The sequence below is a fragment of the Leisingera caerulea DSM 24564 genome, from assembly GCF_000473325.1.
In the GTDB taxonomy this organism is placed as follows: Bacteria; Pseudomonadota; Alphaproteobacteria; order Rhodobacterales; family Rhodobacteraceae; genus Leisingera; species Leisingera caerulea.
In genome coordinates this window covers 1-56,242 of the sequence record NZ_AXBI01000021.1, presented here as the reverse complement: position 1 = coordinate 56,242, position 56,242 = coordinate 1, and the positions used below count along the sequence as shown (strand labels likewise).

General features: G+C 67.2%; 51 protein-coding genes and 1 pseudogene (1 of these 52 cut by a window edge). 37 read left to right on the top strand and 15 right to left on the bottom strand.

Features of this window, described 5'->3' with window-relative positions; translation table 11 throughout:
* Positions 1 to 453: the 5' portion of a biliverdin-producing heme oxygenase gene (locus CAER_RS0106835; protein ID WP_027234646.1), read on the bottom strand. 111 nt of this gene lie to the left of the window's left edge; only the first 453 of its 564 coding nucleotides appear in the window; the start codon lies at positions 451 to 453; its stop codon lies beyond the left edge, outside the window.
* A 429-nt stretch (positions 454 to 882) separates the two neighbouring features.
* On the opposite strand from CAER_RS0106835, the gene CAER_RS0106830 reads away from it, so the two are divergent.
* Genes CAER_RS0106830 through CAER_RS0106795 form a run of 8 tightly spaced genes read left to right on the top strand, consistent with a single transcriptional unit; the run spans position 883 to position 10,078 of the window.
* On the top strand, positions 883 to 2,244 hold the full coding sequence (locus CAER_RS0106830; protein ID WP_027234645.1) for a serine/threonine protein kinase: 1,362 nt from the start codon (positions 883 to 885) through the stop codon (positions 2,242 to 2,244).
* An 11-nt stretch (positions 2,245 to 2,255) separates the two neighbouring features.
* Entirely contained in the window at positions 2,256 to 3,614 is a 1,359-nt protein-coding gene (locus CAER_RS28875) for an FHA domain-containing protein (protein ID WP_051357747.1), read from the top strand.
* Positions 3,598 to 4,545: a PP2C family protein-serine/threonine phosphatase gene (locus CAER_RS0106820; RefSeq protein WP_027234644.1), complete on the top strand. Its 948-nt coding sequence runs from the start codon at positions 3,598 to 3,600 to the stop codon at positions 4,543 to 4,545. Before CAER_RS28875 ends, CAER_RS0106820 begins: the two co-directional genes overlap by 17 nt.
* Positions 4,542 to 5,744, top strand: coding sequence for a hypothetical protein (locus tag CAER_RS0106815; RefSeq protein WP_027234643.1), 1,203 nt, complete (start codon positions 4,542 to 4,544; stop codon positions 5,742 to 5,744). Before CAER_RS0106820 ends, CAER_RS0106815 begins: the two co-directional genes overlap by 4 nt.
* A 58-nt stretch (positions 5,745 to 5,802) precedes the next feature.
* A complete protein-coding gene (locus tag CAER_RS0106810; protein WP_027234642.1) occupies positions 5,803 to 7,863 on the top strand; it encodes a dynamin family protein in 2,061 nt (686 codons plus the stop codon).
* Positions 7,860 to 8,858 carry a dynamin family protein gene (locus CAER_RS0106805; RefSeq protein ID WP_027234641.1) on the top strand — a complete coding sequence of 333 codons (999 nt, stop codon included), beginning with the start codon at positions 7,860 to 7,862 and terminating at the stop codon, positions 8,856 to 8,858. Before CAER_RS0106810 ends, CAER_RS0106805 begins: the two co-directional genes overlap by 4 nt.
* Positions 8,859 to 8,915: 57 nt before the next feature.
* Entirely contained in the window at positions 8,916 to 9,299 is a 384-nt protein-coding gene (locus CAER_RS0106800; RefSeq protein ID WP_027234640.1) for a hypothetical protein, read from the top strand.
* Positions 9,296 to 10,078: a hypothetical protein gene (locus tag CAER_RS0106795; RefSeq protein WP_027234639.1), complete on the top strand. Its 783-nt coding sequence runs from the start codon at positions 9,296 to 9,298 to the stop codon at positions 10,076 to 10,078. Before CAER_RS0106800 ends, CAER_RS0106795 begins: the two co-directional genes overlap by 4 nt.
* A 21-nt stretch (positions 10,079 to 10,099) precedes the next feature.
* Here the strand turns inward: CAER_RS0106795 and CAER_RS27740 are convergent, their stop codons facing one another.
* The 4 genes from CAER_RS27740 to CAER_RS0106775 form a co-directional block, all read right to left on the bottom strand.
* The gene (locus CAER_RS27740; RefSeq protein WP_036797118.1) at positions 10,100 to 10,630 is read right to left on the bottom strand and encodes a redoxin domain-containing protein; all 531 of its coding nucleotides are present in this window, start codon (positions 10,628 to 10,630) and stop codon (positions 10,100 to 10,102) included.
* Between the two features lie 77 nt (positions 10,631 to 10,707).
* On the bottom strand, positions 10,708 to 11,460 hold the full coding sequence (locus CAER_RS0106785; RefSeq protein WP_027234638.1) for a hypothetical protein: 753 nt from the start codon (positions 11,458 to 11,460) through the stop codon (positions 10,708 to 10,710).
* Positions 11,461 to 11,667: 207 nt separating this feature from the next.
* Positions 11,668 to 12,000: a GYD domain-containing protein gene (locus CAER_RS0106780; RefSeq protein WP_027234637.1), complete on the bottom strand. Its 333-nt coding sequence runs from the start codon at positions 11,998 to 12,000 to the stop codon at positions 11,668 to 11,670.
* 141 nt (positions 12,001 to 12,141) lie between these two features.
* A complete protein-coding gene (locus tag CAER_RS0106775; RefSeq protein WP_027234636.1) occupies positions 12,142 to 13,032 on the bottom strand; it encodes a LysR family transcriptional regulator in 891 nt (296 codons plus the stop codon).
* A gap of 103 nt (positions 13,033 to 13,135) precedes the next feature.
* On the opposite strand from CAER_RS0106775, the gene CAER_RS0106770 reads away from it, so the two are divergent.
* Together CAER_RS0106770 and CAER_RS0106765 are read left to right on the top strand one after the other, a co-directional pair.
* A complete protein-coding gene (locus CAER_RS0106770; RefSeq protein ID WP_027234635.1) occupies positions 13,136 to 13,426 on the top strand; it encodes a putative quinol monooxygenase in 291 nt (96 codons plus the stop codon).
* A 23-nt stretch (positions 13,427 to 13,449) separates the two neighbouring features.
* Positions 13,450 to 14,463 carry a zinc-binding alcohol dehydrogenase family protein gene (locus CAER_RS0106765; RefSeq protein WP_027234634.1) on the top strand — a complete coding sequence of 338 codons (1,014 nt, stop codon included), beginning with the start codon at positions 13,450 to 13,452 and terminating at the stop codon, positions 14,461 to 14,463.
* 18 nt (positions 14,464 to 14,481) lie between these two features.
* On the opposite strand, the gene CAER_RS0106760 is transcribed toward CAER_RS0106765, so the two are convergent.
* A complete protein-coding gene (locus tag CAER_RS0106760) occupies positions 14,482 to 14,940 on the bottom strand; it encodes an Lrp/AsnC family transcriptional regulator (RefSeq protein ID WP_027234633.1) in 459 nt (152 codons plus the stop codon).
* Between the two features lie 113 nt (positions 14,941 to 15,053).
* On the opposite strand from CAER_RS0106760, the gene CAER_RS0106755 reads away from it, so the two are divergent.
* A complete protein-coding gene (locus CAER_RS0106755) occupies positions 15,054 to 16,256 on the top strand; it encodes a methionine gamma-lyase (protein ID WP_027234632.1) in 1,203 nt (400 codons plus the stop codon).
* A gap of 22 nt (positions 16,257 to 16,278) precedes the next feature.
* Positions 16,279 to 18,675, top strand: a complete 2,397-nt coding sequence (locus CAER_RS0106750) for a 1-deoxy-D-xylulose-5-phosphate synthase N-terminal domain-containing protein (RefSeq protein WP_027234631.1) — start codon at positions 16,279 to 16,281, stop codon at positions 18,673 to 18,675.
* 42 nt (positions 18,676 to 18,717) lie between these two features.
* Here CAER_RS0106750 and CAER_RS0106745 read toward each other — a convergent pair whose 3' ends face one another.
* From CAER_RS0106745 to CAER_RS0106720, 6 genes are read right to left on the bottom strand one after another with little or no spacing between them, the layout of a single operon-like run.
* Positions 18,718 to 19,491, bottom strand: a complete 774-nt coding sequence (locus CAER_RS0106745; RefSeq protein ID WP_027234630.1) for a LamB/YcsF family protein — start codon at positions 19,489 to 19,491, stop codon at positions 18,718 to 18,720.
* A 9-nt stretch (positions 19,492 to 19,500) separates the two neighbouring features.
* Positions 19,501 to 20,517: a 5-oxoprolinase subunit C family protein gene (locus CAER_RS0106740; protein WP_027234629.1), complete on the bottom strand. Its 1,017-nt coding sequence runs from the start codon at positions 20,515 to 20,517 to the stop codon at positions 19,501 to 19,503.
* Positions 20,514 to 21,260 carry a 5-oxoprolinase subunit B family protein gene (locus tag CAER_RS0106735; protein ID WP_027234628.1) on the bottom strand — a complete coding sequence of 249 codons (747 nt, stop codon included), beginning with the start codon at positions 21,258 to 21,260 and terminating at the stop codon, positions 20,514 to 20,516. The genes CAER_RS0106740 and CAER_RS0106735 overlap by 4 nt, the downstream gene beginning before the upstream one ends.
* Positions 21,260 to 22,555, bottom strand: a complete 1,296-nt coding sequence (locus CAER_RS0106730) for a TRAP transporter large permease (protein WP_027234627.1) — start codon at positions 22,553 to 22,555, stop codon at positions 21,260 to 21,262. Before CAER_RS0106730 ends, CAER_RS0106735 begins: the two co-directional genes overlap by 1 nt.
* Before the next feature lie 9 nt (positions 22,556 to 22,564).
* Positions 22,565 to 23,113, bottom strand: coding sequence for a TRAP transporter small permease (locus CAER_RS0106725; protein WP_027234626.1), 549 nt, complete (start codon positions 23,111 to 23,113; stop codon positions 22,565 to 22,567).
* A 57-nt stretch (positions 23,114 to 23,170) separates the two neighbouring features.
* Complete coding sequence (locus tag CAER_RS0106720; RefSeq protein ID WP_027234625.1) at positions 23,171 to 24,142, bottom strand: TRAP transporter substrate-binding protein; 972 nt, start codon at positions 24,140 to 24,142, stop codon at positions 23,171 to 23,173.
* A gap of 209 nt (positions 24,143 to 24,351) precedes the next feature.
* Between CAER_RS0106720 and CAER_RS0106715 the strand changes: the two genes are divergently transcribed.
* Positions 24,352 to 24,873 carry a winged helix DNA-binding protein gene (locus CAER_RS0106715; protein WP_027234624.1) on the top strand — a complete coding sequence of 174 codons (522 nt, stop codon included), beginning with the start codon at positions 24,352 to 24,354 and terminating at the stop codon, positions 24,871 to 24,873.
* 28 nt (positions 24,874 to 24,901) lie between these two features.
* On the opposite strand, the gene CAER_RS0106710 is transcribed toward CAER_RS0106715, so the two are convergent.
* Complete coding sequence (locus CAER_RS0106710; protein WP_027234623.1) at positions 24,902 to 26,185, bottom strand: replication initiation protein; 1,284 nt, start codon at positions 26,183 to 26,185, stop codon at positions 24,902 to 24,904.
* 590 nt (positions 26,186 to 26,775) lie between these two features.
* On the opposite strand from CAER_RS0106710, the gene CAER_RS0106705 reads away from it, so the two are divergent.
* Together CAER_RS0106705 and CAER_RS0106700 are read left to right on the top strand one after the other, a co-directional pair.
* A complete protein-coding gene (locus CAER_RS0106705; RefSeq protein WP_027234622.1) occupies positions 26,776 to 28,197 on the top strand; it encodes an AAA family ATPase in 1,422 nt (473 codons plus the stop codon).
* Complete coding sequence (locus CAER_RS0106700) at positions 28,175 to 29,266, top strand: ParB/RepB/Spo0J family partition protein (RefSeq protein ID WP_027234621.1); 1,092 nt, start codon at positions 28,175 to 28,177, stop codon at positions 29,264 to 29,266. Before CAER_RS0106705 ends, CAER_RS0106700 begins: the two co-directional genes overlap by 23 nt.
* Positions 29,267 to 29,514: 248 nt before the next feature.
* Here CAER_RS0106700 and qhpR read toward each other — a convergent pair whose 3' ends face one another.
* Positions 29,515 to 30,570, bottom strand: coding sequence for an AraC-like transcriptional regulator QhpR (qhpR, locus tag CAER_RS0106695; RefSeq protein ID WP_027234620.1), 1,056 nt, complete (start codon positions 30,568 to 30,570; stop codon positions 29,515 to 29,517).
* Positions 30,571 to 30,730: 160 nt separating this feature from the next.
* Here qhpR and qhpG point away from each other — a divergent pair, with 160 nt between their 5' ends.
* From qhpG to CAER_RS0106645, 10 genes are all read left to right on the top strand, one after another.
* On the top strand, positions 30,731 to 32,089 hold the full coding sequence (gene qhpG, locus CAER_RS0106690) for a flavin-dependent monooxygenase QhpG (RefSeq protein ID WP_027234619.1): 1,359 nt from the start codon (positions 30,731 to 30,733) through the stop codon (positions 32,087 to 32,089).
* On the top strand, positions 32,065 to 33,588 hold the full coding sequence (gene peaA, locus CAER_RS0106685; RefSeq protein WP_027234618.1) for a quinohemoprotein amine dehydrogenase subunit alpha: 1,524 nt from the start codon (positions 32,065 to 32,067) through the stop codon (positions 33,586 to 33,588). The genes qhpG and peaA overlap by 25 nt, the downstream gene beginning before the upstream one ends.
* 16 nt (positions 33,589 to 33,604) lie before the next feature.
* Entirely contained in the window at positions 33,605 to 35,029 is a 1,425-nt protein-coding gene (gene peaB, locus CAER_RS0106680; RefSeq protein WP_027234617.1) for a quinohemoprotein amine dehydrogenase maturation protein, read from the top strand.
* Entirely contained in the window at positions 35,026 to 35,349 is a 324-nt protein-coding gene (gene qhpC / locus CAER_RS0106675; protein WP_008558561.1) for a quinohemoprotein amine dehydrogenase subunit gamma, read from the top strand. The genes peaB and qhpC overlap by 4 nt, the downstream gene beginning before the upstream one ends.
* A gap of 13 nt (positions 35,350 to 35,362) precedes the next feature.
* Positions 35,363 to 36,442 (top strand): quinohemoprotein amine dehydrogenase subunit beta, encoded by a 1,080-nt coding sequence (peaD, locus tag CAER_RS0106670; RefSeq protein ID WP_027234616.1) that lies wholly within the window; start codon positions 35,363 to 35,365, stop codon positions 36,440 to 36,442.
* Positions 36,439 to 38,181, top strand: a complete 1,743-nt coding sequence (locus tag CAER_RS0106665) for an ABC transporter ATP-binding protein (RefSeq protein ID WP_027234615.1) — start codon at positions 36,439 to 36,441, stop codon at positions 38,179 to 38,181. Before peaD ends, CAER_RS0106665 begins: the two co-directional genes overlap by 4 nt.
* Entirely contained in the window at positions 38,178 to 38,834 is a 657-nt protein-coding gene (locus CAER_RS0106660; protein WP_027234614.1) for a S8/S53 family peptidase, read from the top strand. The genes CAER_RS0106665 and CAER_RS0106660 overlap by 4 nt, the downstream gene beginning before the upstream one ends.
* Positions 38,831 to 39,823 (top strand): helix-turn-helix domain-containing protein, encoded by a 993-nt coding sequence (locus CAER_RS0106655; RefSeq protein ID WP_027234613.1) that lies wholly within the window; start codon positions 38,831 to 38,833, stop codon positions 39,821 to 39,823. Before CAER_RS0106660 ends, CAER_RS0106655 begins: the two co-directional genes overlap by 4 nt.
* Positions 39,824 to 39,838: 15 nt before the next feature.
* A complete protein-coding gene (locus tag CAER_RS0106650; RefSeq protein ID WP_027234612.1) occupies positions 39,839 to 41,242 on the top strand; it encodes an aldehyde dehydrogenase family protein in 1,404 nt (467 codons plus the stop codon).
* A 67-nt stretch (positions 41,243 to 41,309) separates the two neighbouring features.
* On the top strand, positions 41,310 to 43,013 hold the full coding sequence (locus CAER_RS0106645; RefSeq protein WP_027234611.1) for an AMP-binding protein: 1,704 nt from the start codon (positions 41,310 to 41,312) through the stop codon (positions 43,011 to 43,013).
* A gap of 7 nt (positions 43,014 to 43,020) precedes the next feature.
* On the opposite strand, the gene CAER_RS0106640 is transcribed toward CAER_RS0106645, so the two are convergent.
* Entirely contained in the window at positions 43,021 to 44,043 is a 1,023-nt protein-coding gene (locus CAER_RS0106640; RefSeq protein WP_027234610.1) for a nucleotidyltransferase family protein, read from the bottom strand.
* A 168-nt stretch (positions 44,044 to 44,211) separates the two neighbouring features.
* Here CAER_RS0106640 and ehuR point away from each other — a divergent pair, with 168 nt between their 5' ends.
* The 12 genes and pseudogenes from ehuR (at position 44,212) to CAER_RS27735 (ending at position 56,173) form a co-directional block, all read left to right on the top strand.
* Positions 44,212 to 45,606, top strand: coding sequence for a MocR-like ectoine utilization transcription factor EhuR (gene ehuR, locus CAER_RS0106635; protein WP_027234609.1), 1,395 nt, complete (start codon positions 44,212 to 44,214; stop codon positions 45,604 to 45,606).
* A gap of 95 nt (positions 45,607 to 45,701) precedes the next feature.
* The gene (locus tag CAER_RS0106630; protein ID WP_027234608.1) at positions 45,702 to 46,718 is read left to right on the top strand and encodes a TRAP transporter substrate-binding protein; all 1,017 of its coding nucleotides are present in this window, start codon (positions 45,702 to 45,704) and stop codon (positions 46,716 to 46,718) included.
* A gap of 69 nt (positions 46,719 to 46,787) precedes the next feature.
* A complete protein-coding gene (locus tag CAER_RS0106625; RefSeq protein ID WP_027234607.1) occupies positions 46,788 to 47,354 on the top strand; it encodes a TRAP transporter small permease in 567 nt (188 codons plus the stop codon).
* A gap of 10 nt (positions 47,355 to 47,364) precedes the next feature.
* Positions 47,365 to 48,651, top strand: coding sequence for a TRAP transporter large permease (locus CAER_RS0106620; RefSeq protein WP_027234606.1), 1,287 nt, complete (start codon positions 47,365 to 47,367; stop codon positions 48,649 to 48,651).
* Between the two features lie 12 nt (positions 48,652 to 48,663).
* Positions 48,664 to 49,101, top strand: coding sequence for a universal stress protein (locus tag CAER_RS0106615; RefSeq protein ID WP_027234605.1), 438 nt, complete (start codon positions 48,664 to 48,666; stop codon positions 49,099 to 49,101).
* A gap of 10 nt (positions 49,102 to 49,111) precedes the next feature.
* Positions 49,112 to 49,876 carry an ectoine utilization protein EutA gene (eutA, locus tag CAER_RS0106610; protein WP_027234604.1) on the top strand — a complete coding sequence of 255 codons (765 nt, stop codon included), beginning with the start codon at positions 49,112 to 49,114 and terminating at the stop codon, positions 49,874 to 49,876.
* An 18-nt stretch (positions 49,877 to 49,894) separates the two neighbouring features.
* On the top strand, positions 49,895 to 50,902 hold the full coding sequence (eutB, locus tag CAER_RS0106605) for a hydroxyectoine utilization dehydratase EutB (RefSeq protein WP_027234603.1): 1,008 nt from the start codon (positions 49,895 to 49,897) through the stop codon (positions 50,900 to 50,902).
* Positions 50,895 to 51,887 carry an ectoine utilization protein EutC gene (gene eutC / locus CAER_RS0106600; protein ID WP_027234602.1) on the top strand — a complete coding sequence of 331 codons (993 nt, stop codon included), beginning with the start codon at positions 50,895 to 50,897 and terminating at the stop codon, positions 51,885 to 51,887. Before eutB ends, eutC begins: the two co-directional genes overlap by 8 nt.
* A 19-nt stretch (positions 51,888 to 51,906) precedes the next feature.
* Entirely contained in the window at positions 51,907 to 53,094 is a 1,188-nt protein-coding gene (doeA, locus tag CAER_RS0106595) for an ectoine hydrolase DoeA (protein WP_027234601.1), read from the top strand.
* A gap of 3 nt (positions 53,095 to 53,097) precedes the next feature.
* Positions 53,098 to 54,090, top strand: a complete 993-nt coding sequence (gene doeB, locus CAER_RS0106590; protein WP_027234600.1) for a N(2)-acetyl-L-2,4-diaminobutanoate deacetylase DoeB — start codon at positions 53,098 to 53,100, stop codon at positions 54,088 to 54,090.
* Positions 54,091 to 54,103: 13 nt separating this feature from the next.
* Positions 54,104 to 54,583 (top strand): Lrp/AsnC family transcriptional regulator, encoded by a 480-nt coding sequence (locus CAER_RS0106585; RefSeq protein ID WP_027234599.1) that lies wholly within the window; start codon positions 54,104 to 54,106, stop codon positions 54,581 to 54,583.
* Positions 54,584 to 54,698: 115 nt separating this feature from the next.
* Positions 54,699 to 56,173, top strand: a pseudogene (locus tag CAER_RS27735) (NAD-dependent succinate-semialdehyde dehydrogenase).
* The last annotated feature ends 69 nt before the right edge of the window (positions 56,174 to 56,242 follow it).

Below are 56,242 nucleotides of genomic sequence, written 5' to 3'. Positions count from 1 at the left end.
CGGCAGCGCTTCGGCCCGGGCCGTAAAGCCGCGCCAGTATTCCGTGTAGGACGGTGCCGAGAGGTACTTACAGGCATAGATAACCTCCGGCAGGCCGCGCTCCAGCCACCGCTTGCGCAGCACCTGTGTGCCCAGCCGCGAACCGGACACCAGGTAATCCACCGCCAGCGGATGCGGGACCAGCGGCAGCTCAGGCGCATCCGCCGCACGGCCCAGCCGCGCCAGATCCTCGCCCGCCCGCTGCTTCAGGCCGCGGATCACCGGCGCACAGGCGGCACTCTGGCTGACCGGCTCCAGCGCCGCAAACAGCCGCCACTGCAGCAGCAAAAAGCGCGCGTAGCCGTCCGCACCCGCCTGATCCAGCCTGGTCACCTGTTCATCCAGCGCAGCATGGCAATGCCGCGTGTCCCCGCGCAGCCTGGCACGCAAGTTCTGATATTGGGCATCTGCCACGGAACCGTTCCCCTTTTCAGCAGCACTATAGCGTTCGCCTTAGCCGAATCAAAGGGCTCCCGCCGCAATACCAATGGTGGAAAATCGAATTTTCGCAACACCTTGGACACCTTTGAACAGGCAAATCACGGCGGGCCGGGCCATCCCGGCGCCTCTGCAGCGGCCGCCCTGCGCGGCGGGTTCAGGCCCTGCCGCCGGCCAGCCGGGTTTCCCGCCGGATAGGGCGCCAGTTTAACTAACTTCAACGCAAGTCGCCGACCGCCTGTTAACCCAGTGTTTACAGCCCTTTCCGCGCAAATACGGCGGAAATCGGGCGGTCCTGCCGCAATTGCCCGGAATCCGCCGCGAACATTCCGCATTTGGCTTTCAGCGTGAAGGCCCGTCCGCGCCCTCCGGCCGGACCCCACGCTGCCACAAGGAACTGACGCTGTGCCGCACGACACGTTCACTGCCGATCCGGCGCCGGCCTGCGAACTGCCCTGCGGCTTCAAGCTGCTGCAAGGCCAGTACCAGATCGAGCGGCCGCTGATCAGCGGCGGCTTCGGCATCACCTATCTGGCCCGCGACAGCCTGGAACGCCGCGTCGTGATCAAGGAATGCTACCCGGCGGGGCTCTGCCGCCGCGCCGGCACCGATGTGGAACCCGCCGCCCCCGAACACGCCAAATCCTGCCGCAACGTGCTGCGCGCCTTCCTGCGCGAGGCGCATCTGCTGGCCCGCGCCCGCCACCCCGGCATCGTCGGCGTGCATCAGGTCTTCAAGGAAAACCAGACCGCCTATATCGCGATGGAATTCATCGACGGGCTGGACCTGCTCACCGTGCGCGAAGAGCAGCCGGAGCGGCTGACCGGGCCGGTGCTGCGCCAGATTCTCGATCAATCGCTGGAGGCGCTCGACTGCCTGCACCGGCTGGGCGTCCTGCACCGCGACATCTCGCCGGACAACATCCTCCTGGGCAAGGACGGCACCGTGACGCTGATTGATTTCGGCGCCGCCTGCGGCAGCACCCCTGATGACGGCACCGCGCTGCCGATGCTGCTGGCGGTCAAGGACGGCTATTCCGCGCATGAGCTCTACAGCCCCGACCTGCCCCAGCGCCCGGCCTGCGACCTCTACGCGCTTGGCGCCACGCTCTACTATCTGATCACCGGCGCCCCGCCCGCGGCCAGCCAAAAGCGGCTGGCTGCGCTGATGGCGGGCTCTCCGGACCCCTGCCGCCCGCTGCTGGGCGGGCCCTGGGCCGCTGACCCGGCACTGCTGGCGACCGTGGACATGGCGATGTCGGTGCTTCCGGCGGAACGGTTCCACAACGCCAGCGCCTGGGCCGCTGCCCTGGCGGAAGAAGACGCGCCGCAACACGCCCCGGAGCCGCAGGCCGGCCCGGCGCCCGGAACCGCAGCGGCACCCGCCGATGACGGCAGCAGGCTGGCTGCGGTCATTGCCGATCTGGTCGCCAAGACCAATGACAGCCTCAAGCCCGGCCTGCCCCGCGCCGCCCGCCAGGCGCAGACCCCGCCTGCCAGCCCCACGGCCGCCCCGCGCCACCCGCCAGTCAACATCTTCGGCGAACCGGTCACCGACCTGGAGGCCTGGCTGGAAGAGGAAGACGCGATCGCCTGGCGCAAGAAAATCGCCCCCGCCGCGCAGCAGCCGCCGGCCGCAGCCCCTGTGCCGCTGACAGACCCGTCAGACCCGGCTTTGGGCCTGCGCCGGGACAAACCGACATTGACCGGCCGCTTGCGCAGGATTTTCGGGCGTCACGGCAACAGCCCGCAAACGGCTAAGAACTGAAGGAAATGGGTATGAAGTTCATCAAGGATATCATCGGCGAAAAGCGGGAACGGGTGCGCCTGGACGGCTCCGCCGCGCCAGCCGCGGAACCGGTCCAGCCGCCCGCAGAGGAGACCGGCAGCCGCGCGCCCCTCAGCCTCGGCCAAGGTTTCCGGCTGGACCCGGACCCGGCGCCGCACGCTCCAGCTGCCGCCGCGCCGCTGCCGGAGGATATCCGCGACCCGTTGGCAGCGCCCGGTGCAATCCCAGGGGAAGACGCCGCGGAGGCCTTCGGCAGCGTCGGCGGGAACGCGCCGGACGAGGACGCCATTGCCGCCTTCTTCGCCCGCGAGCAGAGCCAGGCCGAAGCCCCCTCAGCGCAGGACCGGCCGGACCCCGCCGTCTTCTTCGCCGCCCCGGACCATGACACCGCAGAAGCGGACCCTGCGGAAATGCCGGAAGAGGATTTCTTTGCCCCGCACGAGGATGAGGCGGAGGAAGACACAGCCGAGCCTCTCGGCGCGGAACCGGATTTCTCCCGACTGCAGCAGCCGGACCCGGCGGCGGACACCGCCAGGCCGTACCGGGTCTTCACACGCAGCAACGCTGCCGGGCCGGATCCGGACACCGCGGCAGACCGCGCCGGAACCGCACCAGCAGCCCCTGCCCCGGCACCGGCTCCGCTGCCGGAAGTTCAACCGGAGCCGGAACCGCTGCCGGAACCGGAGCTGGCCCGGACCCCCGTGGACGTTCAGGCCAGTGTTTCCCGGCCAGAGACCCCGGTCCAACAGGCTGCCCCGGCCCCGGCGCCTCAGCCCGCGCCGGAAGAACCGCAAGCCGCCGCGCCGCAAGCCCCTGACGCTGCGCCGATCGACGTGCCCGCGCCCTCGATGGGCCGCGGCGCCAGCCGCGCGGGCCGGGTCAAGACCCGCCTTCTGGGCTTCAGCCCGGCGCAGGCAGCAGGCGCCGACCCCTTCGCCCGCAGCGCAGAGGCCGCGGCGCCCGCCTACACCCAGTTTCCCGTCGGCTGGCTCGCCATCGTGCAGGGCCCGGGCCGCGGCGCCGCCTTTACCCTGTTCAGCGGCGTCACCGTCATTGGCCGCGGCGAGGATCAGACCGTGCGGCTGGACTTCGGCGACAACAGCATCTCCCGCGACAACCACGCTGCCATCGCCTTTGACCCGGAACAGAAAGCCTTCTTCATCGGCCATGGCGGCAAGGCCAACCTGGTGCGCCGCAACGGCCGCCCCGTGCTCAGCACCGAGGAGCTGTCGGCGGGCGACGTGATCCGGATCGGCGAAACCACCCTGCGCTTCGTGCCGCTGTGCGGCGCGGACTTCGGCTGGGACCAGCCGCAACACAGCGATGCCGCAGATGCTGCATACCGCTGAGATCGGATACGACGCCGCAACGGCGGTCAGCCAGGGCCGCCGCGAACGGCAGGAGGACGCGGTTGCGGCCGACTTCCCGGCCGGCACCGGCACCGGCTTTGCGGTGCTGGCCGACGGCATGGGCGGTCATGCGGCCGGCGACATCGCCAGCCGGATCGTGGTGACCGAAGTGTTCAGCGAGCTGAAGCTGCAAGCCGGGGACCCCGCGGCGCTGGAGCAGGCCATCGGCGCGGTGCTGCAGCAGGCCGCCAACGGCGCCGACGCCTGTCTCGGCGAATATGCCAGCCACCGGCCCCAGGCCCGCGGCATGGGCGCCACCCTGCTGGCCCCGGTGCTGTTTTGCGACCGGCTGTACTGGATCTCGGCCGGCGACTCGCCGCTCTACCTGTTCCGCGAGGGCAGCCTGATCCGGCTCAACGCCGACCACTCGATGGCGTCCGAGTTGGATAGCCTGGTGGCCGAGGGCCGGATGGACGCCGCCGAGGCCGCCAGCCACCCGGACCGCCACTGCGTCACCTCGGTGCTGACCGGCGCTGGCATCCCCCGCATCGACTGCCGCAGCGCCCCGCTGCGCCTGCAGGCGGGCGATATCGTGCTGGCCGCCAGCGACGGGCTGCAATTCCTGCCGGAAGCTGAAATCGCCGCGGTGCTGGCCGCCGAATGCCTGAGCCCCAGCGCCCGCATCGGCGCGGTGCTGATGCAGCGGCTGGAGGCGCTGAACGCGCCCGAGCAGGACAATGCTGCGCTCTGCGTGATCAAACCCTTCGATGCGCGCGCGGCAGACCCGGAGCCGGCACAGCCCGCACCGCCGCAGCCGGAAACCGCAGCGCCACGGCCCCGCGCCGGCCGCCGCGTCGTGACCCTGCTGGCCTCCGCGACATGGCGCTCCGCGCCTGCTGCCAGCCAGAACAAGACGGATGCACCGGTGTGAGCCTTCCCCAGAGAGACATATCCCCGCTTGCAGGCCAGCTGGAGCAGACCCTCAGCACCGGGCTGCTGCCGCCGGATGTCACCGGCTGGGGCAGCCAGTTGCTGCAACGGCTGCGCCAGCCGGTCCAGGTCGCCGTCACCGGCGCCCCGGGCACCGGCAAATCGGCGCTGACCGACATGCTTCTGGGCCGGGTGGTCATTGGCAAGAACGCCGCGGGCCTGCCGGTCGAGATCTGCCACGGCCCCGAGGAGCGGGTGGTGTTCGACACCCATGCGGGCGAACGCCTGCAGCAGGCAGGCTGCCTGGCAAGCACCGCCGTGCCGCCGGGCGCGGTGCGGGCGCGCCAGTATCTGCCCGACCCCCGGCTGCGCTCCCGCAGCTACACCGAAATCCCGCTGGCAGGCCCGCCTGCCCGCCAGCAGGATACGCTGCAGCAGGCCGCCGCCATGGCGGACATCATCCTGTGGTGCAGCGAAACCTTCTCTGAGGCCGAGCAGTCCCTTTGGTCGGCCGTGCCCGACAGCACCAAGGATCACAGCTTCCTGGTTCTCACCATGGCCGACCGGCAGATCATGCGCGGCACCCTCCCCGGACTGATCGAGTCGCTGGAACCGGTCGCGGCAGAGGAGTTTCTCGGCGTCTACCCGGTGGCCGCGATTCAGGGCCTGACGGCGCAGGCGGCGGCCAGGCCGGCAGAGGATCTGTGGCGCTCCAGCGGCGGCAAGCAGCTGGCCGAAGACGTGCAGCGCCAGATCGGCCTGGGCCGCGCTTCGGATGCGGATCAGGCCGAACTGCTGATCCGCCAGTTCGGCGGCACCCTCCCGGCAGAGCCTCCGCAGCCGCCCGCCGCTCAAACCGCCAGGGCCGCCAGCGCGCCGCAATCCCCCGCCGCCAGCCTGGCCGCGGCGCTGGACCAGCTGAAAAGCGGCGCCGAGGACATGCTGGCCCAGGCCGAAGCCGCCGGCGGCCCCCAGGCGGGTCCCGTCCTGGCGCAATGCATGGACCTGATCCGCGGCCTGTCCAGCTCGCTGGAGGCCATGCCCGGCAGCGAGGCGGTGAGCGCCGCCCGCGAGGCCGCCCAGGACGGCGAGGAGCTGTTGATGCTGTGCCAGCTGGAACAGGATGAGGACGCGGCCATCGACGCGGTGACGCTGCTTTTCCAACTGAAGAAGGAGCTTGCCGAAGACTCCCCCGGATAAAGCCCGCGCCCGGAAAAGCGCCTGAAAACAAGCCAATGCAGGAACAGCAGATTCAACCATGAACATGGAAGCCCAGATCGAGAGTGCAACAGACATCCGCGCCTCCGCGCGGCCGACCAACCTGAACGCCGGGCTGGAGCCGCTGGCGGGTTTTGCCCGCAAGGCGCAGCGGCTGGAGACCGCGCTGGCCACCCTCGCGGAGGTGTCGGGCGTGCGCGTTCAGCGCAGCCTGGCCCGGCTGCAGGCAGAGCTTGGCACGTTTGAGCCCAGCGTCACCCTGCTGGGGCAGGTGAAATCCGGCAAGACCTCTTTGGTGAACGCGATGGCGGGCTGGGCCGACCTGCTGCCGTCGGACGTGAACCCCTGGACCTCGGTTGTCACCTCCCTGCACCTGGAGCCGGGCGAGACCCGCACCGAAAACAAGGCCAGCTTCCAGTTCATGACAGAGGAAGAATGGGACCGGCTGACCACCAAGGGCGGCCGCATCGGCGAAATGGCGGGCCGCGCCGGCGCGGGCAGCGAGCTGCAAAAGATCCGCGCCCAGATCGAGGAAATGCGCGAACGCTCCCGCCAGCGGCTGGGCCGCAAGTTCGAGCTCTTGATGGGGCAGAAACACGACTACGGCTATTTCGACAAGAACCTGATCGAACGCTACATCTGCCTCGGAGATGACTTCGATGACGCAGGCCTGGGCGAGGTCGACGAACAGGGCCGCTTTGCCGACATCACCCGCGCCGCCGATCTGTACCTCAACTGCCAGTCCATTCCCCACCGCCTCTGCCTGCGCGACACGCCCGGCGTCAACGACACCTTCATGATGCGCGAGCAGATCACCATCCAGGCGATCCGCGACAGCCGCATCTGCGTGGTGGTGCTGTCGGCGGGCCAGGCCCTCACCTCGGTCGACATGGGCCTGATCCGGATGATCTCCAACCTCAAGTCGCGCGAGGTTGTGATTTTCGTCAACCGCATCGACGAGCTGGCCGACCCCGCAAACCAGGTGGCCGAGATCGAGGCCAGCATCCGCCAGACACTGGAAGCCCATCATGGCCCGCAGGAGGCCACCATCCTCTTTGGCAGCGCCTATTGGGCCAACAAGGTGCTGACCGGCGGGCTGGAGGATATGGATCCGTCCAGCTCCGCCGCGCTGCTGAACTGGGCCGAAGCCTCGGTCAATGCCTCCCACGCCAAGGCCACCGCTCAGAACATGGTGTGGGAGCTGTCGGGCATCCCGGCCCTGAACCGCGCCGTTTCCGAACGCATTGCTGCCGACCTCGGCACCCCGCTGCTGGCCCGCATTGCCGCCTCCGCCACCACCGCCGCCACCGGCCAGCAGGCTGCCAACGCGGTCATGGTTCAGGGCGAAGGCAGCAGCGGCGGCGCCAATCTGCACGACGTCCGCACCGCTTTTGAGGATCTCTGCCAGACCCATCTGCAGGCGCTGGAGGCGGAGGCGGGCCAGGTGCTCGACGCCTTCCGCGACCGCGCCGACCGGGCGCACGCCACCTTTACCGACCGTGCCACGCACGCGCTGATCGACCACCTGGAGAAATGGGGCGAGGATTGCCATTGGGAATACGACCCGGCCGGGCTGCGGATGCTGCTGCGCTCTGCCTACTCCGTCATGACCAGCCGCCTGCAATCCGCTGCGCAGAACCGGTACGAGGCCGCGGTGCAGGATGTGGCGGAGCTGCTTTACGACGGCTTCGGCCCGGCGGTCGAGGGCATCCAGCTGGCAGTGCCCGAGGTGCCCCAGCCCGCCTCACCCGTCGCCCTGGCGCAGTCCATCGCACTGGATTTCAACGACAGCTGGTGGGCCTCCTGGTGGCGCCGCACCCGCGGCTACAAGGCCTTTGCCAAGCAGTTCCGCAGCCTGATCGCGGGCGAGACAGAGGACTTCATGACCCAGCTCAAGACCGTGCAGACCGCGGACGCCCGCGCCGCCATCCATGCCCGGCTTCAGGCCTTTTTCGACGAACAGCGCGACATCTTGCTGGAAATCGCCGACTGCCGCCGCGGCGGCGGCGACATGCAGGCGCTGTTCGCGGGCGATGAGGCCCGCCGCCGCCAGTCCCGGACCGCCGCCGCCTTGGAAACCCTCAGGAGCTTCACCGCATGAACCAGCAAACCGCCATTCCCGCCCCCCTCGCCGCGGACGCGGCCCCGGCGCGCAAGCCCCGCCTGGCGCTGATGGGGGAATTCAGCGCCGGCAAAAGCACGCTGACCAACCTGCTGGCCGGCCGCGCCCCGCTGCCCACCCGCGTCACCGCCACCCGGCTGCCGCCGGTCTGGCTGTCGCACGGGCCGGAGGGCGCCAGCCTCACCGGCACCGACGGCAGCGAAACCCCGGTGCCGCTGGAGGACATAGCCGAAGCGCCGCTGGAGAGCACCGCACTGATCCGCCTGACCCTGCCCGCCGAGGCGCTGGAACTCTGCGACCTGATCGACATGCCCGGCATCTCTGACCCGAACATGCCCGCCAGCGTCTGGCAGGCGCTGCTGCCCGAGGTCGACAGCGTGATCTGGTGCACCCATGCCACCCAGGCCTGGCGGCAGTCCGAAGCCGCCGCGTGGGAGGAGATCTCCAGCCGCCTCAGCGGCCCCAGCACCCTGCTGATCACCCACTTCGACAAGCTCCGCAATCCCCGCGACCAGGACCGCGTGCTGCGCCGGGTGCAAAAGGAAACCGGCGATGCCTTCAACGCCATCTTCCCGCTGTCGCTCAGCCAGGCGCTGACCGCGGGCGAGGATATGGAGGCGTGGAAGACCAGCGGCGCCGACCGCTTTATCGAATATCTGGTGGACCTGCTGCTGAACTGGGCAGAGCCCGGCCGCCGCCCGGACAGCGCCGCAGCCCCGGCGCGGCCCCAGGCTGCCCCGCACGCCGCACCGCAAGCGGGCGAAGGTCCGCGCGCCGAAGTGCTGGATTTCGGCAGCAAGCGCGAGGCCGCCGCCCAGGCACAGCCGCAGACACAGGCGCAACCGCAGCCACCTGCGGCCGCCGACAGCGCCGATCCCGCCAGCCGGGTAATGCCGCGCCGCGTGGCGCCTCCGGCCAAGCGCAGCCAGCGCCCGGGCCGCGCCCGCCCCGAAACCCAGCCCGCCGGAGACTGAAACCGCCATGCCAGCCGCTGCCGCCCCGGATTGCCCGCACCGCGAAGGAGACCCAAGGTGACGCTTGCCTGCCAGCTCGACACCCTGCGCCAAAGCGCGGACGGCTGCCGACTGGCGGCCTTCGGCGATCTGGGCGCAAGCATCGTTTTGCGCAGCAGCAGCGCCGCCAGCCACCCGCAGGAATACCTCGACGCGCTGTGCCAGCAGGCCCGCCGCGGCTTCCTGATGCTCGACGCCGCGGTGCAGGCCGGGCCGGAGGCGGCAGCGCCGCCTGCCGATGACATTCTGATGCTGGCCCCGGGCGAGGCCCGCCTCTGCATCCGCGCGCCCGACGGCTCCGGCGACGCGCTGCTGTGCGTCTGCAGCGATGCCGGCACTGCCGCCCGCCTCGCCGCACCGGCGCGGGCACTGCTGGCCCGTCTCGGCGGAGGGGCAGGATGACCAGCCCTGCCCGCCAGCTCCCAGGCGCTGAGCCCGCCACGGACGCGCTGCACCAGGCGCTGCGGCAGCTGGCGCAGCCGGTGCAGGCGCTGACCGCCCGCGCGCAGCGCGCCGCCGCGGGGCAGGAGCCGCTGCTGGATGCCCTGCTGCGCGAAATCGGGGAAACCGTGCTGCCGCGCGAAATCACCCTGTGCATCGGCCAGACCCCCGCCGCCGTCCTCACCGCCGCCCACCGCAGGCTTGCAGGCCTCAGCCTGGGCGGCACGGCGGAGGCCGGAGACGCACCGGAAGACCCCGCCGCCGCAGCCCGGCTGTTTGCCGCCCGGCTGAACAGGCTGGAGGCGGCGGCCGCAGGCACCGGCGTCACCTTCCGCCGCCGCCCCTGCGCAGCGCCGCAGGGCGCGGGCAGCTGCACCGCCGCCCAGCTGCAAGAGGCCCTCGCGGCTGCCGGCCGCAGCCCTCTCAGCAGCTTCCGCAGCGCCGCCGCCCCTCAGGCCTTGGCGTGGATCCATTGCGGCCCCGGCGGCCAAGCGCCTGACACCGGAGGGCCTGAGCCCCTGCTCAACCAGCTGCAGGCGGTCCGCAGCACCTTTGCCGCCAGCGCCGCCCGCCCGGGCTCCGCCAGGATGCCTGCGCGCAAGCCGGACTGCCTGCTGCTGCCCGTGTCCCCTGACGTCCGCATCCTTGCGGCCTCGCATGAGGAGGAACTGCTGCTTCTGGCCCTGCCGCCCGCGGCCGTCCCCGGCTTGATCGAAACCTGGAACAGCTTCTTTTCCTGAGCTCTCCCGCCCCGGCGCGGGTCAGACCGTGCAGCCCGCCGGGCCGCAGCTGCCCGCGGCTCCGGCCCCGACCGGCGCATCGCCCGCCGCCGCCGGCGCGCCCTCCGCCATCAGCGCGGCAATTTCCGCCCCCAGCCGCAGCTCCGAGACCTCGCCGAAGTGGTGCGCGCCCAGCTCTCCGTCCTTTCCGATCAGCAGGAGGCTGGGCGTGCCGCGCATCCCATAGGCCTCCATCGTGCGCGGCAGCGGCCCGTCGCCGGGACGGTCGACGCCGACCGGAAAACTGATCCGGTATTCGTGCAAAAACGCCTCCAGCGACACCGGCGTCATCGCCGCGTGATGCTCAAACACCGTGTGCAGCCCCAGCACCGCCACCTGGTCCTGCGGAAAGGCCGCGCGCACCCTCTGCGCCAGCGGCAGCCCGTGGCGCACACAGCCGGGGCACAGCATCTGAAACGCCTCGATCACCACCACCCGGCCCCGCAGCGACTGCAGGGTGACGGGACCGGGACTGTTGAACCATTGCTCAGTATCGAGTTCGGGGGCGGGCATGTCTTTCTCCTTGTCTCCGCTCGGTCAGAGGCGCCGCCCCGGCCCGCCCGCAAACGGGGCCGCCGGGGCAGCAAATGTCACAGCTTGCCCGGCAGGCTCAGATCGCCGGAGGCCACATCGAACACGTCGGTAACGCACAGCAGCGGCGCGTGGATATTTGCGTTCACCCGCAGCGCCGCTGTCACCCCGTCATAGGCCGCGCCCTCCAGCGCCACGCCGCGGCCAAAGGCTGCCGTCACCGCAATTTCCGGCCCGTCGAACACCGGCGAGAACCCGGGGCTGTCGAGGAAGATGGGAAACCCCGGCCACGTCGCGGGCAGCTGCGGCTCCTCCCCTTCCGGAATGTCCCGCACCGCCAGCGCGCCGGGGCCGCAGGCCTCTGTCGGGGTCAGCACCACCCAATGGCTGTGCCAGACCACCCCGTCGTTGGCCGGATCGCCGTCCTGGTTTTCATCAAACAGCGGCGTGTCATCGAAATCCGGATGGCTGGTCGCCGCCAGCGCCAGAATGCCGGTGCCGCCCTCGAACCCCACCGCCGACGGGTCCAGCGAGGTCGGCCAGACGTAGGAGAGCACGCCTGCCCCGCCCACGGCGCCCGCTGCTTCCGGCACCTCAGTGCCCGCGTCGCCGTTGGTGGTCATGTGAAAGGTCACCAGGTTGCCCTTGCGCTGCGCATGCGCCGCCAGAATGTCAAATGCCGCCCGCGTTCCCTCCGCTGCCGCCGACAGGACCGCGCCGTCCTGTTTGACCGCAGGGGTGTGGCCCTCATCCGCCATGGCTGCACCCGCAGCCAGCATCAGCGCCACGCCCGAAATAAATGAAATCCGCATTGCAATATCTCCGTTATGTCCTTTGTGATGCTCTCTTTTAGTTTCGAGTCGATACGTTTTGCAAGTATTATTTCGACTCGACACTATTTGGAGCACGCCAGCCCCCCTGCCGATGGGGCCTCGCACGGAGATTGCGGCCGCGCTGGAATTGCAGGCGGCCGCAGCACAGCTGAACTGTCAGATCACAAAACCCGGCTCAGACGGTTTTCACTTCCCGGGCGCCTTGTAGGCGCCGGCAATGCCGCCCGCCTTCTTCTGCATTTCGGTGAACTCATCCGAGGAGAAGGCCCGCACGGTCTTGAGGTTGCTGACTGCACCGCTGGCGCCGACAGCCAGCAGGCCGGCCAGCAGGGCAGAGACGTCATCAATGGTTACAGTGATCGCAAAATCGCTTTCACCCGTGGTCAGATAGAAATTCTCCTGGGTGCCGCCCGCTGCTTCGACAACAGCCCGCGACGCAGACTCGCGGTCGCTTGGGCTTTCGACCATCGCCTTCATGGCAGAGGACGTGTAACAACCGGTCACAATAAATCTTGGCATTCTGACTCTCCCTGGGGGTGGTGAGGCGAGCCGCTCCTGGGCACGATGCCGGACAGTCCGGCCCGCATGCCCCCGGGGCCGGATGATAGCACAGACCGGGCCGTTTGGCATTTGAAACCGGGCAAAGGTTCCGCGCCCGTCCTAAGCGCTGACCGGAAGCGCGGCGCTGATCGCCTCTGCCAGCACCCGCACGCGCCGCGGCTGCGCGCGCCCCGGCGGAAACATCATCTGCAGCGGATTGGGCGGCGGCAGATAGTCTTCCAGCAGGGCCACCAGCCGTCCGGCCTTCAGGTCACCGGCCACATCCAGCTCCGATTTCAGGATGATCCCCTGCCCCGCCAGCGCCCATTGCCGCACCAGCCAGCCGTCATTCACGGTTTTGTTGCCGCGCACGGTCACCGCCTGCTGTGCCTTGCCACTGCCAAAGCGCCAGACATTGTCCAGGGTCCGCCCGAACCGCATCACCAGGCAATTGTGCTGCGCCAGATCCCCGGGCGACTGCGGCGCGCCATGCGCCGCGATATAGGATGGCGCGGCGCAGACGATCCGCTGGAACTCCCCCAGGCTGCGGATGCGCAGGGTGCTGTCGGTCACCGCGCCAAACCGCAGCGCAATGTCGAACCCCTCGCCGACGATATCGACATAGCCGTCGGACAGCGACAGCTCGACCGAAATCGCAGGATGCTCCGCGGCGAAACCCGCCACTACATCCGACAGGATGCTGCGGCCCAGATCCACCGGCGCGCTGACCCGCACCGGCCCCGACAGCGTCTGCGCCCCGTGGCGGATGCGGGCGTCCAGATCATCGACCTCGCCCAGCACCAGCCGGGCGCCCTCCACCAGCGTCCGCCCCGCCTCCGTCAGGCTGATGGAGCGGGTGGTGCGATTGAACAGGACCACGCCGTAATGCGCCTCCAGCGCCGCCAGCCGCTCCGACACGGTGGTGGCCGACAACCCCAGCTCGCGCCCGGCGGCGACCAGGCTGCCCTTCTCGGCGATCATCAGGAACAGGCGGATATTGTCGATCAGCATTATACGGATTCCCCGGATTATCATTCCGACCCTGGCCCGTTTATCCGGAAATCTCCAGCGCGTATCTTTCCCTCAGCACAGAAACACCCAAGGAACCTAGCCAATGCCCAACCTGACCATCGTCGCCAACATCACCGCCAACCCCGGTAAAACCGAGCTGGTGAAGGCCGAGCTGGAAAAGCTGATCGCCATCACCCGCGCCGAGGATGGCTGCATCACCTACGATCTGCACCAGGACAACGAAAACCCCGCCCATTTCATGTTCTATGAAACCTGGGAGAGCCGCGCGCTGTGGCAGACCCACATGCAGGCCCCCCATCTGGCCGCCTACATGGACGCCACCGAGGGCGCAGTGGCCGAATTCACCCTGCACGAAATGACCCTGATCGGCTGAGCCGGCGCAAGGAAGGACACGACATGAAAGCTGTAGGCTACACCAGCACCGGCCCCATCGACCGCCCCGGCGCGCTGATTGATTTCGAGGCCGACAAGCCCGAACCCGCCGGCCACGACCTGCTGGTCCGGGTGCAGGCGGTCTCGGTCAACCCGGTGGACTGCAAGATCCGCCAGCGCCGCGCCCCCGAAGGCGACAGCCCCGCCATCCTCGGCTGGGACGCGGTGGGCGAGGTCGCCGCAACCGGCGAGGCCGCCACCCGGTTCAAACCCGGCGACCGCGTCTGGTACGCCGGCGCCATCGACCGCCCCGGAACCAATGCCGAATACCACCTGGTGGACGAACGCATCGCGGGCCATGCCCCCGCCTCCGCCGCCAATGCCGCCGCCGCGGCGCTGCCGCTCACCACGCTGACCGCTTATGAGATGCTGTTCGACCGCCTGGACGTCACCCGCCCGGTGTCCGGTGCAGCCAATGCGGTGCTGATCATCGGCGGTGCCGGCGGCGTCGGCTCGATTGCCATCCAGCTGCTGAAACAGCTGACCGATGCCACCGTCATCGCCACCGCCTCACGCCCTGAAACCCAGGACTGGGTGTGCAAACTCGGCGCCGATCACGTGATCGACCACTCCCAGGCCCTGCCCGGCCAGATCGCCGCGCTTGGCATCGGCGCCCCGGCCTTTGTCTTTGCCACCCAGCACTCCGGCAGCTACGTGCCGCAGATTGCAGAGCTGATCGCACCGCAGGGCCGCTTCGGGCTGATCGACGATCCCGAAAGCTTTGACATCATGCCGTTCAAGGGCAAGTCCGTGTCGATCCACTGGGAAATGATGTTCACCCGCCCGGTCTTCGCCACCGCCGACATCGCCCGCCAGGGCGCCATCCTCGATGAGGTCGCCGGGCTGGTCGATGCGGGCCGCATCAAAACCACCGCAACCGAAGCCTTCGGCGTCATCAACGCCGCCAATATCACCCGCGCCCACGCGCTGCTGGAGAGCGGCAAGGCCCGCGGCAAGATCGTGCTGGAGGGCTTCTGACGGCCCGCTGCCAACTGGTCAGGAAGCCGGCGGGAACACCGCCGTCTTCTTGACTGTCCCGTAAACGAAACTGGTGTCGATCGAGGCAATGCCGCCAATCGGGTGAATGCGGTTGCGGATAAAGCTCTCATAAGCCTCCAGGTCCGGCACCAGCACCCGCAGCTGGTAATCCATCGCCCCGGTCAGCACATGGCACTCCAGCACCTCGTCCATCCGCCGTACCCGGCCCTCAAAGGACTGCACGTCGGTTTCATTGTGCCGCTCCAGCCGGATCCGCACAAAGACGGTGATCGCCATGCCATAGGCCGTAGCGTCCACATCGGCGCTGTAGCCGCGGATCACCCCGCTGGCCTCCAGGTTCCGCACCCGGCGCAGGCAGGGCGAGGGCGACAGGTTCACCGCCTCGGCCAGATCCTGGTTGGTCATCCGCCCGTCGCGCTGCAAGGCGCGGATGATCTGTCTGTCTTTGCTGTCCATGAGACCCTCTATTGGCAGATTATGCCAATTTGTACGCGTAAGATAGCATAATTGGCAATCCACCACCCTCCAGACAGGCGCAATATGGCAATAACAGAGATCAGGAGCCAGACATGACCCGTTCCGCAGGATTTGCCACCCGCGCCATTCACCACGCCTATGACCCGCAGGACCACGACGGGGCGCTGACCCCGCCGCTGCACCTGACATCGACCTTCACCTTTGAAACCGCCGAGGCCGGCGGCGAGATGTTCGCGGGCGAGCGCGCGGGCCATATCTACAGCCGCATCTCCAACCCCACCTGCGACCTGCTGGAACAGCGCATCGCAGTGCTTGAGGGCGCCGAGGCGGGCCTGGCCCTCTCCAGCGGCATGGGCGCGATCACCGCAGTCCTGTGGACGCTGCTGTCGCCCGGCGACGAGGTCATCGTCGACAAGACGCTCTATGGCTGCACCTTTGCCTTCATGCGCCACGGGCTGGCGAAATGGGGCGTCACCATCACCCACGTCGACATGACCGACCCGGAAAACCTGCGCGCAGCAGTGTCGGATAAGACCCGCGTCGTCTATTTCGAGACCCCGGCCAACCCCAACATGCGCCTGGTCGACATTGCCGCCACCTCTGAAATCGCCCATGCGGCGGGCGCCACGGTGGTGGTCGACAACACCTATGCGACCCCCTACCTGACCCGCCCGATCGAACACGGCGCCGACATCGTGCTGCATTCCGCCACCAAATACCTGGGCGGCCACGGCGATGTGGTGGCTGGCCTGGTCGTGGGCACCGCCGAGCAGATCGCCGAAATCCGCCTGGTCGGCATGAAGGACATGACCGGCGCCGTGATGGCCCCCTTCAACGCGATGCTGATCCTGCGCGGCATCAAGACCCTGAACCTGCGGATGGACCGCCACTGCGCCACCGCCCGCACCGTCGCCGCCTACCTTGAGGCGCACCCAGCCGTCGGCGCGGTCTATTTCCCCGGGCTCGACAGCTTTCAACAGCACGCCATCGCGGAGCGCCAGATGGACCAGCCCGGCGCCATGATCGCCTTCGAGGCCAAGGGCGGCCTGACCGGCGGCATCGCCCTGATGAACCGCCTGCAGATGATCCAGCGCGCGGTGTCACTGGGCGACGCGGAGACCCTGATCCAGCACCCGGCCTCGATGACCCACTCCACCTACACGCCGGAAGAGCGCGCCGAGCACGGCATCAGCGACGGCCTGATCCGCCTGTCGGTCGGGCTGGAGGACGCCGAAGACATCATCGCCGATCTGGAGCAGGCCCTGCCCCCCGCAGCCCTCCAGGCCGCCGAATAAACCGCCAGTCAAGGAGACCGCCATGCGCCCCGATCCTGCCCACCTCAAGACCATCGAACAGCGGCTCCTGTGGCTGTCGCACTGGATGGTCCACCACGCCAACCACATCCGCCCCAAGGCGGACGGCATCAAGGTGGGCGGGCATCAGGCGTCCTCCGCCTCGATGGTCTCGATCATGACGGCGCTCTATTTCTCCGCCCTGCGGCCCGAAGACCGGGTGGCGGTGAAACCCCACGCCGCCCCGGTCTTTCACGCCCTGCAATACCTGATGGGCAACCAGACCCGCGACAAGATGGAGAACTTCCGCGGCTTCGGCGGGGTGCAAAGCTACCCCAGCCGGACCAAGGACACCTGCGACGTGGATTTCTCCACCGGCTCGGTCGGGCTGGGGGTGGCGATCACCTCCTTCGCCTCGCTGATCCAGGACTACATCACCGCCAAAAGCTGGGGCGCAGACGCCCCGATGGGCCGCATGGTGGCCCTGGCCGGCGACGCCGAACTGGACGAGGGCAACATCTACGAGGCCCTGCAGGAGGGCTGGAAGAACGATCTGCGCAATTGCTGGTGGATCATCGACTACAACCGCCAATCGCTCGACGGCATCGTCCGCGAGGGGCTGTTCGAACGCATCGAGAAGATCTTCGACGCCTTCGGCTGGGACGTGGTGCGGGTGAAATACGGTGTCCTGCAACGCGCCGCCTTTGCCGAGCCCGGCGGCGACAAGCTGCGCGGCTGGATCGACGCCTGCCCGAACCAGGAATATTCCGCCCTCACCTTCATGGGCGGCGCGGTCTGGCGCCAGCGGCTGCTTGACGACCTCGGCGACCAGGGCGACGTCACCGCCCTGATCGAACGCCGCAGCGATTCTGAACTGGCGGCGCTGATGGAAAACCTCGGCGGCAACTGCGTCGAGACGATGGCCGAAACCTTCGACGCCATCGACCACGACCGCCCGGTCTGCTTCCTGGCCTACACGGTCAAGGGCTGGGGCACGCCAATTGCGGGCCACAAGGACAACCACGGCGGCCTGATGAACTCCACCCAGTTCGCCCAGTGGCAGGCGCATATGGGCGTGCCCGAGGGGCAGGAGTGGGACCCCCTCGCCACCGTCCAGGACCCGGAAGGCCTGCGCAAGTTCCTGTCCCAGGTGCCGTTCTTCGCCGAAGGCACCCGCCGCTATGCCGACGCCCGGCTGGCGGTGCCCGAAATCGACGCCCCCACCGGCCGCGAGATTTCGACCCAGATGGCCTTCGGCAAGATCCTCGACGATCTGTCCAAGGGCAGCAGCGATCTGGCCGACCGCATCGTCACCACCTCGCCGGACGTGACCGGGACCACCAGCCTTGGCCCCTGGGTGAACCGGCGCAAGCTGTTCTCCCGCACCGCCCAGGCCGACGCCTTCATCGAGCACCGCATCCCCTCCACCGCGAAATGGGAATTCACGCCGGAGGGCCAGCACATCGAGCTGGGCATCGCCGAGATGAACCTGATGCTGCTGCTGGGCGCGGCCGGCCTCTCACATTCGCTGTTCGGCAAGCGGCTCATTCCCATCGGCACCGTTTATGACCCCTTCGTGAGCCGCGGCCTCGATGCGCTGAATTATGCCTGTTATCAGGACGCGCGCTTCATCCTCGCGGGCACGCCCTCAGGCGTCACCCTGGCGCCCGAAGGCGGCGCGCACCAGTCCATCGGCACCCCGCTGATCGGCATGAGCCAGGACGGCCTCGCCGCCTTTGAACCCGCCTTCGCGGATGAGCTGGCAGTGATCATGCAATGGGCCTTCGACTATGTGCAGCGCGACGGCGAGGGCGACCCGGACGAACGCACCTGGCTGCGGGATGAGACCGGCGGCTCGGTCTATCTGCGCCTCACCACCAGCCCGCTGGAGCAGCCCGGCAAACGGGCCGATGACGCCTTCCGGCAGGGCACCATCGACGGCGCCTACTGGCTGCGCCCGCCGGGGCCGAACTGCGAGGTGGTGATTGCCTACCAAGGCGCCGTCGCGTCCGAGGCGATCAAGGCCGCAGGCATGATTGCTGAGGACCGCCGCGACATCGGCGTGCTGGCGGTGACCTCCGCCGACCGGCTGAACTCCGGCTGGACCGCCGCCCAGCGGGCGCGCTCGCGCGGCAATGCCGCGGCGCAGTCTCATGCCGAAACCCTGATGAGTGCGCTGCCGCCGCACTGCAAGCTGATCACTGTGATCGACGGCCACCCCGCCACCCTGTCCTGGCTGGGCTCGGTCGCGGGCCATCAGACCATCCCGATGGGAGTGGAGCATTTCGGCCAGACCGGCACCATCGGCGACCTCTACCGCCACCACGGCATCGACGCCGCCGCCATCGTCGAAAAGGTGAACGGCCTCACTGCAGGCAAGCGGGCCGCCCGCGGCGCCTTTGCCGCGATGGCGCGCAGCTGAGGTCTGAAAAATGCGGGGGCTTTCTGCCCCCGCCTCACGCTCTTACAGCACCGCGCCGCTGAACTGGGCCAGCTCGACGCCGCTGTCCTGCAGCGCGCGGCGCACATCGGCGGCAATCGCCACCGCGGCCGGCGTGTCGCCATGCAGGCAGATGGTATCAATCCGCGCCGGGATGCGCTTGCCGCTGGCGGTGATGATCGCGCCCTCGCGCACCATCTCCACCATCCGCCGCCCGGCCTCTGCCGGATCATGGATCACCGCGCCGGGCAGGCTGCGGTCCACCAGCGTCGCGTCATCGTTATAGGCGCGGTCGGCAAAGATCTCGCACGCCGTCTTGCAGCCCAGCTCCTGCGCAGCCTGCTGCTGCGCGGTGCCCGCCAGCACCATCACGATGATCTCCGGGTCCACCGACAGAGCCGCCTGATAGCAGGCCCGCGCCATCGCCAGATCTTCCGAGGCCATATTGGCCAGCGCCCCGTGAAGCTTCAGATGCCGCACCGCGCCGCCCGCCGCGCGCGCCATCGCCTGCGCCGCGCCCAGCTGGTAACGCACCATATTGCCCAGCGTCCCGTGCGGCACCGACATCCGGCGGCGGCCAAAGCCCTGCAGGTCGGGAAAGCCCGGATGCGCGCCGATGCCGGTGCCCTTGGCCACCGCGTGTTTCATCGTCGCCGCCATCACATCCGGATCGCCCGCATGATAACCGCAGGCGATATTGGCCGAGGTCACGATATCCAGCAGCCCGGCATCATCGCCCAGGGACCAGGCGCCAAAGCTTTCGCCCATATCGGCATTCAGATCGACAGTTCGGGTCATGTCATCTCCTCACAAGACATCTTCTTCACCGGCAATCACGCCGCTGATCAGCTGATAGGACAGCAGGTTCGTCATACTGCGCGGATCGCGGATCAGGGGATAGCACCGGCTGCGCAGCCCCTCGCACCGCTCCGCCTCGGCCCGTTCCAGCCCGACCGCCTCCTCCAGCGGAATGAAACGGAAGTGCAGCTCCGCCCCCGCCGCCGCCTGCGCCAGCAGCGGCAGGTCGCAGGGCACCACCGTGCCGATCCGGGGATAGCCGCCGGTGGTCTGGCACTCCGACAGCAGCACATAAGGCGTGCCGTCGCCGGTCACCTGGATGTCGCCGGGCACGATCACCTCAGACACCACCGTGCGCGCGCCGTCGGGGCGGAAGCCTTCGCCATCGCTCTCCAACGGTACACCCATCCGGTTGCCGCGCGCCCCGCGGCGGAAGACCGTGCCTTCGAACCGCTCCAGCTCGGCTTGCGGGAACAGCGCCGTCTGCAGGCTCGCCACAACCCGCACGGTGCCGCCCTCAAACCGGTTCTCCGGCGTCAGCCCCAGCCCGGTGCCACGGCCGCTGTCAGGGCCGGTCACCAGCACGTCGCCTTCCGCTAGCGCAGCACCAATGCCCGCCGCCAGATGCGCCGAGCGCGCGCCCAGATGCTCCGGCGTCTGAAAGCCGCCGCCCACATGCAGATAGCCATAGCTGCCGCTCTGCGCCGCGCCGATGGTCAGCCGCGCCCCCGCGGGCAGCAGGTGGCTGGCGTTCCAGGCCACGGCGGTGCCGTCGATGCTCGCCCGCATCGGCGCGCCGGTCAGGGCGATGCGCAGATCGCTGTCCGCCTGGAACTCGCCGCCCAGGCCGGCCATCTCGACCGCTGCCAGATCCGCCACCTGCCCCAGCAGCGCCGCGCCCTCGGCCAGCGCCAGCCGATCGGCAGCGCCGCCGCGCGACACCCCGTATTCCAGCCAGCCCGGGCGGCCGAGGTCCTGAACCGTCATCCCCGGCCCTGCGCGCAGAATGGTCAACGAGCCGGTCATGACAGTTCCTCCGCCTTGGCGCCGCCCAGCGGATCGCGCCGCAAGCCTTGCAGCTCTTCCGGCGTCACCGGGGTGAATTGCACCTCATCGCCAGGGCGCAGCAGGAACGGCTCCTCCGCATCCGGGCGGAACAGCCGCACTGCGGTCTGGCCCGCGTGCATCCAGCCGGTGGGCGTCGCCACCGAAAACAGCACCAGCTGGCGGATCGCCACCGCCAGCGCGCCTTCGGGAATGCGGGTTGTCAGCTGGCTCTGGCGCGGAATGTCCCAGGCCTCCGGCAATTCGCCCAGATAGGGCTGGCCGGGGGCAAAACCGATGGTCTGCACCCTGACCCGCGCCGCCGAGAGGGAGGCCACCGCCTCCGCCTCCGTCATGCCCGCAGCCTCCGCCGCCTGCGGCAGCTGCGGCGCCAGATCGGTGCCGAACACCGCCGGAATGCGCCACAGGCGGCGCTGGCCGGGCAGCGCGGCCGCGTACCAGTCGCGCTGCGCCAGCAGCGCCTCCAGCCGCGCCCGCAGCGCCGCATGGTCCAGATGCCGCAGGTCGAACCGCACATAGGCCGACACCAGCGAGGTTGAGACCTCCTCTACCCCGTCCCAGCTTGCCTCCGCCAGTGCTGCGCGGAACGCCAGGGCGGCGCGGTTGGCCGGCTCGCTCAGACGGCTGCCAAAGCTCACCAGCATCCCGTCCACCCCCACCGTGCGGATTTCGGGAACGGGCGGTGCTGCGCGTTCCTCAGCCATCACATCTGCTCCGGCAGGTAGGTCACGATGGCCGGGAACAGCACGATCAGCACCAGCGCCACGATCATCAGGAAGAAGAACGGCAGCGCCGCCTTGGCCACGGTCAGAATGTCCCGCCCGGTCAGCGATTGCAGCACAAACAGGTTAAACCCGACCGGCGGCGTGATCTGCGACATCTCCACCACGATCACCAGGAAGATGCCGAACCACAAGGGGTCAATCCCTGCCTCCAGCACCATCGGCATGATCACCGAGGCCGTCAGCACCACGACCGAAATCCCATCCAGGAAGCAGCCCATGATCACAAAGAAGATGGTCAGCGCCGCCAGCAGGGTGAAGGTCGACAGGTTCAAGGAGCCGATCCACTCCGCCAGGATGCGCGGAATGCCGGTAAAGCCCATCGCCACCGTCAGGAACGACGCCCCCGCCAGGATAAAGGCGATCATGCAGGAGGTGACGGTCGCCCCCATCAGCCCCTCGGTAAAGCTCTGCCGGGTCAGCGAGCCGGACTGCCACGACAAGAACAGCGCCAGCACCACTCCCACGGCGGCGGCATCGGTGGGTGAGGCAATGCCCGCATAGATCGAGCCGATCACCCCGCCGATCAGCAGCACCACCGGCAGCAGCCTGCGGGCGCGCTTCAGCTTCTCGCGGAAAGTGGCGGCAATGTCCTCGGTCGGCAGCTGGCTGCGGTTCAGCAGCGCCCAGACCACCACATAGCCGACGAACAGCCCGACCAGCAGCACGCCAGGCAGCACGCCTGCAACAAACAGCCGGGCAATGGATTGCTCAGTCGCCACGCCATAGACGATCAGGATGATCGACGGCGGGATCAGCAGCCCCAGCGTGGCGGACCCCGCCAGGGTGCCGATCACCAGCTTCTCGGGGTAGCCGCGGCGCGACAACTCGGGGATCGACAGCTTGCCGATGGTGGCGGCGGTGGCGGCGGAAGAGCCCGACACCGCGGCAAAGATCCCGCAGGCAAAGACGTTCACATGCAAAAGCTGCCCGGGCAGCCGGTTCATCCAGGGCGACAGCCCGGTGAACATGTCCTCCGACAGGCGCGAGCGGAACAGGATCTCGCCCATCCAGATGAACAGCGGCAGCGCCGCCAGGGCCCAGGAGTTGCTGTGGCCCCACATGGTGGTGGCCATCACCAGCCCCAGCGGCGCCTCGGTGAACAGCGCCATGGCGGCGATGCCCACGCCCAAGAGGGCAAAGGCCACCCACAGGCCGGCGCCCAGGAACAGGAACAGAAGGACCAGAAGAATGATGGAAAGCGCGGCAACCGACATGGTGATCCCCTATTCGCTCAGAAGATTTTCGCCCTTGCCCTCCCAGGAGGGCAGCGCGCCGCGCAGCATCGAGATCAGCTCGTCCGCCAGCGCCAGGGTGAGGATCGCAAGGCCAAGCGCCACCGGTGCCTGCGGCAGCCACAGCGGCACCGACACCATGCCCGCGCTGCGGTCGCCGAACTCCAGCGATTCCAGCAAGAGCAGCCCCATGTACCAGGTGGCAAAACCGCTCATCGCCAGCGCCAGCAGGATCACCCCCAGCTCCGCCGCGCGGTGGGCGGCGGGGGGCAAGCGGTTGGTCACCAGCGTCACCCGGATATGGCCGCCCGCCCGCAGCGCATAGGCCAGCGCCAGAAAGGTCGAGGCGGCCAGGAAAAAGCCGGTGAAATCCGCATAAGACGGGATCGTCAGGCCCACCCCGGTTCCGGTCAGCGCCACCGCGATCTTGTCAGCAAGGTTCAGGCACACCTGCGCAAAAACCAGCGCCACGATGGCCACGATAAACAGTGCTGCCAGGCCCCCGGCCGCACGGTAGATGAAATCAAGCACAGGCCGCATCGCTGCCCCTCCTCCCCAGGAGACCGGACGCCGCCCCGGCGTCCGGCCATGGTCACGTTACTGCTGGTAAGCGTTCAGCAGGGTGGCGCCGGCCTCCCCGGCCTCGCCCTTCCAGTTTTCCAGCATCTCGGCGCCAATCGCGCGCAGGCCGTCCATCAGCTCCTCCGACGGCTCGGACACGGTGATGCCGTTTTCTTTCAGCACCTCGATCTGGCTGCTGGTCTCGGCCCGGCTCATCTCCCAGCCGCGCGCCTCGGCCTCAGCCGCGGCTTCCAGAACGGCGGTCTGGGTCGCCTCATCCAGACGGCGGAACGCCCGCTTGTTCACCACCACGATGTTCTTCGGGATCCAGGCCTGGATATCGGTGTAATGGGTCAGGAAGTCCCACGCCTTCGAATTCACGCCGGTGGAGGGCGAGGTGATCATCGCCTCGACCCGGCCGGTGCTGAAGGCCTGCGGAATGTCCGGCACTTCAACCTGCGTCGGTGCCGCGCCCGCCAGGTTGGCGAACTGCTCCAGCGTCGCGTTGTAGGTGCGGAACTTCAGACCCGCCAGATCCTCGACACTGTTGATTTCCTTGGTGGTGTACAGCCCCTGCGGCGGCCACGGCACAGCGTACAGCGCCATCAGCCCCTGCTCGTCCAGCAGCCCGTCGATCACGTCCTTCTGCGCCGCCCACAGCCGCTCGGCCTGGTCATAGCTGGTCGCCAGGAACGGCAGCGAGTCAGCGCCGAACGCCGGGTTGTCATTGGCCAGGAGCGACAGGAAAAACTCGCCCGCGGGCACCTGGCCGCTGCGCACCGCCTTGCTGATTTCCGGGTGCTTGAACAGCGAACCGGCAGAGTGGACCTTGATCTCCAGCCCGCCATCGGTCGCCTCGGCCACGTCGCTGGCAAACTCAGTGATGTTCTTGGTGTGGAACGTGGCGTCCGGATAGGGCGTTGGCATGTCCCAGGTCGCGGCCAGCGCCGGAACCGACAGACCGGCAATCAGAACGGCGGCGCCGCCCAGCAAACGGGTGATCTTCATCTTAATTTCCTCCCAAAGCGAAATATTGCAATATCGTACCCATAACGCTGATAATTTGTCAACGTTTTGCCAATGTATGCCGCCAGACCCGCACCTGGCCCGCCGCCGCCACCGGCACCACGGCCTGCTTGATCTCCTTGATACTTTGCCCTTTTATGACCACATGCAGATAAAACGCCGGGGTTTTATCAACAAAGAAGGGGCAAAAGATGGCCGAAAAGAAACCGGATTCCCGCCGAATCGTCTCCTCCCGCCACCTGGCCGAAGGCGAAGGCTGGGAGCTGTCGGAGCTGGAATTCGGCCTGATCATCGCCTCCAACGCCTTTTCCCGCTGGATGACCCGCTGCATGGCCGCGGCCGGCCAGCCGGATCTGAACCCGCTGGAAATCCTGATCCTGCACAACGTCAATCACCGCGGCAAGGACAAGCGCCTGTCCGACATCTGCTTCCTGCTCAACATCGAGGACAGCCACACGGTGAACTACGGACTGCGCAAACTGCTCAAGGCCGGGCTGCTGGCCTCGGAAAAGCGCGGCAAGGAAGTGTTCTACCGCACCTCCGCCGAGGGCGCGGAGCTGTGTTCCGCCTACCGCGACGTGCGCCGCCAGTGCCTGCTGGACGGGCTGTCCGCCGCCGACCTGCCGGGCAAGGACCTGCGCGAGCTGGCCCGCAGCCTGCGCGCGCTCTCGGGCCATTACGACCAGGCCAGCCGCGCCGCCGCCTCGCTCTGAACCACGGGGCGGCAGGCGGCCCCCTGCCCTATCCGGCCAGTTCCTCGAACGCGCCCGGGATCAGTTCCTCCCAGAATTCCGCCATCTGGCTGGCCAGCAAGGCCGCGCCCCAGCCGCGGTTGCGGAATTCCTCGCGGTCGATCTCATCCTCCAGGCGGCTCAGGAACAGCCGCTTGTCGGCGTCCCGCTGGGTGGGCGAGCGGCTGGCGGCCAGATCGCGGATCCGCTCCAGCCGCTGCGCCCTCAGCGCGCGCTCCTGCGCCTTGGCCGCATCCTCTGCCGCGGCCTTGCGCGCCGCCACGGCCTCCGCCACCTTGCGCGCCTTGGCCGCCGCCAGCAGTTCCGGGGAAACCTCGTTCACCGCCTCCGCAGGCGCGTCCTTATAGTCGTCCCGCAGCGCCGCGCTCAGATAGCGCACCGGGCTGTCCACCCCCTTGCGCCCTTTCAGATAGCCGACCTTCTCGGCCACATAATCCTCGCCATGCTCGGCAATCCACTGCCGCGCCAGCCGGTCGCTCACCCCCAGCTCCATCAGCTGGCCGTAAACCGCCCCCTGCCGCACCCCGGCGCCATCATCAATGTCCAGCATCGCCAGCTGCGGGTTCTCCTTGATCAGAAACCGCACCTCCGCGACCTGCCGCCCCATCTTCTTGAACTCCGGCGTCAGCAGGATGTTGGAGGTCTTGTTCACCTCCGCCACTGCCGGCTTGATGATCTTGGCATTCAGATGCTTGAAGCTCTCGTAATACGCACTGCCGTCCACCCCCATCAGACGGCGGAACAGCGCAATGTCCCACCAGCCGGTCGAGCCGGTGCGCACAAACCGGTAGCAGTTCTCATAGAGCGCCAGAGCGTGGCCGGAGGTGAACCGCCGCTGGATGTTCAGATTAATCAGCGCAAACACCTTGGGGTCATGCAGCTTTTCCGCCAGCGCCGGGCTGTAGGCATATTCGCACACCCCGCCCTGCAGCTTGGCGTAGGACAGCAGGGAGCTCACCCCCCACTCCTGCTTGCCGTTCTCATCCAGCATGTCCCATTCCGCCACCGTCTCCGCCAGGCTGCGCAGCGATTGCTTCAGGGTTTCCATATCGTTGGAGTTGTAGCCCACCATCATGCACAGCGTCTGCGCGTCGATCTGGTGCTTGGGCTTGGAGATCAGCGCGTCATAGGCATTCAGCAGCAGCACATTGGACAGTTTGCGCTGCAGCAGCGTCAGCTTGCCCGAGACATGGATTGCCGCGACATTCTTTTTCACCGACCCCCGGCGCAACGGCCCGGTCAGCTTGCTGTGCGGGATGTCGTCTGGATCCATCGCCCTGCCCTCTTGCCCCTGGCGGCTTGACGCTCTTGCGGGGATTCTGCTCTGCACAGACTATGGCGCAAAAGGAACCCGCGCTCAATCCCGGCTTGGGGACCCGTTTACAGGAGAAGCCCATCCCGGAAACGGGTACCTTAACACCGGACCGGCCCCCGCAGGCCCCGGATACAGCCGAAATCCCCCGGTTTCCGGCTGATCCGGGCGCTCAAACGGCCTGATTTCGGGTCTCAGGGGCACGGGTACCTGTCGCCCTGCGAATCGGGACCCTTGCTCCCGCAGACAGGTACCCATGATCCTGCAAACGGGTTCCTTTGACCCCGGATGCGGGTCCCCAAAAGCAATTAACCCGCTGATATATATGATCTTCTTAGCCCCAAAGATTCTAAACTGAATCAAAGATTCACAACATTTCAACCTGTTTGTGCGATAGTAATTTTCGGGGAAAAGACTCATATATTCCGCGGATTACGGACGGCAGCGGAAAACAGATGCGCTGCCAGATAATGATTCACTCTCTGCCCCGGATGTGCGACAAAACCGGTGATAACACGCCAAACAGGCGATTTTACCGAGGCACACGAGACATGGCAAAAAAACCGGACACTCCCCTGCCCCCCTATTTCAACCTGGATCCGGCGGCGGCAGCGGACAAGCTGGGCGAGGTGGTCGACACCGCCAGATTCGCCAAGGCCGCGGCGTTTGCAGGCCGGGGCCGCGATGATCTGGCCAAGCGCGGCTACGCGCCGGACGGGCGCAAACGGCTGCGCAAATTCTCCACCTGGGAGGTCTGCCGCTACCTGATCCCCGTCGCCCCCGCGCACCTGCGCCGGGTGCTGAACAAGAACCCCGATCTGCCCCAGGGCGAGGGCGCCAGCGGCTCCAAGTGGTTCACCTTGGAGGAGGTGCTGAAGCTGCGCGACCATTTCGCGGAGGAAGGCATCTCCACCAAGGAATACCGCCCCTACCGCCCCGAGGGCCTGCCCGCCAAGGTGGTCGCGGTTGCGAACTTCAAGGGCGGCGTCGGCAAGACCTCGACCGCGGCGCATCTGGCGATGTCCGCCGCGCTCGACGGCTACAAGGTGCTGGTGGTGGATCTGGACTCCCAGGGTTCCATGACCTCGATCCTCGGCGGCCAGGTGGCAGATGAATGGCAGACCGTCTTCCCCCTGCTCGCCCGCGACTACGCCGAGGCGGTGGAGGCCGAGAACAAGGTCCGCGCCGCCGCCGGGTCAGACCCGATCCCGCTGGACGAGACCCTGACCGAGGCGCGGGAGGTTTCGCTGCGAAACGTGGTCCAGAAAACCCACTGGCCCAACATCGACCTCATTGGCGCGCAGCTGAACCTCTACTGGGCGGAATTCCAGATCCCGGTCTGGCGCATGGGCCTGCGCAACTGGGCCCTGTGGGACGCGCTGACCAACGCGCTGGACCAGGGCGGCGCGCTGGACGACTATGACGTTATCCTGCTCGATACCCCCCCTGCCCTCGGCTACCTCACCATCAACGCGCTGGCTGCGGCTGACATCCTGATGGTGCCGCTGGGCGCATCGTTCCTGGAGTTCGACTCCACCGGCCGGTTCTTCGACATGCTTTATTCCACCTTCGCCTCGATCGAGGACGGCGAGAACGCTGCCCGCCGCCGTGCGGGCCTGCCGGAGATGAAGTTCGAATGGGACGTGGTGCGCGCCCTGATCACCCGCTTCGACGCCAGCCAGCAGACCGATCTGGCCAATGTGATCCAGGCCTATTTCGGCGACATGATGAACGCCTACCGGCAGGACTACACCGCCCTGGTCGGCCAGGCCGGCGAAAGCGTCTCCGGCATCTACGAGGCCGACTACCGCAACTTCAACCGCGAGACCTATACCCGCGGCCGCGAGGTGTTTGACCGCACCTATGCGGAATTCAAGGAACTGCTGATCGGCAGCTGGTGGCGCGATCAGCAGATGGAGCAGCAGCAATCCCAGCAAGAGGAGACAGCAGATGGCCAGGCGCAGACAGCTTGAAACGCCCTCGCCCGAGGCGCTGAAGGAGATTGAGGCAGGCATCGACCGGGATCTGGCCCGCGGCCCCGGGCTGCGGCCGCCGATTGCCGATGTGGTGGCCGATGCCGCCCGCCATGCCGACCCCCTGCCCCAGGCCGGCCGCGAGGCCGCGGCCCGCGACCGGGCTGATGCCGAACGGCTGCGCGCGGCAGAGGAAAAAGGCCTGGTGGCGGTGGAACTGCCCATCACCGACATCACCGCCGAGGCGCTGAACCGCGACCGGATCGTGATGGACGAGGAAGAGATGCAGGAGCTGATGACCTCGATCTCGGTCAACGGCCTGCGCCTGCCCATTGAAGTGTTCGAGCCGCAGAACCACGAGGACGCGGGCAAATACGCGCTGGTCTCCGGCTACCGCCGCCTGACCGCAGTGCGCCGCCTCAACGCGCTCAGCGGCGGCGAACGGTTCCAGACCATCCCCGCCTTCATCCGCGCCCCCGGCAGCATTGCCGATGCGCTGGTCGCGATGATCGAGGAAAACGAGATCCGCGCAGGTCTCAGCCAGTATGAACGCGGCCGCGCCGCCGCCTCTGCCGTGCATGACGGCGTGTTTCCCACCGTCGACGAGGCCGTGGCGGTGCTGTTCCAGAACGCCTCCAAGGCCAAGCGCTCCAAGATCCGCTCCTTTGCCCTGATCCACGAGGAGCTGGGCGACATGCTGGCCTTTGCCACCGGCCTCAACGAACGCCAGTGCCTGCGGCTTGCGGGCGCCTTGCGGGCCGGGCTGGCCGAAGACCTCCGCACCGCGCTGGAACAGGCCGGCGGGCGCTCGGCGGCAGAGGAATGGGACGCCATGCTGCCGGTCATCGAACAGGCCGAAGGCGCGCCGCAGGACCCCAGCCGCGGCGGCCGCCCCAAGGCCGCGCAGAAGATCGAACGCGCCCGCAAGACCCGGGTTGCCCGCGGCATCACCATCGAACGGGAGCTTGGCCCGAGCGGCTATGCCATCCGCTTTTCCGGCTCCGAGGTGACGGCAGAACTGGTCGATGCGGTGATGGACAACGTGCGCCATCTGCTGGAAAACGGCTAAGCGGGCAGGGTGCTGCCGCCAGGTTTCGCTGCGAAACCCCCGGTCTTGGGCCGGGGGTTTTGTTTTGCGCGCAAGGGCCGGCACGGCACAGGCGGCTAGCCCCAGCGGGTAGGTTTCGCTGCGAAACCTCCTGTGCGGCCCCTATCTCGCGAACCAACTGCGCGATGCCCGCTGCACCCTGGCAGGTTTCGCTGCGAAACCGCCCCCGCGCATGATCAATGCAGATATTTCCCTGTTGCGGCAGCCCGTCAGTTCGCAGCGGACTCCGCGCTGGCCTCACACTCTCTGGCCCCTTCGGCGCAGCATTGCTTGCGGAACTGGCTGGGCGTTGCGCCCTCGCGCTGGCGGAAGGCGCGCTCAAACGCGGAGACTTCGGAATAGCCCAGCCGCTCCGAGATGTCGTGCAGCTGCGCGCCCGGGGCCAGCAGCATGCGCTTGGCGATCTCCATCCGGCAGCCCGCCAGCAGCCGGGAGAACTTCTGCCCCTCATCCTCCAGCCGCCGCCGCAGGGTGCGGCGGGACATGCCCAGGGCGGCGGCGATGGCGGTCTGCTCAAAGCTCTCCCGCCCGATCCGCATCAGCAGCTCGCGGCGCACCCGCACGGTGACCGGCGCGTCGCGCTCGCTTTGGCGGGCGGTGCGGACAATTGATTGCGAGGCGGTTTTAAAAGCCGGGTTTTCGCTGTCCGCCAGCGGCAGATCCAGCAGCCCGGCGGAGAACACCAGCGTGTTCGAGCCCGCGGAATACTGCACCGGGCAGCGCGGTCCGGCGCTGCTGCGGCTGTGCAGGGCGCTTGATTCGTGCTCCAGCGACAGCAGCTCTGGCCGCCAGTCCGGTCCGGTGGCAGACCGGATCAGGCTGTGGAACACCGACAGCGTCAGCTCTGCATCCTGCTGCCGCGGCCAGATGCGGGTGTCGAGAATCCGGTAGGTCAGCCGCGCCTTGTCCCCGTCGACCGTCAGCCGCAGTTCGGAATCGCTTTGCACCATCGGAAAGGCGCTGCGGAACAGTGACAAGGCAGCCCCCAGCGTTGGTGCTTGCATGATATATTCCCCAAGCGTGCCAAGGTTTTGCAGGTTGAAGACCGAGCCGACCCGCCAGCCGAAATCGGGCAGGCCAAGCTGTTCGGAGGCGTGCTCGCAGAAGTCGACGAATTTCTTCAGGCCGATCTCGCCCTCAAGGTCCTGCTGGCTGATCCCGGCGTTGCGGGAGATCGACGCCGCATCGCCGTTCATGAACTCAACGGCCCGCAGCGGGTCATTCAAAGTGGAGGCAGAAATCCGGGGCTGGTAGTTGTGTGGCATCGCGCATTTCCTCAGGATTGCGCCAGAATACCGCAAAAATCTGCCATTCCAGAAAAAATGCCGCAGACCGGGCCAGAGCCGCCGATTCTGTCCGGAAATGTCGGGTTGTTGTCCGGAAGTGTCCGCCACAAGAGGCGGCCCGCCGGGGCACCTTGGATAAATGGCACCTCAAATAGGCACCTTTGATATAGTGATCGCAGGCGGCGGCCCGGCCGGGTCGGTGGCGGCGGTTCTGCTGGCGCGGGCCGGATACCGGGTTGCGCTGGCCACCCTGCCGCCGCGCGGGCCGCGGTATGAGGGCATGTCCGCCCGCGTCGCGGCGATTCTGGCGCGGCATGGGCTGCCGCTGGCCGGGATCGGTCCGGCGGCGCAGCGCCATGTCAGCTGGGGTGCGTTCCAGGGCGGCCAGAACAGCGAGCATCTGGCCGACCGCAGCGCCTTTGACGCCGGGCTGCTGGAGGCCGCGCGGGCCGAGGGCGTCAGCGTAATCTATGCATCGGTGTCCAGCGTGCGGCCCGATGCCGGTGAAATCCGGCTGGCCGATGGCACATGCCTGTCCGCCCGGCTGCTGTTTGAGGCCCGCGGCCGCCGGGCGCCGCGCCAATCCATGAAAATCAAGCGGACAGAACTGGCGGGGCCGGACACGATTTCGGTTGCCGGGTTTGTGCCGCCGCAGGCGGGAGATATGACCACGCCGCGGATCGAGGCCCGGCCCGGCGGCTGGGTCTGGTCGGTGCCTGTGGACCGGGATCGGCTGTGGCTGCAGGCGGTGGGTGCTGCGGACTCGCTGGGCCGGACGGGTGGCAAAACGGCTGTGGCGGCGCTGTGGAAAACCGTTCTGGGAGAGACCCCGCTGCCGCGCCGCCCCGTTGTTCATGCGATTGCGCCGCGGCTAGCGACGCCGGATCTGGACCCGCGCTGCCCGCGGCTGGGCGATGCGGCGGTGGCGCTGGATCCGCTGTCGGGGCACGGGATGTTCTGGGCCGTATCCTCGGCGCTGATGGCGGTGCCGGTTGCGCGGGCGCTGCTGGCGGGGGAGGCCGGTCTGGCCCGCGACTTCTACCGCAACCGGGTGGCGGAGACGTTTTGGCGGCAGGCCCGGGTGGGCCGGGACTTCTACCGCGAGGCGGGGTTTCAGACGCCGTTCTGGCAGCAGCGCGCCGCCTGGCCGGACGCGGCTCCGGCGCATGATACGGACATCCGCCCTCACACCGCGATGCGGGTTGTGGTGCAGGACGGGCATCTGGCCCGGCGCGAGGTGCTGATCACCCGCGATGCCCCCGGCGGCGCGGCTTTTGCTGCCGGGCAGGAGATCGTGCCGCTGCTGCGCCGCCTGAACGGGCAGCCACTGCCGGATGCGGCCCGCTTTCACAGCGCGGTTCTGCCCGAGGCCGCGCCGCAGGCGGCGCGGGCAATCCATCAATGGCTTTTGTCACAAGGCTTTACCGAGGGGGCGCAGATCCCCTGGGACACTGCAAACAGGGAGACTGATCCATGCAACTACGACCCCGCGGCCTGACGGCTGCACTTCTGATCTCAGCGGCGGGCGCGATGCCGGCAATGGCCAGTGAGGAGCTGCTGAAAAACGCCTGCTCCAGCTGCCACACGGCGGAGGAGGGCGGGCTGAGCCGGATCAGCGGCCAGCGCAAAAGCCCTGAGGGCTGGATGATGACCATCGTCCGGATGCAGCAGGCGCACGGGCTGGAGATCAGCGCCGAGGACCGCCGCGGCATCGTGCAGCATCTGGCGGACACCCAAGGGCTGGCGCCTGCTGAGGCCGCACCGTTCCGCTATGCGCTGGAGAAAGACCCGAACGCGCAGGAAAGCTTTGACGAGCCGTTTGCCTCGATGTGCGCGCGCTGCCATACCGGCGCGCGGGGGCTGCTGCAGAACCGCACCGCGGAGGAGTGGGAGCTGCACATGGACTTCCATGTCGGCCATTTCCCTACCATCGAATACCAGGCGCTTGGCCGCGATCGGGAGTGGTACAAGATCGCGCGGACCGAGATCGCCAGCTATCTGGCGGAGCAGAACCCGCTGGAGACGGCTGCCTGGACGGACTGGCAGGCGGCGGACAAGCAGCCGGTGGCGGGCGACTGGGTGGTGATGACCGATCTGCCCGGCATCGGCGAGGCCTATGGCAAGCTGACGGTCACCGGCGATGCCTCGCCCTATCAGGTCAGTGGCGAGTTCGTGACGGCGGATGGCACTGCGCATCCGGCGTCGGGGCAGATGAACCTGTACACAGGGTATGAGTGGCGCGCCAATCTGGACATCGGCGGCACCGCCTACCGCCAGGTGCTGGCGCTGTCGGAGGACGGCAACAGCCTGCAGGGCCGCCAGTTTGATCGCAGCAATGATGCCCTGGGCGCGCCGCTGAGCGGTGTGCGGGACGGGGCCGGCAGCGTCATTCTGGGCACCGTTCCCTCTGCAGTTCCGGCGGGGGAGGCGCAGGTGCAGGTGGTTGGCACCGGGCTGGACGGGCTGGACACATCCAGCGGCGAGACAGCAGCGAACACCTATGGCGCGGCGCTGTCGCTGGCGGCTGAGGGCAATGGCGTCGTGACCTTCAGCGCGGGCGGGGCAGAGGGGCAGATCGCCCATTACACCTCGCTCGACAGTCTGAAGGTGGAGCCGGAGTTCACCATCGCCCGCGTCGGCGGCGGCAGCGAGGAAGGCCCGGCCGCGGTGCCTGCCTACTTCAACGCGGTGGGTATGTGGAACGGCCCTGACGGCGAGGCCGGGACCGAGGACGATGTGCGCATCGGACGGGTCGAGGCGCAGTGGACCGTGGCCAACGCGCATGAACATGCGGCCCACATGAAAGATACTGAATTTGCAGGGAAAATGCAGCCAAGCGGGATCTTTGCGCCTGCAGTTGCCGGACCCAACCCGGACCGCCCATTTAGCGCTAACAATGCGGGCGAGCTGACCGTGCAGGCGAAAGCGATGGGCCAGCAGGCGGAGGCGATGCTGATCGTCACCGTGCAGCGCTTCATCGACCCGCCGATCCGCTGAGACAGGGGGAGAAATCATGAAAGACTTTCACTATCAGCCGGCCAATGCGCACCGGGTAGAGGTCGAGGGGCGGGAGGTTCTGTTCCATGTGCCCACCACCTCGATCTTCGAGATGGACGGGGTGGACCGCGGTATCCTCGACTATGCGGCGCAGGAGCAGGCGTTCTCATTGGACGAGTTTGAGGCGCGGTTTGCAGCCGAAGATGCGGCGGCGCGGCTGGATGGGCTGGTGCGGCTGGATATCGTCAACGACGGGCGCCCGCTGCAGCCGGAACGGCCGCCGATCGAGATCGAGACCTTCCCGCTGACCACCATCGTTCTGAACGTCAACACCGGCTGCAACCTGGCGTGCTCCTATTGCTACAAGGAGGATCTTGCGGTGCCGTCGAAGGGTCAGAAGATGGCCTTTGACACCGCGCGGAAGTCGGCGGAGATGCTGCTGGCGGAGAACCCGGACCGGGACAGCTATAACATCGTGTTTTTCGGCGGCGAGCCGCTGTCGAACCTGCCCTTGATCCGGCAGGTGGTGGAGTGGGCCGAGCCGCATTTTGCAGCACTTGGCAAGGCGGTGAACTTCAGCCTGACGACCAATGCGACCTTGCTGACCGAGCCGCTGATCGACTGGCTGGACGACCATCGCTTTGGCCTGACGGTGTCCATCGACGGCCCCAAGGCGCAGCACGATCTGAATCGCAAGACGGTGGGCGGCAAGGGCACCTATGACGCGGTGGCCGCCAAGGCGCGGCTGCTGCTGTCGCGCTACACGTCCAAGCCGGTGGGCGCCCGCGTCACCCTGACGGCGGGGGTCACCAATATCGTCGAGATCTGGGACCATCTGATCAACGATATCGGTTTTGCCGAGGTGGGGTTCTCGCCGGTCACCTCGGGGGAGATGGATGCCTTCAACCTGAATGGTGCTGAGCTGCTGGAGGTGTTCGAGGGCATGAAATCCCTTGGCAGGCTCTATGTCGAGGAAGCGCTGAAGGGCCGCAACATCGGCTTTTCCAACATGCATCAGATGATGAACGACCTTTACGAGGGGCGCTCCAAGGCGCTGCCCTGCGGGGCCGGGGTGGGGATGCTGGCAGTCAATCACGACGGCGCGCTGAACCTGTGCCACCGGTTCACCGGATCGGAAATGGACCAGTTCGGCACCGTCGATGAGGGCATCAAGCGCAAGGAGCTGTCGGGGTTCATCAAGGCACGCTCCGACCGAACCGAGAAGGGTTGCGCCACCTGCCGGATCCGCAACCTGTGCGCGGGGGGCTGCTACCACGAGAGCTATGCCCATTTCAGCGACCCGATGATGCCGACCTATCACTACTGCGACCTGATGCGCGACTGGATCGACTTTGGCGTCGCCGCCTATGCCCGGCTGATCGCCCAGGCGCCGCAGTATTTTCACCAACATGTTGCGCCGAGGAGGGCGTTTGGAAAATGAAACCGCTCAATCAGAAAGCCGAACGCGTCCAGCAGGCTGCGGCCCAAGGCCAGATGGAAGAGGTCCGCGCGATGCAGACCGTGACCGCAGGCTGCGCCACCACATTCGACCCGGGCTGGGAGGTCGATCCCTTTGGCGGGCTGGCCGCGCTGTGCCAGCCGATGGAGGCGGATCTTTACGGCTGCTCCGACCCCTGCTGGTGGCCTGCGCAGGTGCCCGACATCATGGTCAACCACCCGAACTGGGACGAGGGCGCGCCCAATGCCGCCAAGGACTGGCGCGCGCTTGGCGCCACCTATCCCACCGACGCCGAAACCTGAGGAGACCCGCATCATGAAATCCGCGCTTTTTGCTGCTGCTGCGTTTTGCGCGTCAGCCCTGCCGCTGGCCGCTGGCGACCTTCTGGTGACGGTGGCCCGGCCCTCCAGCCTCTATGTCTTTGATGCCCAGGACCGCTCGGTCAAGGCCGACTGCGATCTGGGGGCGAATGTGACACCGGGCGTCATAGCCATGTCGCCGGACAACCGCATTGCCTATGTGCTGCTGAACCATTGGCAGGACGTGGTCGGGGTTGATATCGAGACCTGCGAAAAGGTCTTTCACGCCGCCCAGTCGGAGGGCGAAGTGACGCGCCGCTCCTTGGCGTCGCTGGCGGTGTCCAAGGACGGCAGCCAGATCTACACGGTGCGCAATCCGGTGCGCAAGAAGACCGACCGCTATGAGGTGATGCAGCCGGAGTTTGCCGTCTATGACGCGGGTGCCGGGCTGGAGGCCAAGCCGTCCGCCACCTTTGAGGCGCCGCGGCGGTCCACCCTGATGGCGAGCGACCGCAACGGGCAGGTCTATGTTGCCGGGCATGAGATCTACCGGGTCGATCCCACCAATGGCGACACTGAGGTGGCGATTGCCAACGCCAGCTGGGACCGCCCCACCTACAGCCCTCCGGATGTGCTGGCGTTCTGGCCCACCGGCAGCCAGAACGACGAGATGCTGCTGATGTACACCGCGGCGGTGTTTACGGACGAAACCCAGCAGGAGATGGCGGATTTTGTTTGGGGATATCAGTCCGTTGACCTGACCACGGGGGAGACGGAGATCGCCGATTTCGCCTCCTTCGAAGTGCTGATGTTCTCGGCCGTGCGCAGTGCAGTGGATCCCAAGCACCTGTACGGCGTCTATACCCAGCTGTCCAAGCACAATCTGGAAACCCAGGAACTGGTGAAGCGGGTGGACCTGCCGCACACCTACTACGTCATCAATGTCTCCAGCGACGGGAAGGAGCTCTATGTCGCGGGCACCAATGACGACATCGGCATCTACGACAGCGAGACGCTGGAGCGGGTGGGCGAGATCCGGATGCCGTCGGGCGGGGATATGTCCGTCTCCACCCTGCATGTCGTGCCGCAGGAATGAGCGGGCCTGCCGCAAAACTCTCCTCCCAGCCGGGCGGCGGTGCTGCCGCCCGGACCTGGCCGCGCCTGCCATCGCGTGCGGGCGCGGCGCTTTTCACGCCTGCCACGGCGGTTTGGCTGCTGCCGCTGTTGCGGCCGCACCGGCGGCGGCTGGCGGTGCTGTTGCTGATCAGCTTTGCTGCTGCCGCGATTGGCCTGCTGCCGCCCTATATCAGCAAGCTGGTGATCGACCGCGGGCTGATGGCGGGGGATGCGGCGCAGCTGGTGATCTGGTCGCTGGCGCTGTTCGGGATCGGCCTGCTGGCCACCGGCACAGGCGCGCTGAGCAATATCCTGCACATGCGCGCCTCGGTCCGGATGCTGGCACGGATGCGGCAGCGGCTGCTGTCGCGGCTGGCTGCCAAGCCTGCGGGGTGGTTCGCCAGCCAGCGCGCCGGTGAGCTGCTGGCGCGGGTGGATGGCGACGCGGCGGAGGTGCAGAAGTTTGCGTTTAACGCGGTGCTGGGCGGCTCCTCGGCGCTGATCCGGCTGATGGGCGGCTCGGCGATGCTGATGGTCCTGGACTGGCGGCTGGGGCTGCTGACGGCATTGCTGGCCCCGGCGGAGCTGGCCTTTCTGATCTGGGCGCGGCCCCGGACCGAGCGGCGAGCGGCAGCGGTGCGCGAGATGCAGGGGCGGTACAGCGCGGGGCTGTCGGAGACTCTGTTCGGCCTGCCTGCGCTGCAGGCAGCGCGTGGAACGGCGTGGGCAGAGCGGCGCAGCCTGCGGGATCATGCCGGGCTGAGCCAGAGGCTGATCGCCCAGAACCTGTGGGGCGAGTTCACGCGTGCGGTGCCGGTGCTGCTGTCGGCGCTGACCCGGTCGGCGATCTTTCTGGCGGGCGGGCTGATGGTGATCCGGGGCGAGTGGCCGCTGGGGTCGCTGATCGCCTTTGTGGCCTATATGGGCTTCATGACCGGGCCGATGCAGTCGCTGTTGGGCCTGTGGCACGCGCAGGCGCGGGTCAAGGTGGCGGCGGCGCGGCTGGATGCGGTGATGCAGGCGGATGGCCCCGCCCGGGCGGCCGGTTTTGAGCCGGCCGGGTATGATCTGCGGCTGGCGGGCGTGACCGTTTCGCGCGGGGCGGCGCCGCCGCTGGGGCCGCTGACCCTGACCATTCCCGAAGGCGCCAGGGTGGCGGTGAGAGGGGCAAGCGGCGCGGGCAAGACCTCCCTGCTGGCGGTGCTGTGCGGGCGGGCGCGGCCCGTGGCCGGGCGTGTGACCCTGGGCGGTGCGGACCTGGGCCTGCTGGGCGGCGCCGGCTTGCCGGAGCGGGTGGTCTATGCCGGGCAGCGGCCCTTCACCCTGCGGGCCAGCCTGCGCGACAACCTGTTCCAGAGCCGCGCCTTCTGGGCCAAGCCTGAGAATGAAGCGCAGGTCCGGGCGCTGCTGGAGCTGTTTGGCTTGGCGGACAGGTTCCGCGGGGCAGGCGGGCTGGACACCACGCTGGGCGAAAGCGGGTTGACCCTGTCGGGCGGCGAGCGGCAGCGGCTGTGCCTGCTGCGGGCGCTGCTGCAGCCCTTTGATATTCTGATCCTGGATGAGGCGCTGTCGGAGGTGGATCCTGCCACCGCGGCCCGGATCCTGGCCCATATCGACGCGGTGTTCCCCCAGGCCACCCGCATCCTGACTGCTCACGGCGGCGCGGCGGCGGGCGGGGATTTCGACATGGAGATCGACCTGACGGAGGGGCTGGCATGACCCGCGCGCCGCTGATTGCGCTGGTTGACGGGCCGCTGGCGGCGGAGACCCCCGGCCTTGCCGCCCGGATGGACCTGTGCGAGCTGCACCCGCGGGCAGCCGAAAGCCCTGCGGCGCTGCATGCCAGCCACATGGCGGCTGCCATCCATACTAATGCGCCCGGGGCCCGCTTCCTTGGGCTCAGCATCTTTCCGGGGCGGCTCGCCACCTCGCTTGCCACCGTGGCAGAGACGCTGCGCCTAGCCGCGGAGTCGGAGGCGGAGATTGTCCATTGCTCCTTTGGCCATGCGGAGGCCAGCCCGCTGCTGGCCGAGGCGGTGGCGGCGGTGCTGGCGGCGGGCAAGCGGCTGGTGGCCTCCGCCCCGGCGCGCGGGGCATCGGTGTATCCGGCGGGGTGCGATGGGGTCCTGTCCGTTCAGGGCGATGCCCGCTGCGCGCCCGGCCAATGGTCGCGGCTGGACCTTCCGGGGGCGCGGTTTGGCGCTTGTCCGGGCGGTCCCGGCGCGCCGGTGCGCGGCGCCAGCCTGGCGGCGGCGCATTTCACCGGGCTGCTGGCCCGCGCCTGCATGGACGGCGGGGCAGGGGAGATGCTGCAAGCCCCGTCCTTCACGGGCCGCGAGCGCATCGGGGCAGGGGGGCCGCACGCTGCATGATCTGCTTTGAGAACTGGAACAGCACCCTGCGGGCCAATTGCGGCCATTACTATGCGACACCGGAGCGGGCCGCAGGGACTTGGGCGGGAACCTTTGACCTGCGGCAGCGGAGCGGCGTCGATGTGGCCGAGGTCCGCTGCCCGCCGGCCCGCATCGAGCGCACCCGCAAGGGTATCCTGCGCGACGATCAGGAGCATTTCTTTCTGCTGCGCCAGCTGGAGGGGGAGACCGGCGTCCAGCACGCGGGGTGCGAGACGGTTCTGACGCCGGGGGAGTTCCTGCTGCTGGATTCCACCCGTGCGGCGGAGCTGCGCGTCAGCGGCCGGCCCGCGGCGTTTCTGTCGGCGCATCTGCCGCGGGCGCTGGTGCTGGAGAGGCGGCGGGAGATGCCCGCGGCGGGCCGCAAGATCGCGCCGCCGCATCCGCTGCACGCCAGCCTGTGCGGGCTGCTGGATGGGACCGGCGCGGAGGACAGCGCCGGCTATATTTTTGACCTGGTGCCGCTGGCCTTTGCCGCCGGTGCGCGCCCGGGGGCGGGCAGCCTGGGCAGCCGCAAGCACCGGTTCCGGCTGGTGCGCGAAACGCTGGAGCTGCTGAGCGGCGATCCTAGGCTGACAGTGGATACGCTGGCCGCGCGGACCGGGCTGTCGCGGCGCCAGCTGCAGCGGGAGTTTCAAGAGAACGGCACCACCTTCACCGACTGCCTGATCCGCACCCGGCTGGCCGCGGTCGCGGGCAAGCTGCGCCATGCGGCGCGGCAGGGCGCCCGGGTGCCGATTGCCCAGATCGCCTATGGCGCCGGGTTTGGCGATATCTCGCATTTCAACCGCACCTTCCGCCAGCAGTTCGGCTGCTCGCCGCGCGGGTTCCTGAGCACCTGCACTCTGGGCGGATTTTTGGCGCAGGACGCAAACTCTTTGGCACCCATCCCCAAGACCGCGCTGCCGGGGCGTGGTTGTCTTCTGCAATCAAACCCGGCTGACGGATAAACAGGGAGAACGGCAATGGAATACCGCATGCTGATCAACGGCGAACAGGTTTCGGCGGAGCGCATGATCGAGGTGATCAACCCGGCAACGGAGGAGGTGTTTGCCCGCGTGCCGCATGCCTCTGAGGCGCAGATGAACGAGGCGGTTGCCGCTGCCAAGGCTGCGCAGAAAGCCTGGGCGGAGACACCGATGGCTGAGCGCCGCGCCAAGGTTGAGGCGCTGGCCGCTGCGATTGGCGAGGAGGCGGATGAGCTGGCGCGGCTGATCACGATGGAACAGGGCAAGCCGCTGCCTGAGGCGCAGGGCGAGGTGGCTTGGTCGCAAGGATACCTGGCGCATACCGCAACGCTGGAGCTGCCGGACCGGGTGATCCAAGACGACGCGGAATTCCGGATTGAGACCCGGCATAAGCCCTTAGGCGTGGTGGCGGGCATCATCGCCTGGAACTTTCCTCTGCTTTTGTGCTGCTGGAAGATCGGGCCTGCGCTGATGGCGGGGAATGCCATCGTGCTGAAGCCTGCGCCCACGACCCCGGTTGCGGCGTTGAAGCTGGGCGAAATCTGCGCCCGGATCTTCCCGGCGGGCCTTGTGAACATCATCACCGATGCCAATGACCTGGGCCCCAAGCTGACGGCGCATCCGGATGTGGCCAAGATCGGCTTTACCGGCTCGTCCGAGACCGGCAAGCGGATCATGGCGAGTGCGGCGGACACCATGAAGCGGGTGACGCTGGAGATGGGCGGCAACGACCCGGCGATCGTGCTGCCGGATGTGGATGTGAAGGCGGCTGCGGAAAAGGTCTATGGCGGCGCGTTCCTGAATGCGGGGCAGGTCTGCCTTGCAGTGAAGCGCGCCTATGTGCACAGCGATATCTACGAGGCGTTCTGCGGCGAGCTGGCCGCGCTGGCCGAACAGGCGGTGGTCGATGACGGCATGAAGCAAGGGACAACAATTGGCCCGATCCAGAACAAGGCGCAGTTTGACAAGATCAAGGGCTTCCTGGAGGACGCGCGCGCCTGCGGGCAGATCATTGCGGGCGGCAGCGCCAAGGACGGCCCCGGCTATTTCGTGCCGCCCACCATCGTGCGCGATGTGACCGACGGCCAGAAGATCGTCGACGAGGAGCAGTTCGGCCCGGTCCTGCCGGTGATCCGCTTTGACGATATCGACGATGTGGTCGCGCGGGCCAATGCCTCCGATTACGGGCTGGGCGGATCGGTGCATTCGGGCGATACTGCCAAGGCCACCGAAATCGCCGGGCGCATCGAATCCGGCACCATCTGGGTGAACCAGCAGCTGAACATCGGCCCGCATATCCCGATGGCGGGTTTTAAGGGCTCTGGCCTGGGGGTGGAACAGTCGGTCGAGGGGCTGGCGGAATACACCCAGATGCAGGTGATCAACGTCGCCCGCAGCTGATCGCGTTTGAACCCTGGCCGGGCTGCCGTTGCGGCGGCCCGGTCCGCTTATCCAGCTGAGGACACCCATGACTGACCCGCACCCTGATCTTACCGCCCCGATTGACGGCCTGTCGCATGTGCGGGGGCCAAGCGCGCCGCCGCTGCAGCATATCACCATCCCGGCGCTGCTGCAGCAGGCGGTGGAGCGGCACGGCAACCGCGAGGCGCTGGTGCTGACGGACGCGGGTATCCGGATGACCTATGCGGAGATGGCGCAGAAGGCGGATGAACTGGCGGCGGGGCTGCTGGCGCTGGGGGTTGTGAAGGGCGACCGGGTCGGGATCTGGTCCCCGAACCGCTGCGAATGGGTGCTGACCCAGTTCGCCACCGCCCGGATCGGCGCCATTCTGGTGACGATCAACCCGGCTTACCGGCTGGCGGAGCTGGAATATGCGCTCAACAAGACCGGCTGCAAGGTGCTGATCGCGGCGGCAAGCTTTAAGAGTTCCAACTATCTGGGCATGATCCGCGAACTGGCGCCGGAGCTGGCCTCCGCTGCCCCCGGCCAGCTGGAGGCGGCGCGGCTGCCCGCTTTGCGCCATGCTGTGGTGATGGCGGCGGATCCGGGGCCGGGCGTTCTGCCCTTTGACACCCTGCAGGAGATGGGCGCGGGGGTGGAGACAGCGGCGCTGGACGCGCTTAGCGCGGATCTGGCACCGGAGGAGGCGATCAACATCCAGTTCACCTCTGGCACCACGGGGCTGCCCAAGGGCGCGACGCTGACGCATTTCAACATCGTCAACAACGCCCGGTTCGTCACCAGCCGGATCAAGCTGACGGAGGCTGACCGGCTGCTGATCCCGGTGCCGCTGTACCATTGCTTTGGCATGGTGATGGGGGTGCTGGGGGCGGTCTCCAAGGGCGCGGCGATGATTTTCCCCGGCGAGGCGTTTGAGCCCGCCGCGGTGCTGGACGCCGCCGCCGCGGAACGCGCCACCGCGCTTTATGGCGTGCCGACGATGTTTGTCGCCATGCTGCAGGAGCTGGACCAGTCACCCCGCGATGTGTCCTCCCTGCGCACCGGCATCATGGCCGGCGCGCCGTGCCCGATTGAGATTATGCGGCGGGTGAACCGCGACATGCACATGCAGGAGGTGACGATCTGCTATGGCATGACCGAAACCGCGCCGGTGTCCTTTCAAAGCTTCACCTCTGATCCGGCAGAGAAACGCTGCACCACCGTGGGCCGGGTGCATCCGCATCTGGAGGTGAAGGCGGTGGATGCCGGGGGCCGCACCGTGCCTGCGGGCGAACGCGGCGAGCTGCTGGTGCGCGGCTATTCGGTGATGCAGGGCTATTGGGACGACCCCGCCGCGACCGGCGAGGCGATCCGGGACGGCTGGATGCGCACCGGCGATCTGGGCACCTTTGACGATCAGGGGTTCTGCAGCATCACCGGGCGGGTGAAGGACATGATCATCCGCGGCGGCGAGAACATCTATCCGCGTGAGATCGAGGAGTTTCTGATCCGCCACCCGGATATCGCGGATGCGCAGGTGTTCGGGGTGCCGGATGAGAAGTTCGGCGAGCAGGTCTGCGCCTGGGTGGTGCCGGCGGCGGGCGCCAGCCTGGAGGAAGAGGCGGTGCGCAGCCATTGCCGCGGCCAGATCGCGCATTTCAAGATCCCGCAGCATGTGCGGATCGTGGCTGAGCTGCCGATGACCGTCACCGGCAAGCCGCAGAAGTACCGGATGCGGGACGAGATGGTGCGGCAGCTGCAGGCCGGCTGAGCCGGGATCAGGACGGCAGCGAATCCAGCAGGGCGCGGGTCTCCGGCATCCGCTGCAGGCTGGCGGTGATGCGGGCGCGCCAGGCCGGGCCGCGCTCCATCGCGGTCTCGTAGGCCTCGGCCAGGTCGTCGGGGCGCTCGGCGTGCAGAACCTCGATCAGGAAGGCGGCCTGGGCCCGGTCCTTGCGCGATTTCAGTTCGTCGGCGCCGCCGCGGCGGCGGTCGGCGACGATCAGCTTGTGGATGGCAAAGCGTTCGGGCCGGGGGATCTGGATCAGCACGCCGGAGCGGTAGAGCAGGGGGGCCTGCAGCGGTTCGGCAATCAGGTAATTGAGGAAATGCAGGCTTTGGGCGCTGACGCCGAGGGCAGGCAGGTCGCGCAGGCCCTCCTGATCGCTGAAGGAGGGGGTGAGGAATTCCACGAGGGTGCGGCGGTCGGTCTGCCGCCAGCGCCAGACCTGGCCTTTTTCGGTGGAGGGCAGGGGGTCGAACTTCAGCTCCGAGAAGACGTCGGCCAGGGGGGCGTCGACGCTGTCCTGCAGCACCAGCGAGAGCCGCTCGAAGCTGGCGATGTCGATGTCGTCGGTCATTGCCGCCTGGTCGAAGGTGATGCGCACGCCCAGCTCGCCCTCGTAGCAGCGGAAGGCCTGGGTGCCGACCAGAGTGCCGCCCAGCCGGAACACCCCGGCGCGGGCCATCGCAGAGATCACCTGGCCGCTGCCGGCATCCGCCATCAGGTAGCCCTCGGCGCGCAGGGTGCGCATCAGGCGGGCGCGCTCGCGGCCGGCCTGTTTCTCGGCCTCGGCGATGGGTTTTTGGCGCTCCAGCCGGCTGCGCAGCTCGGGCGTGTCCTCGCCGATGTAGCGGTCCACGGTTTCGGTGCCGATCCGGTAGTGGTCGTACCAGTAGCGCTTGCGGCCGATGGTCTTGAGCTTGGGGGCGCCGCGCAGGCCGGAGACGGCGCTGTCCTTGAGCGAGCGCAGAAGGTCGGTCCAGGCGGCGGTGCCTGCGGCGGAGTGGTGCTGGATCACGGGGCTACCCCACAGAAAAATCTTTGTGGGGTATGTATATCCGGTTTTCCTGCCCTACAAAATATTTTTTGCGGGGTAAGGGGTGGCAGGGACAACCGGGGCCGGTGAGTCCGCGATCTGCGGCAATTGTCTTGGGGTTTGCGGCGCGGGGCGCTATACAATTGCACCATGACAATCTGGTATCCCGATCCCGCTTCGCTGGCCACGCCGCTGCACACCAGCCTGGCCGCCGCCATCGCCAAGGCCATCTCAGACGGGCGGCTGCCCAAGGGCACCCAGCTGCCGACCCACCGCAAAATGGCGGAGGAGCTGGGGCTGAGCGTTCACACCGTCAGCAAGGCCTATGAAAGCCTGCGGCGGCAGCGGCTGATTGACGGCCAAGTCGGGCGCGGCAGCTATGTGCTGGACCCGGATACCTCGAACGACCAGCCGTTCCAGCTGAGTTCGGAGAAGGGCGGAGGCTTTGATCTGTCAATCTCGCGCCCGCTGTTTTCGCAGCAGCACGCGGAACGGTTCGAGCAGGCGCTGAAGGAACTGCCGGAGGCGCTGGATCCGAGCTATTACCTGTCCTGCCGCCCCAACGTCGGCCATGACGCGCACCGCGCCGCCGGGGCGGAGTGGCTGAAGGTCTGCGGGCTGGAGGTGCCCGCGGAGCGGATCATAATGACCAATGGCGTGAGCCACGGCATGTCGGCGGCGCTGTCGGCGCTGACCCGGCCCGGCGATACGGTGGTATCGGACAAGATCACCCATCACCTGCTGGTGTCGGGCTGTTCCTACCTGGGGCTGAACCTGGCCGGGCTGGAGACGGATGCCGGCGGCATCCTGCCGGAGGCGCTGGAGCGGTATTGCCGGGAGCAGTCGCCCAAGGTACTGTTTTTGCTGCCGTCCCTGGCCAACTCCACCGCCGGGATGATGCCGGAAGAGCGCCGCCGGGCGCTGGTGGGGATTGCCCGCAAATATGACCTGCACATCATCGAAAACGATGCCTTCGGGCCGGTGGCGGCGGACCGCCCGGTGCCGGTTTCGGCGCTGGCGCCGGAGCGGTCGATTTACCTGACGACCTTTACCAAATGCACTGTGTCGGGGCTGCGCGCGGGCTATCTGGCGGCACCAGAGCATCTGCTGCCTGCGCTGACCGGGCGGATTGTGGTGTTCGGCTGGATGGCAACGCCCCTGATGTGCGAGCTGGCCACCCGCTGGGTGCAGGACGGCACCGCGCTGGAACTGGCAGAGTGGCAGCGCCGGGCGCTGGCGGAGCGGTATGCCATTGCCGAAGATGTGCTGCAGGGCTGGCGCTGGCAGGGCCATCCCTCGGCGCTGCACCTGTGGCTGCCGCTGACCGAGGGCTGGACCACCGCCAGCTTTGTCTCCTACGCGCAGGAGCTGAAGGTGGCAGTGGCACCGGATGCGCCGTTCCTGCCCCCCAAGACCCCGCCGCAGAACGCGGTGCGGGTGTCGCTGGGCAGCGTGCAGGACCAGGACCGGTTCCGCCAGGCGCTGGAGCTGATCGGCGGCATGCTGGGCCGCCCGCCGGAGGGGATTGCGCCCTTCACATACTGATTGTCCTGCAACAATAAAAAAATTGACATGCAGTACAATTCCTCTCAAGTCTGTCGCAGCGGTGCGCAGGCACCGGTGAGACTTGGGAGGAAATCATGGCTCAGACAGTCACATTCAGCTTCGCGGCCCTGGCGGCTGCGGGGATTGCCCTGGCGGGCAGCGCGGCGCAAGCGGACACTTGGCGGTACGCCTTTGAGGAGGCGATGACCGATGTGCAGGGCGTCTATGCGCAGAAGTTCAAGGAAGAGATCGAGGCGAACTCGGATCACGAGATCCAGCTGTTCCCCTATGGCACGCTGGGCGAATCCGCCGACATCATGGAGCAGACCCAGGACGGCATCCTGCAGTTCGTCGACCAGTCGCCGGGCTTTACCGGTTCCTTGATTCCCGAGGCGCAAGTGTTCTTTGTGCCGTATCTGCTGCCGACCGATCAGGATCACCTGGCGCGCTTCTATAAGGAGAGCAAGGCGATCAACGACATGTTCAAGCCGCTCTATGCCGATCAGGGGCTGGAGCTGCTGAACATGTTCCCCGAGGGCGAAGTGGCGATGACCACCAAGACACCGGTGACCACCTGCGCCGATCTGGACGAGGTGAAGTTCCGGGTGATGACCAACCCCTTGCTGGTCGAAAGCTACAAGGCCTTTGGCGCCACCCCGACGCCGCTGCCCTGGGGCGAGGTGTACGGCGGTTTGCAGACCAATGTGATCCAGGGGCAGGAGAACCCGACGTTCTTCCTGTACTCGACCAAGATTTATGAGGTCACCGATTACATCACCTATGCGGGCCATAACAATTTCACCACCGCGGTGATGGCCAACAAGGAATTCTATGACGGCCTGAGCCCGGAGGATCAGCAGCTGGTGCAGAACGCGGCGCAGGCGGCCTATGACCACACTGTGGTGTACCAGCAGGAAGCGGCAGAGACCGAGCTGGCCAAGATCATGGAGGCCAAGCCTGAGATGAAGGTGACGGTGCTGACCGACGAGCAGCGCAGCTGCTTCAAGGAGGCGGCGGCAGAGGTCGAGGCCAAGTTCATCGAGATGACCGGCGACAGCGGCGCCGCGATCCTGGAACAGATGAAGGCAGACCTGGCGGCCACCGCCAACTGACGCCTGCGATGCAACTGCTGCTGAGCGGGTGCCGCCCGCTCAGCCAGCCGCAGACCTTGGGAGGAAGGAATGCACCAGACACATGAGTCCGCGCTGCCCGGTTTCCTGGGGGTGATCGACAGCGCCATCAGCCGCACCGAGTCGTTCCTGCTGGCGGCGGGTGTTCTGCTGATGGCGGCCAATACCGTAGCCAATGTGGTGGGGCGGTTCGTGCTGGGCAATTCCATCTTCTTCACCGAAGAGCTGAACCGGATCCTGATCATCTTGATCACCTTTGCCGGCATCAGCTATGCGGCGCGCAATGCCCGCCATATCCGGATGTCGGCGATCTATGACCTGCTGCCGCCGCATCTGCGCAAGGTGATGGTGGTGGTGATTTCGGTGATTACCGCCGGGTTCATGTTCCTGCTGTGCTTTTACGCGGTGAAATACATCGGCTCGCAGGCGTCGCGCGGGCGGGTGCTGCCGGCGCTGCAAATCCCGGTCTGGGTGATCCTGGTCTGGGTGCCTGCGGGGTTCTTCATGACCGGTGCCCAGTACCTGCTGACCGCGGTGCGCAATCTGACGTCCTCCGGCATCTACCTCTCGACCCATGTGCAAGAGGGGTACGAGGACGCGGAAGAAATCGAAATCTGAGGACGGACCCATGGCTGCAACTATTTTCCTGACCATGATTGTCCTGCTGCTGCTGGGCTTTCCGATGATGATCCCGCTGATTGCCGGCGCGTTCATCGGCTTCTTGATGCTGTTCGGCGATCTGGCCCGGACCGAGACCATGGTGCAGCAGATGCTGGCCGGCATCCGGCCTGCGTCGCTGATTGCGGTGCCGATGTTCATCTTTGCTGCCGACATCATGACCCGGGGCCAGTCGGCCGGGCGGCTGATCAATGTGGTGATGGCCTATATGGGGCATATCCGCGGCGGGCTGGCGATTTCGACCGCGGCGGCCTGCACCATGTTCGGCGCAGTGTCGGGGTCGACCCAGGCGACGGTGGTGGCGATCGGCTCGCCCCTGCGCCCGCGGATGCTGCAGGCGGGGTACAAGGACAGCTTTGTGCTGGCGCTGATCGTCAATGCCAGCGACATTGCGTTCCTGATCCCGCCCTCCATCGGCATGATCATCTATGGCGTGGTGTCCAGCACCTCGATTGCCGAGCTGTTCATTGCGGGCATCGGTCCCGGCCTGCTGATCCTGCTGCTGTTTTCGGCCTACGCCTACATCTATGCGGTGCGCAACAACGTCCCGACCGAGCCCAAGGCGACCTGGGCCGAGCGGTTTCAGACCATGCGGCAGGCGCTGTGGCCGATGGGGTTTCCGGTGATCATCATCGGCGGCATCTATGGCGGCGTGTTCAGCCCGACCGAGGCGGCGGCGGCCTGTGTGCTTTATGCGCTGATCCTGGAGGTGCTGGTGTTCCGCTCGATGGCGCTGGCGGATGTCTATGAAACCGCCAAGTCCACCGGGTTGATCACCGCCATAGTGTTCATTCTGGTGGGGGCAGGGGCGGCGTTTTCCTGGGTGATCTCATTCGCGCAGGTGCCGCAGCAGATCCTGGGGGCCATCGGCATCGCTGAAATGGGCGCCATCGGGGTGCTGTTCGTGATCTCCATCGCGTTCTTCATCGGCTGCATGTTTGTCGATCCCATCGTGGTGATCCTGGTGCTGGTGCCGGTGTTTGCGCCGGTGGTGAAAACCGTCGGCATCGACCCGGTGCTGGTCGGCACCATCATCACCCTGCAGGTCGCAATCGGGTCGGCCACGCCGCCCTTCGGCTGCGATATCTTCACCGCGATTGCCGTTTTCAAGCGTCCCTATGCCGAGGTGGTGCGCGGCACGCCGCCCTTCATCCTGATGCTGCTGGGCGTGTCGGTGGCGCTGATCTTCTTCCCGCAGATTGCGCTGTTCCTGCGCGACCTGGCCTTTGCCAAGTAAGGAGGCGCGGCGATGTTCACATCTATTCTGGTGCCCTTTGACGGCTCCCAAGGGGCGGAGGCCGCGCTGGCCAAGGCGGCGGAACTGGCGCAGCTGTGCGGCGCGGAACTGACCCTGCTGACGGTCTATCGCCATCATTCGCTGCTGGAGGCCTCGATGCATATGGTGCGCCCGGATCAGCCGGATGATCTGGACGAGATCATGCGCGGCCACGCCAGACAGGTGGCCGAGCGCGGCAAGGCGCTGGCGGCAGAGGGGGGCGTTCCAAACCCCCGCGCCTTTGTCAAAGCCGGGCCGGTGGCGCGCACCATCACAAGCTTTGCCAGGGAGCACGGCAACGATCTGATCGTGATCGGCAGCCGCGGCCTTGGCTCGCTGGAGGGGGTGCTTCTGGGCAGTGTCTCCCACAAGGTGACAAGCCTGGCGGAAACCCCGGTTCTTGTTGTTTAGGAAAGCAGAAATGGCCCTTGATATCCATGCCACGCCCTCGCGTGTTCCGGCCCGGCTGGACGACCGCCCCGTGAAGAAACGGATCGCGCTGGTGGCGCTGGCGACCGACCACACGTCCGAGCGCGACTTTGCCCGGATCTGCGACCCGGACCGGGTCGGCGTCTATGTGAACCGGATCGAATTCGAGAACCCGACCACCCGGGAAACACTGCTGCAGACCGGCCCGCGGCTGGCTGAGGCCGCAGCACAGATCCTGCCGGGCGAAGCGGTGGATGTTGTGGCCTATGGCTGCACCGCGGCCTCGATCGTTTTGGGCAATGATGCGGTCGCCCGCTACCTGAACACGGCCAAGCCGGGCGCGCCTTGCGTCACCCCCAGCTCTGCCGCGTTTGATGCGTTTGTGGCATTGGGGGCCGGGCGGGTGTCGCTGCTGACCCCCTACAGCCCGGCCGTCACCGATGAGATGGCGCAGTATTTCGCCGCGCATGGCCCGGAGGTGGTGAGTGCCGCCTGTTTCGGGCTGACCGACGACCGCCAGATGGCGCGGATTTCCGAGGACAGCATCATCGAGGCCGGCATTGCCGCCTGCGATGCGGGCGCAGATGCGCTGTTTTTGTCCTGCACCGCGCTGCGGGCGGCACCTTGCGTGCAGCGGATCGAGGACCGGCTGGGCAAGCCGGTTGTCAGCTCGAACCAGGCGATGGTCTGGCGCTGCCTGCGGCTGGCCGGGATCAGCGATGCGGTGCCGGGCTATGGCCGGTTGTTTGAACTCTAACAAGACAAGACAGGTCCAATGACTGAGAAAATCACCCTTCGGGACAGCTATCAGGCCCGGGCGCGGATTGCCGGGCGGATCCGGCGGACGGCGCTCGTTGACTCCCCCTCGCTGAGTGCGCGGTGCGGCGGGCAGATCGCGCTGAAGCTGGAAAGCAGCCAGATCACCGGCAGTTTCAAGCTGCGCGGCGCCACCAATGCGGTGCTGTCGCTGAGCGAGGAACAGCGCGCAGCGGGGGTTGTTGGCGTCTCCACCGGCAACCACGGGCGCGGGCTGGCCTATGCGGCGGCGCAGGCCGGGGTGCGCTGCATCATCTGCATGTCGGAGCTGGTGCCGCAGAACAAGGTCGAGGGCATCAAATCCCACGGAGCCGAGGTGCGGATCACGGGCCGCTCGCAGGATGATGCGCAGGTGGAGGTGGACCGGCTGGTGGCGGAGGGCATGACCATGCTGCCGCCATTCGATCACCGCGCCATCATTGCGGGCCAAAGCACCGTGGCGCTGGAAATGCTGGAGCAGGCGCCGGATCTGGAGACCGTACTGGTGCCCTTGTCGGGCGGCGGGCTGATTTCCGGCGTGGCAATGGTGATGAAGGCGGCAAATCCGGCGATCCGGGTGATTGGCGTCAGCATGGAGCGCGGGGCTGCGATGTATGAATGCCTGCAGGCCGGCAAGCCGGTGCAGGTGGAGGAGCTGCCGACGCTGGCGGATTCCCTGGGCGGTGGCATCGGGCTGGACAACGCCTATACCTTTGAGATGACAAAGGCATTCGTCGATGATGTGGTGCTGGTCTCCGAAGCGGAGATCGCGGCCGCCATCCGCCATGCCTATTTCGAGGAACGCCAGGTGATCGAAGGCTCCGGCAGTGTCGGCATTGCCGCCCTGCTGGCGGGCAGGATCGAAAACCCGGGCCGCTGCGCGGTGCTGGTCAGCGGTCAGAACATAGACATGGCGCTGCACAAGCGGATCATTGATGGTGAAGATGTGGACGTGGCGGCGGAGACCGGGGGAGGCGCGGATGCCTGACATCAGGATTCTGACCGAAGCGGAGCTGCGCGGGCTGGTGCCGCTGGAAAGCGATGCCGTGGACTGTGTGGAGCAGGGCTTTACCACGCTGGCGGGCGGCGGGGTGGAGATGCCGCCGATCATGACGCTGCTGGTCCCGGACCATAACGGCGAGGTCTGCGTGAAGACCGCCTATGTGCCGGGGATCGACAGCTTTGCCATGAAGATGAGCCCGGGGTTTTTCGACAACCCCAAGCTTGGGCTGCCCAGCACCACGGGTCTGATGGTGGTGTTTTCCAGCAAGACCGGCCTTTTGGAGGCGCTGCTTCTGGACAATGGCTACCTCACCGATGTGCGCACCGCCGCCGCCGGAGCAGTCGCCGCACGCCATCTGGCGCGGGAGGATGCGGCGCATGTGTGCATCATTGGGGCGGGCGTGCAGGCGCGGATGCAACTGAAGGCGATGACCCTGGTGCGCGACATCGAAAGCGCCGTCATCTGGGCGCGGGACAGCGCCAAGGCAGAGGCCGCTGCCGCCGGTTTGCGCGACGACCTGGGGATTGAAATCTCTGTCAGCAGCGATATCGCACAGGCCGTCTCCTCGGCCGGTATTGTCGTCACCACAACTCCCGCGGCCGAGCCTGTAATCAAGGCAGACTGGCTGCAGCCGGGGCAGCTGGTCATCGCCATGGGATCGGACCAGGAGCACAAGTGCGAGCTGGAGCCCGCTTGCCTGGTCAAGGCGGACCTTTATGTGCCCGACAGCCAGGCGCAATGCGCCGTCAAGGGCGAGCTGCGCAGCGCCATCGCTGCCGGGCTGATCGCCGGGGATCAGAGCTTTGCTGAATTGGGCGGGATCACCGCAGGCCAGGCCGCCGGGCGCCGGTCGGACAGTGATCTGATCATTGCCGATCTGACCGGCACCGGTGTGCAGGACACCGCCATCGCAACCCTTGCAGGCTCCCGCGCTGATGCGGCGGGTGTCGGCGCCACTTTCACCAGCTGATCAACCAGGAACCACGCATATGGCAGACCCCAAGCTGTATTTCTCCCGCGCTGAATATCAGGCGCGTCTGGACAAGACCCGGGCCGAAATGTCCCGCCGCGGGCTTGATCTTCTGATCGTCACCGATCCGTCGAACATGAACTGGCTGACCGGCTATGACGGCTGGTCCTTCTATGTGCATCAATGCGTTGTCGTCGCAATGGACGGCGAGCCGCTTTGGTATGGCCGCGGCCAGGATGCCAACGGGGCGCTGCGCACCTGCTACATGAACCCGGCCAGTATCATCGGCTATCCGGACCACTACGTGCAGTCGACCGAGCGGCACCCGATGGATTACCTGTCGGCGCAGCTGAAGGACCGCGGGCTGGACGGCGGTAATATCGGCGTCGAGATGGACAACTACTATTTCACTGCCGCCGCCTATGCGTCGCTGCAAAAGCACCTGCCGGATGCGCGGTTCGGCGATGCCAACGCGCTGGTCAACTGGCAGCGGGCGGTGAAATCCGAGGCCGAGCTGGCGTATATGCGGCAGGCGGGGCAGATCGTCGGGCGGATGCACCAGCGTATTTTCGACAAGGTCGAGCCGGGGATGCGCAAATGCGATCTGGTGGCCGATATCTATGACGCGGGCCTGCGCTATGACGCGGGGCTTGGCTTTGGCGGCGATTATCCCGCCATCGTGCCGCTGCTGCCCTCGGGCGCGGATGCCGCCGCGCCGCATCTGACCTGGGACGACCTGCCGATGAAATCCGGCGAGGGCACGTTTTTTGAGATCGCGGGCGTGGTGCACCGCTACCACTGCCCGCTGTCGCGCACCGTGTTCCTGGGCAAACCGACGCAGACTTTCCTGGATGCGGAAAAGGCGGTGCTGGAGGGGATGGAGGCCGGGCTGGAAGTCGCGAAGGCCGGCAACACCTGCGAGGACATTGCCAAGGCGTTTTTCAAGGTGCTGAAGACATACGGCATCGAGAAGGACAACCGCACCGGCTATCCGATCGGGGTCAGCTACCCGCCGGATTGGGGCGAGCGCACCATGTCGCTGCGGGCGGGTGACACCACCGTCTTGCAGGAAAATATGACGTTCCACTTCATGACCGGCCTCTGGATGGAGGACTGGGGATTTGAGATCACCGAAAGCATCCGCATCGGGGCAAACGGGCCGGAGTGCCTGTCCGATGTGCCGCGCAAAATGTTCGTGAAGGACTGAGCCATGAAGCCAAATCCGATTTCCCCCACCATTCCGCTGGATCAGGACGGGGTGCACCACGGCTATCTGAAGCTGCCCTACAGCCGCGATGACTCGGCCTGGGGCTCGGTTATGATTCCGCTGACGGTGATCAAGAACGGCGCGGGGCCGACCGCGCTGCTGACGGGCGCCAACCACGGCGATGAATACGAAGGCCCGATTGCGCTGCAAGAACTGGCCGCCACCACCAAGGCCGAGGATGTGACCGGCCGGCTGATCATCGTGCCGGCCTTCAACTACCCGGCGTTCCGCGCGGGCACCCGCACCTCGCCCATCGACAGGGGCAATATGAACCGGTCGTTTCCGGGGCGCCCGGACGGCACCGTGACCGAGAAGATCGCCGATTACTTCCAGCGCACGCTGCTGCCGATGGCGGATCTGGCGGTGGATTTCCATTCCGGCGGCAAGACGTTGGATTTCGTGCCTTTTGCCGCCGCGCATATCCTGGAAGATAAGGCCACGCAGGAGGCATGCTTTGCCGCGATGAAGGCGTTCAACGCGCCCTATTCGGTGGAGCTGTTGGAGATCGACAGCGCGGGTATGTATGACACCGCGGTGGAGCAGATGGGCAAGGTGCTGGTCACGACGGAACTCGGCGGTGGCGGATCGTCCACCGCGCGGGGCAATGCGATTGCCAAGAAGGGGCTGCGCAATGTGCTGATCCATGCGGGCATGCTGCAAGGGCAGATGCAACTGGACGAAACCGTCCGCCTCTCGATGCCGGACGATGACTGTTTTCTGTTCAGCGAAGGCGACGGGCTGTTCGAGATCATGGCCGATCTGGGGGCGCCGGTGGCAATGGGCGATCTGGTCGCCCGGGTCTGGCCGCTGGACCGCACCGGCCAGCCGCCGGTGGAATACCGTGCCCGCCGCACGGGGCTGGTGATCAGCCGCCACTTCCCCGGCCTGATCAAATCCGGCGACTGCGTTGCGGTTGTCGGCGTCTCCGGCGCCTGATAGGGCGGAAGACATGCAACTGGACCAGCGCGACCTCGACATTCTGCGCGTGCTCTCGACCGAGGGGCGCATCACCAAGGCCGCGCTGGCCGACCGGATCGGCCTGTCGCCGACGCCCTGCTGGGACCGGCTGAAGAAGCTGGAGCAGGCGGGGCTGATCGAGGGCTACGGCGCCCGCATCAACCTGCGTAAACTGGCCCCGCATGTGACGGTGTTTGTTGCCGCGGAAATCGCCGACCACACCGCCGCCAGCTTCCGCGCGTTTGAGGCCGCGATGCAGCGCTATGACGAGGTCACCGCATGCTGGGCGCTGGGGGGCGGGTTTGACTACCTGTTGCAGATCGTCACCCGCGACATCGACGCCTATCAGCGGCTGATCGACGAAATGCTGGACGCCCGCATCGGCCTTTCCCGCTATTTCACCTATGTGGTGACCAAGCCGGTGAAGGGCGCGGGCGCGCCGCCGCTGGATGTTCTGCTGGGGCAGGGGTAAACCCCGCGCCAGAGCACCTGGCTGGCAGCTGTTTCTTCTGCGCGGCACCTGAACTTCAGTCACTTCCTCTGCTGCGGACAGGCACACTCCTCTGCAAGACGTGAGGAGGACAATCATGACAGAGACCACTCTCTCTGCCCGTGCGGACATTGCCGACAAGGCGCTGGTACGCTCTTTTTCCTACATAAACGGAGGTGGTGCGCCGCGGGCAACGGTGAGACCTTTCCGGTCAGCGACCCCGCCGATGGCGCCGAACTGGGCCATGTGGCGAGCCTTTCGGCAGAGGAATCCTCTGCGGCGGTGGATGCGGCGCAGGCGGCGTTTGCGGGCTGGGCGGGGATGCTGCCGCAGCAGCGCGCGGCCATCCTGCGGCGCTGGTATGAGCTGCAGCTGGAGCATAAGGAAGACCTCGCCCGCATCATGGTGCTGGAACAGGGCAAACCGCTGTCGGAGGCGCGCGGCGAGATCGACTATGGCGCGGCCTTTGTGGAGTTCTATGCCGAGGAGGCCAAACGCCCCAATATCGAAGGCGTGACCAGCCATCTGCCGGACGCCGAGGTGGAGCTGTGGCGCGAGCCGGTGGGGGTGGCGGCGCTGATCACGCCGTGGAACTTCCCCTCCGCCATGCTGACCCGCAAGGCTGCCGCCGCGCTGGCGGCGGGCTGCACCGTGGTGGCGCATCCGTCGGGCGAGACGCCGTTCAGCGCGCTGGCGCTGGCGGAGCTGGCAGAGCGCGCGGGCTTTCCGCCGGGGGTGTTCAACGTGGTGACGGGCAAGGCCTCCACCGTGGTGGAGCCTTGGACCGCCGACCCGCGGGTGCGGGCGCTGTCCTTCACCGGCTCCACCGAGGTGGGCAAGCTTTTGTACCGCCAGTCCGCCGGCACGGTGAAGCGGCTGGTGATGGAGCTGGGCGGCCACGCGCCGGTGATCGTCTTCAAGGGCTGCGATCTGAACAAGGCCGTCAGCGAAACCATCAAGGCGAAATTCGCAACCTCCGGCCAGGATTGCCTGGGCGCCAACCGGATCCTGGTGGAGCGGGCGGTGTATGCCGAGTTCTGCGCCAGGTTCACCAAGGCCGCGCAAGCGCTGACCCTTGGCCGGGGGATGGAGGATTACGATCTGGGACCGCTGATGAATGAAAAGGCGGTGCAGAAGCAGGAGGAGCATGTGGCGGATGCGCTGGCCAAGGGCGCAACGCTGGCCTGCGGCGGCAAGCGGCACTCGTTGGGGCCGCTGTTTTATGAGCCGACGGTGCTGACCGATGTGCCCGCTGATGCGCGGATCATGTCGGAGGAGACATTCGGCCCTGTTGCCCCTGTCACCCCCTTCGACAGTGAGGAGGAGGCCGTCGCCCGCGCCAACGACAGCGAATACGGGCTGGTGGCCTATGTCCACAGCCACGACCCGCGCCGCATCTACCGCCTCAGCCGGGCGCTGCAATACGGTATGGTGGCGGTGAACCGCACCAAGGTGACCGGCGCGCCGATCCCGTTCGGCGGCACCAAACAGTCCGGCCTGGGCCGCGAAGGCGCGCGGCTGGGCATGGAGGAGTTCACCGAGGTCAAATACGTCTGCCGCGACTGGGCGTGACGGACAAAAATCTTCGAAGATTTTTGCCAAGAGTTTTCAAAAACTCTTGGCTGCAGAACGCAAACGGAA

Excerpts from the sequence above, each read along its gene's own strand:
- CAER_RS28875 (WP_051357747.1), top strand. The coding sequence starts at position 2,256 with ATGAAGTTCATCAAGGATATCATCGGCGAAAAGCGGGAACGGGTGCGC.
- CAER_RS0106820 (WP_027234644.1), top strand. The coding sequence starts at position 3,598 with ATGCTGCATACCGCTGAGATCGGATACGACGCCGCAACGGCGGTCAGC.
- CAER_RS0106810 (WP_027234642.1), top strand. The coding sequence starts at position 5,803 with ATGAACATGGAAGCCCAGATCGAGAGTGCAACAGACATCCGCGCCTCC.
- CAER_RS0106805 (WP_027234641.1), top strand. The coding sequence starts at position 7,860 with ATGAACCAGCAAACCGCCATTCCCGCCCCCCTCGCCGCGGACGCGGCC.
- CAER_RS0106795 (WP_027234639.1), top strand. The coding sequence starts at position 9,296 with ATGACCAGCCCTGCCCGCCAGCTCCCAGGCGCTGAGCCCGCCACGGAC.
- CAER_RS27740 (WP_036797118.1), bottom strand. The coding sequence starts at position 10,630 with ATGCCCGCCCCCGAACTCGATACTGAGCAATGGTTCAACAGTCCCGGT.
- CAER_RS0106785 (WP_027234638.1), bottom strand. The coding sequence starts at position 11,460 with ATGCGGATTTCATTTATTTCGGGCGTGGCGCTGATGCTGGCTGCGGGT.
- CAER_RS0106780 (WP_027234637.1), bottom strand. The coding sequence starts at position 12,000 with ATGCCAAGATTTATTGTGACCGGTTGTTACACGTCCTCTGCCATGAAG.
- CAER_RS0106775 (WP_027234636.1), bottom strand. The coding sequence starts at position 13,032 with ATGCTGATCGACAATATCCGCCTGTTCCTGATGATCGCCGAGAAGGGC.
- CAER_RS0106770 (WP_027234635.1), top strand. The coding sequence starts at position 13,136 with ATGCCCAACCTGACCATCGTCGCCAACATCACCGCCAACCCCGGTAAA.
- CAER_RS0106765 (WP_027234634.1), top strand. The coding sequence starts at position 13,450 with ATGAAAGCTGTAGGCTACACCAGCACCGGCCCCATCGACCGCCCCGGC.
- CAER_RS0106760 (WP_027234633.1), bottom strand. The coding sequence starts at position 14,940 with ATGGACAGCAAAGACAGACAGATCATCCGCGCCTTGCAGCGCGACGGG.
- CAER_RS0106755 (WP_027234632.1), top strand. The coding sequence starts at position 15,054 with ATGACCCGTTCCGCAGGATTTGCCACCCGCGCCATTCACCACGCCTAT.
- CAER_RS0106750 (WP_027234631.1), top strand. The coding sequence starts at position 16,279 with ATGCGCCCCGATCCTGCCCACCTCAAGACCATCGAACAGCGGCTCCTG.
- CAER_RS0106745 (WP_027234630.1), bottom strand. The coding sequence starts at position 19,491 with ATGACCCGAACTGTCGATCTGAATGCCGATATGGGCGAAAGCTTTGGC.
- CAER_RS0106740 (WP_027234629.1), bottom strand. The coding sequence starts at position 20,517 with ATGACCGGCTCGTTGACCATTCTGCGCGCAGGGCCGGGGATGACGGTT.
- CAER_RS0106735 (WP_027234628.1), bottom strand. The coding sequence starts at position 21,260 with ATGGCTGAGGAACGCGCAGCACCGCCCGTTCCCGAAATCCGCACGGTG.
- CAER_RS0106730 (WP_027234627.1), bottom strand. The coding sequence starts at position 22,555 with ATGTCGGTTGCCGCGCTTTCCATCATTCTTCTGGTCCTTCTGTTCCTG.
- CAER_RS0106725 (WP_027234626.1), bottom strand. The coding sequence starts at position 23,113 with ATGCGGCCTGTGCTTGATTTCATCTACCGTGCGGCCGGGGGCCTGGCA.
- CAER_RS0106720 (WP_027234625.1), bottom strand. The coding sequence starts at position 24,142 with ATGAAGATCACCCGTTTGCTGGGCGGCGCCGCCGTTCTGATTGCCGGT.
- CAER_RS0106715 (WP_027234624.1), top strand. The coding sequence starts at position 24,352 with ATGGCCGAAAAGAAACCGGATTCCCGCCGAATCGTCTCCTCCCGCCAC.
- CAER_RS0106710 (WP_027234623.1), bottom strand. The coding sequence starts at position 26,185 with ATGGATCCAGACGACATCCCGCACAGCAAGCTGACCGGGCCGTTGCGC.
- CAER_RS0106705 (WP_027234622.1), top strand. The coding sequence starts at position 26,776 with ATGGCAAAAAAACCGGACACTCCCCTGCCCCCCTATTTCAACCTGGAT.
- CAER_RS0106700 (WP_027234621.1), top strand. The coding sequence starts at position 28,175 with ATGGCCAGGCGCAGACAGCTTGAAACGCCCTCGCCCGAGGCGCTGAAG.
- qhpR (WP_027234620.1), bottom strand. The coding sequence starts at position 30,570 with ATGCCACACAACTACCAGCCCCGGATTTCTGCCTCCACTTTGAATGAC.
- qhpG (WP_027234619.1), top strand. The coding sequence starts at position 30,731 with ATGGCACCTCAAATAGGCACCTTTGATATAGTGATCGCAGGCGGCGGC.
- peaA (WP_027234618.1), top strand. The coding sequence starts at position 32,065 with ATGCAACTACGACCCCGCGGCCTGACGGCTGCACTTCTGATCTCAGCG.
- peaB (WP_027234617.1), top strand. The coding sequence starts at position 33,605 with ATGAAAGACTTTCACTATCAGCCGGCCAATGCGCACCGGGTAGAGGTC.
- qhpC (WP_008558561.1), top strand. The coding sequence starts at position 35,026 with ATGAAACCGCTCAATCAGAAAGCCGAACGCGTCCAGCAGGCTGCGGCC.
- peaD (WP_027234616.1), top strand. The coding sequence starts at position 35,363 with ATGAAATCCGCGCTTTTTGCTGCTGCTGCGTTTTGCGCGTCAGCCCTG.
- CAER_RS0106665 (WP_027234615.1), top strand. The coding sequence starts at position 36,439 with ATGAGCGGGCCTGCCGCAAAACTCTCCTCCCAGCCGGGCGGCGGTGCT.
- CAER_RS0106660 (WP_027234614.1), top strand. The coding sequence starts at position 38,178 with ATGACCCGCGCGCCGCTGATTGCGCTGGTTGACGGGCCGCTGGCGGCG.
- CAER_RS0106655 (WP_027234613.1), top strand. The coding sequence starts at position 38,831 with ATGATCTGCTTTGAGAACTGGAACAGCACCCTGCGGGCCAATTGCGGC.
- CAER_RS0106650 (WP_027234612.1), top strand. The coding sequence starts at position 39,839 with ATGGAATACCGCATGCTGATCAACGGCGAACAGGTTTCGGCGGAGCGC.
- CAER_RS0106645 (WP_027234611.1), top strand. The coding sequence starts at position 41,310 with ATGACTGACCCGCACCCTGATCTTACCGCCCCGATTGACGGCCTGTCG.
- ehuR (WP_027234609.1), top strand. The coding sequence starts at position 44,212 with ATGACAATCTGGTATCCCGATCCCGCTTCGCTGGCCACGCCGCTGCAC.
- CAER_RS0106630 (WP_027234608.1), top strand. The coding sequence starts at position 45,702 with ATGGCTCAGACAGTCACATTCAGCTTCGCGGCCCTGGCGGCTGCGGGG.
- CAER_RS0106625 (WP_027234607.1), top strand. The coding sequence starts at position 46,788 with ATGCACCAGACACATGAGTCCGCGCTGCCCGGTTTCCTGGGGGTGATC.
- CAER_RS0106620 (WP_027234606.1), top strand. The coding sequence starts at position 47,365 with ATGGCTGCAACTATTTTCCTGACCATGATTGTCCTGCTGCTGCTGGGC.
- CAER_RS0106615 (WP_027234605.1), top strand. The coding sequence starts at position 48,664 with ATGTTCACATCTATTCTGGTGCCCTTTGACGGCTCCCAAGGGGCGGAG.
- eutA (WP_027234604.1), top strand. The coding sequence starts at position 49,112 with ATGGCCCTTGATATCCATGCCACGCCCTCGCGTGTTCCGGCCCGGCTG.
- eutB (WP_027234603.1), top strand. The coding sequence starts at position 49,895 with ATGACTGAGAAAATCACCCTTCGGGACAGCTATCAGGCCCGGGCGCGG.
- eutC (WP_027234602.1), top strand. The coding sequence starts at position 50,895 with ATGCCTGACATCAGGATTCTGACCGAAGCGGAGCTGCGCGGGCTGGTG.
- doeA (WP_027234601.1), top strand. The coding sequence starts at position 51,907 with ATGGCAGACCCCAAGCTGTATTTCTCCCGCGCTGAATATCAGGCGCGT.
- doeB (WP_027234600.1), top strand. The coding sequence starts at position 53,098 with ATGAAGCCAAATCCGATTTCCCCCACCATTCCGCTGGATCAGGACGGG.
- CAER_RS0106585 (WP_027234599.1), top strand. The coding sequence starts at position 54,104 with ATGCAACTGGACCAGCGCGACCTCGACATTCTGCGCGTGCTCTCGACC.